Below are 55802 nucleotides of genomic sequence, written 5' to 3'. Positions count from 1 at the left end.
CCACACCCCCCACCCTCGGCCCGCACCTTTTGGGGCGTCCGGGGGGGGGGGGGGGGGGTGTGGGGGGGGGGGGGGGGGGGCCCCCCCCCCCCCCCCCCCCCCCCGCTTCAGTCCACCTCGGCCACCGCCTGCGCGAACTGCGCCTTGTACAGCCGCGCGTACGCCCCGTCGGCCGTCAACAGCTCGGCGTGCGCGCCCTGTTCCACGATCGAGCCGTTCTCCATCACGAGGATGATGTCGGCGTCGCGGATCGTGGAGAGCCGGTGGGCGATCACGAACGACGTGCGGCCGTGCGCCAGTTTGGCCATGGCCTTCTGGATCAGGACCTCCGTTCGGGTGTCCACGGAACTCGTCGCCTCGTCCAGGACCAGGATCACCGGGTCGGACAGGAACGCCCGCGCGATGGTGATGAGCTGCTTCTCACCCGCGCTGACCCCCGTGCCCTCGTCGTCGATCACCGTGTCGTAGCCCTCGGGCAGGGTGCGGATGAACCGGTCGGCGTGGGCCGCGCGGGCCGCCTCCTCGATCTCTCCGCGCGTGACCTCGCGCGTGGCGCCGTACGCGATGTTCTCCGCGATCGTGCCGCCGAACAGCCAGGTGTCCTGGAGCACCATGCCGATCCCGGACCGCAGTTCGTCGCGGGTCATCCGCCGGACGTCGACGCCGTCCAGGGTGATCCGGCCGCCCGAGACGTCGTAGAACCGCATCAGGAGGTTGACCAGCGTGGTCTTGCCCGCGCCGGTCGGGCCGACGATCGCGACCGTGTGACCGGGCTCCACCGTGAGCGAGAGGTCCTCGATCAGCGGCTTCTCCGGGTCGTACCGGAAGGACACGTGCTCCAGGCGGACCCGTCCGCGCAGTTCCTCGGGCCGCTCGCCCGGTACCGGGTCGGCCTCCTGCTCCTCGGCGTCGAGGAGTTCGAAGACCCGCTCGGCCGAGGCGACGCCGGACTGCACCAGGTTTGCCATCGAGGCGACCTGCGTCAGCGGCATCGAGAACTGCCGCGAGTACTGGATGAAGGCCTGGACGTCACCGATGGAGAGCGAGCCGGAGGCGACCCGCAGCCCGCCGACCACCGCGACCAGCACGTAGTTCAGGTTCGACACGAACATCATCAGCGGCTGCATCACACCGCTGTTGAACTGCGCCTTGAACCCGGCCTCGTACAGCGCCTGGTTCTGCTCGGCGAACTGCCCCGCCGACTGCTCCTGCCGGCCGAACACCTTCACCAGGGTGTGCCCGGTGTACATCTCCTCGATGTGGGCGTTCAGTTTGCCCGTCGTGCGCCACTGCTGCACGAAGTGCGGCTGGGACCGCTTGCCGACCCGGGTCGCCACCAGGGCCGACAGCGGCACCGTGACGAGGGCGACCAGCGCCAGGATCCAGGAGACCCAGAACATCATCACCAGCACGCCGACGATGGTGAGCAGGGAGTTGATCAGCTGGCCCATCGACTGCTGGAGCGTCTGGCCGATGTTGTCGATGTCGTTGGTCGCACGCGAGAGCACCTCACCGCGCTGGCGCTTGTCGAAGTACGACAGCGGCAGCCGGGACAGCTTCGTCTGCACCTGCTCGCGCAGCCGGAGCATGGTGAGGTTCACGGTCCGGTTGACCAGCCGGGTCGCGACCGCCATCAGCAGGCCGGAGGCCATGAACGTGCCGAGCGCGAGCAGCAGGACGTCGCCGACGGCCCCGAAGTCGATGCCCTTGCCTGGGGTGAACGCGGTGCTCCCCAGCATGTCCGCCACCGCGCCCTGGCCGTGGGCCCGCATCTGGTCGAGGACCTGCTGCTTGGTGACACCGGCGGGCATCTGCCGGCCGATGATGCCGGAGAAGACCAGGTCGGTGGCCCGGCCGAGGATCTTCGGGCCGATCACGCTCAGGGCCACGCTGACGACCGTGCACAGCAGCAGGAGGCCGATCGTGGCCCGTTCGGGTCTGAACTGGGCGAGGAGCCGTTTGCTCGACCCCTTGAAGTCCATGGAACGCTGGTCGGGACCGCGCCCGGCCATCATGCGCATGGGCCCGGCCATCAGGCAGCCTCCGCTTCCGTCAGCTGGGAGAGCACGATCTCCCGGTAGGTCTCGTTGTCCGCCATAAGCTCCTGGTGCCGGCCGGTGCCGACGACCCGGCCCTCGTCCAGCACGATGATGCGGTCGGCGTCCCGGATGGTCGCCACGCGCTGGGCGACGATGACGACGGTGGCCTCGGCGGTCTCCCGGCCGAGCGCCGCGCGCAGCGCCGCGTCGGTGGCGTAGTCGAGCGCGGAGAAGGAGTCGTCGAAGAGGTAGATCTCCGGGCGCTGGACGAGGGTGCGGGCGATGGCGAGGCGCTGGCGCTGGCCGCCCGACACGTTCGTGCCGCCCTGCGCGATGGGCGCGTCGAGCCCGCCCTCCAGCTTGCTGACGAAGTCCTTGGCCTGCGCCACCGTCAGCGCCTGCCACAGCTCCTCGTCGGTGGCGTCGGGATTGCCGTAGCGCAGGTTGGTCGCGACCGTGCCCGCGAACAGGTACGGCTTCTGCGGGACCAGGCCGACCGTCCTCGCCAGCAGCTGCGGGTCGACCCGCTGCACGTCCACGCCGTTGACCAGGACCTCGCCCTCGGTCGCGTCGAAGAGCCGCGGGACCAGCCCGAGCAGCGTGGACTTGCCGCTGCCGGTGGAGCCGATCACGGCGGTCGTCTCACCCGGCCGGGCGACCAGGTCGACGCCCTTCAGCACCGGCTCCTCGGCCCCCGGATAGCGGAAGCCGGCCGCGCGGATCTCCAGATGGCCGTGCGCGCGCAGCTCGGTGACGGGCGCCGTGGGCGGCACCACGCTGGAGTCGGTCCCGAGGACGTCCTGGATGCGCTCGGCGCAGACCTCCGCGCGCGGCACCATCATGAACATGAAGGTGGCCATCATCACGGACATCACGATCTGCATCAGATAGGCGAGGAACGCGGTCAGGTCGCCGATCCGCATCCCGCCGCTGTCGATGCGGTGTGCGCCGAACCACACGACCGCGATCGACGACACGTTCACCACGGTCATGACGATGGGGAACATCAGCGCGAGCATCCGGCCGGTGGCCAGCTGCATCTCGGTGAGGTCGCCGTTCGCCCTCCCGAACCGCTCCTGCTCGTAACCGTCCCGCACGAAGGCGCGGATCACCCGGTTGCCGGTGATCTGCTCGCGCAGCACCCGGTTCACCGTGTCGAGGCGCTCCTGCATCGACCGGAACAGCGGCCGCAGCCGGCGCACGATCAACGTGACGCAGATCGCGAGCACCGGGACCACGGCCACCAGCACCCCGGACAGCGGAACGTCGAGTCCGAGGGCCATCACGATGCCGCCGACGCACATGATGGGCGCCGACACCATCAGCGTGAACGTCATCAGGGCCAGCATCTGGACCTGCTGTACGTCGTTCGTCGTACGGGTGATGAGGGAGGGGGCACCGAAGTGACCCACCTCACGCGAGGAGAACGACTGCACCCGGTCGAAGACGGCACCGCGCACGTCCCGGCCGAGCGCGGAGGCGGTCCGCGCACCGAAGTAGACGGCGCCGATGTTGCACACCACCTGGGCCAGCGAGATGCCGATCATCAGGGCGCCGAAGGACAGGATGTAACCCGTGTCACCCTTCACGACACCGTTGTCGATGATGTGCGCGTTGAGAGTGGGCAGGTAGAGGGTGGCGCAGGTCTGGAGGAACTGGAGCAGCACCAGCAGGGCGATGGGTTTTTTGTAGGGCCTGAGATAGGCCCGCAGGAGTCGTATGAGCACGCTGCGTCTCTCGGGGTCGGCGAAGGGGCGGTTCGGTTGCCCTTGGCCCCTATCGTCCGACACTCCACCCGCGTTACCTCAAGTGATTAACCGGCGGAGAAGCGCATACGGCCACGCGCGCGGAAGCTCGTACGACACTTACGAGTGAAACGCCCCCGGATGGGTCTGCTCCCGCACGGCCGTGAACTGCTGCCGCACCGCCTGACCCACCGCCAGCTCGTCGCCCGGCTCCAGCACCTGGGCCGCCGCGCCCTGCCAGGCCGGCGGGGTGCGCGGATCGAGTGTGCCCTGCGACACGCCGAGCGCCCAGGCGGCCTGCCGCGCCGCGCCGATCGCCGCGTAGTCCGCCGGCTGCGGCACGACGACCTGCGCGCCGAACAGCGAGGGCGCCGAGGCCTGCACGGCGGGCAGCTCGGCCGCCTGGCCCAGCAGGAAGATCCGCCGCACGTCCACGCCCCGCCCGCGCAGCACGTCCAGCGCGTCACCGAGCCCGCACAGCATGCCCTCGAACGCGGCCCGCGCCAGGTGCTCCGGCTTCATCGACTCCCGCCGCAGCCCCGCGAGCGTCCCGGCGGTGTGCGGCAGGTTCGGCGTCCGCTCACCCTCCAGATAGGGCAGCAGCACCAGCCCGTGCGCCCCCGGCGTCGACTTCATCGCCAGATCGGACAGGGCCTCCAGGTCGGCCGCGCCGAGCAGTTCGGCGGCGCCGCGCAGGGTCCGTACGGCGTTCAGGGTGGTGACGACCGGCAGGTGCATGCCGGTGGCGTCGGCCAGGGAGGTGATCATCCCGGACTGGTCGGCGAGCGCCTCCGGGTGGACGGCCATGACCGACCCGGACGCCCCGAGGCTCACCACCGCGTCCCCCAGCCCGATCCCGAGCCCGAACGCGGCGGCCATGGTCTCCCCGGTCCCGGCCGAGATCAGCAGCCCCTCCGGGGTCGTACCAGCCGCCTCGGACGGGCCGATCACCTCCGGGAGCATCGCCTGGTGCCCGAGCGCCAGCTCGACCAGATCGGGCCGGTAGCCGCCGGTGGCGGCCGACCAGTACCCGGTCGAGGAGGCTCCGCCGCGGTCGGTCGTCCGGCGCACGGGGCGGCCGAGCAACTGCCACACCAGCCAGTCGTGCGCCTGGAGCAGCACGGCCGTGCGGCGGGCGTTCTCGGGCTCGTTCTTCGCGAGCCAGCGCAGCTTGGTGACCGGCGCCGCGGCCTGCGGCACGCTCCCCACGGCCTGCGCCCACGCCTCGCGCCCGCCGAGCGCGTCGAGCAGATCGGCCCCCGCGACCTGCGCCCGCTTGTCGCCGCCGACCAGCGCCGGGCGCACCGTGTTGCCCTGGGCGTCCAGCGGGACGAGGGCGTTCTGCTGGGCCGAGACCCCGATGGCCTGCACGCCCTCCAGCAGACCACCGCCGGCGGCCTCGCCGAGCGAGAGCAGCCAGGCCTGGGGGTCGATGTCGCTGGGGCGGCCCTCCACCGGGTGCGGGGCGTAGCCCTGCCGCAGTACGGCGCCGCTGTCCGCGTCGCAGACGACGATGCGCGTGAAATCTGGCGAGCTGTCCAAGCCGGCGACTATCCCCATGCATCGAATTTTGCAGCATTCCTGAGGATGCTTGGGCCAGGGGCGGCCAAAGGGGTGGAAGGGCTAGGTGTTGCTCGTGCCCCAGTCGTCCTCGGGGGTGCCGTTGAGGTTGCGCTCGCGCAGGTTCCGGACCCGCTGGGCCACGGTCTCGGGGACCCGGTCGCCGACCTTGCCGCTGACCGTGTGGAAGGCCTTGCCCGCGTACTGGCGGCCCTGCTGGGCGGCCGTCTCGGCGGTGTTCCGGACAGCGGGGTTCTGCGCGATCCGGCGCGCGTACTTCTTCAGCTGCTCGTAGCGCTCGCGTCCGGCCCTCGTGCCGAGTACGTAACCGACGGCCAGTCCCGCGACGAACGTGAGCCGGTAGCGCATGGCTGCCACCCTTCCCTTGCCTGGGTCTGCGGTGCCGTGGGGGATCCGATTGGCGGAGCACCCCCCTGCTTGCGCTAATGTATGTGTCGCAGCGAGCGCCCGCCCCCTGGCGAATACCCAGGTAGGTGCGTTCGAAGCAATCGAGGCGATCCTCCGTAGCTCAATTGGCAGAGCAGCCGGCTGTTAACCGGCAGGTTACTGGTTCGAGTCCAGTCGGGGGAGCTTCGGTCCTCCGTAGCTCAATTGGCAGAGCAGCCGGCTGTTAACCGGCAGGTTACTGGTTCGAGTCCAGTCGGGGGAGCGCACTGATCGAGGACCCCTCCGGGGTCCTTTTTCATGCCCGCTTCATGCCCGCGGGAACCGGCGCGGCCGCGCCGGTGTCCTCAGGGTCATGAGCAGCGCAGAAGCCGACCATCCGAAGCAGGAGATCGTATGAGCGGCTATGCTGCGGCAGACGGCGCGCACACGTGTACGCGACACGCCGCTATGGGGCGGTAGCTCAGCCGGTTAGAGCAGCGGACTCATAATCCGTCGGCCGTGGGTTCGAGTCCCACCCGCCCCACCGCGCGTCACCGGTGCAGAAACGATGTGGCCTGTGGTGACGTCAGGTGAACAGCAACGCGGACCGGGAGTGCTCCCGGTCCGCGTCTCGTTCATGAGGGTCGGCCGACGGCGTCAGCCGAGCAGCTTGCTCGCCAGCGTGGCGGCGTTGTACGAGCCCCAGCCGGTGGTGAAGTCCCAGCCGGTGGCCGCGGAGTAGGCGCCGTTGCTGCCGCTGGTGATGTCGTGGAAGCCGGTGCCGCTCGCCGAGTACAGCGCCGGGTCGGCGAAGCCGAGGTTGGCCTTGCCGGCCGCCGCGGCCCGCTGGTTGTAGAGGGCCGCGAACGCCGCCCACTCCGGCGCGGCGGCGCTGGTGCCGCCCACCGAGGACCAGGAGCCCTGTGAGTAGATCGAGACGCCGGGGCTGGGGTTGGCGTGGGCCGAGACGTCCGGCACCTGGCGGTAGCCGCCGCCGGCGCTCTTCTGGACGGCCGTCTGCCAGCTCGGGATCTTGAAGACGGAGGACTTGCCGCCACCGCCGCCGGACCAGGCCACCTCCTTGCTGAAGGCGTTGGACGAGGTGACGGTCAGCTTGGTGCCGCCGACACCGGTGACGTACGGGTCGCTGGCCGGGTAGTCGACGGAGGTGCCGCCGTCGCCCGCGTCGTCGGAGCCGCTGTCGCCGGAGGCCGCGTAGAAGCCGAGCCCCTGGGCGGCGCCCGCCTTGAAGACGGCGTCCACCGCGTTGATGCCGGAGGTGGTGCGGGCGCTCTCGGCGGCGCCCCAGCTGATCGAGGTGGTCGGGATGCCGCTGTCGACGATGGCCTGGTAGGTGTCGACCTCGCCGGCGTCGGAGTTGGGGCCCTCGAAGACGGTGACGTTCGCCTTGGGGGCGATGGCGTGCAGGACCTCGATGTCCAGCTCGACCTCGACCTGCCCGTCACCGAGCGCGCCGGAGCCGCCGTCCACCTTCTGCACGGTCGGGGCCGGCGAACCCAGGCCGTAGTTGTTGTCGTAGGCGGTGATGTTGGACTGCTGGAAGCCGTCGAACTCCAGCAGAGCGATCTTCTGCCCGCTGCCGGTGTACGTGCCGGAGACGTTGTAGCCGCCCTTGAGCTGGGCCGGGGTGTAGCCGCCGCCCGGGCCGTTGTGCGGCCGCACGGTGGAGGGCGCCTGACGGTGCAGCTGGAGGCGGTTGTTGAGGCCGGCCACGTCGCTGACGATCGAGGCGATCGAGGACGGCAGCGTCGGCGCGGTGTCGTTGGCGTAGAACGAGCGGCCGGACGTGGCGTCCTTCCAGGTCGACAGCTTGGTGCCGAAGGCCTTCTCCAACTGGGCGGCGGTGCCGCTCGCGTCGACCAGCAGGTTGCCCGAGTGGACCGTGCCGACGGTGACCCCCTGCGACCGCAGGTAGTGCCTGAGCTGTTCCACCTCGGCGTCGGTCCGGCCGAAGCGGGCCGCGAACTGACCCTTCGTCAGATAGTGGCCGTACGAGGCGGAGTGGGGGTCGCTGACCCGGGCGACGAAGGTGTCGAGGGCCTTGCCGCCTCTGGGGGTCAGGCTGATGGCCACCGATATCCGCTTTCCCGCCGCCACGTCGCCGGTCCGGGTCGCGTGCCGGTCGAGGCCCTTGAGGACGTCTCCGGTGACGGCGGCCCGCGCCGCGTGGGGCTGCGCGGTGCCGGCGGCGTAGGCCGCGGGGACGGCCGCGGCGAGCAGGGCCGGCGCGGCGACCAGGCCGAGCAGTTTCAGGCGTGACTTCACTGAGGTCCTCCGGAGAGTGGGGGTGTTGTCCCGGAAGCGGAACGGCTTCACCGTAGGAACACGGGCCCCACCCCCATAAGCGGGGGAACCCTTGCTTGATGTGTTAACTGTCGATGTCGTGTGAACGGCGGGTGGCGAGCACCCGGGAGGGGCGCGCGCGAACGGGCTGACTCACCGTCACCATGTGCCCCGGCCCGCCGTCGTCGCCCGGATCGACGGACGCGCCGGAGGCGATGACCGCGACCGCCATCGCATGGGCGAGCGCGGTGCGCGAGCGGACCCCGAACTTGCGGTAGACCCGCGACAGGGCCCCCTCCACCGTCTTGACGCTGATGAACAGCTCCGCCGCCACCTCCCGGTTGGTGGCGCCGTTGCCGACCAGTTCGGCGATCCGGGCCTCCGTGGGCGTGAGTTCGGGCCCGCCCGGCCCCGCCTCGCCGCCGCGGTCCGCGGCCTCCAGGCGCGCCAGCTCGTCCCCGGCCCGTGCCGCCAGCGGGGCGGCGCCGATCCGCGTCGCGATCCGCAGCGCCTCGCCGAGCGCCAGGCGCGCCGCGTTCCGGCGGCGCGCGCGGCGCTCGACCGCGCCGAGCGCGATCAGCGTGCGCACCATGTCCACGGGCAGGTCCAGCCGGCGCAGCCGGTCCACGGCCGTGCGCAGCCGCAGCGCCCCCTCCCGCGCCCGGCCGAGGCCCGCCTCCCGCAGCCCCTCGGCCCGCTCCAGCGCCGCCAGTACGCTGCCGGGCGCGTCGCCGGGCACCCGCGCGCGAGCCTCGCCGAGCACCGTCCCGGCCGCCTCCGTCTCCCCCAGGACGACCAGCGCCTCGGCCAGATCGCCGTACCAGTGCAGCAACGGCGGGTCCGCGGCGCACATCGACTCGCCGAGCCGCCTGACCTGTTGCAGCGCCTCGACCGCGGCCGCCGCCCCGCGCGGGCTGCCGCCGAGCAGCTCCGCCTGCCCGAGCACCGCCAGCGCGCGCAGCAGGAACAGCCGGTCGCCGTCGGCCTCCGAGGCGCGGACCGCCTGCTCGGCGAGGTGCCGGGCCTCCTCGGCGGTGCCGCCCGCGCTCGCCGCGAGGGCCGCCGCGTACAGCGCCGGGGCCACCGGGACGCCCGCCTCGGCCACGGCGCGCGCGCAGCGGTCGGCGGTGCGCAGCGCCTCCCGGCACTCCCCGGCGCGCACCTGGATACGGGCCAGCGCCACCAGGGTCGCCAGCACCTCCTCCGCCCCGGCGGACTCGTCGACGACCGTGAGGAGTCCGGAGACCTCCTCCCGGGCCTCGGCCACCCGGTCGGAGTCCAGGGCGAGGATCGCCCGCATCCGGATCAGCCGCCGGCGCTCCGGGCCGCCGCCGGCGGTGCCGACCAGGGTGAGCGCCTCCTGGAGCGCGGCGTCGGCGGCGCCCGCCTCCCCGGCCAGGGACCGCACCCGGGCGAGCGTGGCGAGCGCCCCGATCCGGGTCTCCGTGTCCCCGGCCCGGTCCGCCAGCCCGGCGGCCCGCCGCGCGTGCCGGGCCGCCTCGGCCAACTCCCCGCACAGCAGGCCGCGTACGGCCGCCCAGTGGTGCAGCCACGCCTCGGCCCGCGGGTCGCCGGCGGCGTCCCGCAGGCCGTCCTCGATCAGGTCGCGGGTGCCGTCGAGCGCCTGCCCGGCGCCCCGCAGCAGGATCAGCCGGGCCCGCACCCGCCGGCGGGCGGAGCCCGACTCGGCGAGGACGGCCCTGGCCGACTGCCCCGCGGCCGCCGGGTCCCCGGCGTCGCACGCGTACTCGGCCGCGGTCAGCAGTCGGTCGGCGCGGTCGGCGGGCCGGTCGGCGGGGGTGCGGCGGGCGGCGAGCCCGGCCAGTTCGCAGGCGGCGTCGGGCGCGCCGCGGCGGCGTGCCTGCGCGGCCGCGGCCAACAGGGTCCGAGCGACGGCCTCGTCCTCGTACGGGCGGGCGTGCGCGAGGTGCCGGGCCTGTTCCAGGGGCTCGGTGACCGCACGGGCCAGCAGGGCGTGCGCCTGCCGGCGGCGGTACTCCGGGGCGTCGGCGTAGAGGGCGGCGCGGATCAGCGGATGGCGGAAACGTACGGTGCCGTCGGCGCCGGCCGCCGCGACACCGAGCTGTTCGGCCGCCGCGAGGTCCGCGGCCGGGTCGGGGAACCCGGCGGCCCGCAGCACGGTGAGGCTGGGGGCCGCGGCGGCGCTCGCGACGAGGAGGGCGTGCCGCACCGCCTCGGGCAGGGTGCGCGCCTGGTCCAGCACCAGGGCGCGCAGCCGCCGGGGTACGGGCAGTGTCCCGGCGGAGCCGGCGGACGCCCCGTCGTGCAGGGCGGCCCGCCCCAACTCCAGGGCGTACGAGGGATTTCCGGCGGCGGTGTCCCGGACCACCCGCAGCAGCGCCGGAGGCAGGCCGGTGCCGAGGGCGGCGCGCAGGAGGCGGTCCGTCTCGCCGTCCGTCAGCGGTGGTACGGCGAGTTCGGCGGTGCCCGGCGGGCAGCAGTGCGGCCGTTCGGGCTGCTCGCCCTCCGCGACCCGTTCCGCGGCCACCATCCGCAGGCCGAGGTCGCCCGCACGGCGCACGGCGAAGGCGAGCACCTCGGCGCTGAGCGGGTCCAGCCACTGGAGGCCGTCGACGACCAGCAGCACGGGACCGGCGGCGGCCAGGGCGCGCAGCACCTCCAGGACGGCGACGCGCACCGCGAGCCGCCCCTGGTCGCCGGCCGGTTCCCGGCCGCGCAGCAGAGCTGCCCGCAGGGCCGCGCGCGGCTCGGGCGGCAGGGCGTCCAGGCGGCTGTCCGGCACCCGTGCGAACAGGTCGACGAGTCCGACGAACGGCAGCGGGGCGTCCTCCCGGGCGGGCGCGCAGTGCAGCACCGTGCCGGCCGCCGGGGCCTGCACGGCCAGGGAGTTCATGAGGGCGGCCACGAGCGTGGTCTTGCCGATTCCGGCGGGACCGTGGAAGAGCACTCCGGGACGGGCCGTCAACTCGGCCCGGGCGGTGGCGAGAAGCTCGTGGCGTCCGGTCAGTGGCCGCATGCGCACGGCAGTCGGCCACTTCGTGCCGTGGGGGTGGCACCCGTGGTGTTCGCGCATCGCAGCATGTGTTCATGACAACCTTCGCGGATTCGGGTTGTCAATGGCGGCGCCGGGGGCACGCGGAGCCGGCAGTGCCCCACGGCCATACTGTGCGCATGGAACGTATAGGGGGGTACCGCGTCGAACGCCGGCTCGGCGAGGGCGGCATGGGCACCGTGTATCTCGCCCGGACGCGCGGCGGGCGGGCCGTCGCGGTGAAGGTCGCCAAGGCCGAGCTGGCGGCCGACGCAGTCTTCCGCGAGCGGTTCCGCAGCGAGGTCGAGGCGGCTCGCGCGGTGGGCGGATTCCACACGGCGCCGGTCGTGGACGCGGACGTCGACGGCGACCCGCTGTGGCTGGCCACGGCCTACATCCCCGGACCGACCCTCGCGGCCCAACTCGCGGCCGAGGGCGCGCTGGACGAGCCCCGGCTGCGGGCCCTGGCCGCCGCGCTCGCCGAGGCGCTGGAGTCCATCCACTCCTGCGGTCTGGTCCACCGCGACCTCAAGCCCGGCAATATCGTCATGGCCGTCGACGGCCCGCGCGTCCTCGACTTCGGCATCGCCCGCGCCGTCGAGTCCACCCGCCTCACCGCCACCGGCACCGCCTTCGGCACCCCCGGTTTCCTCGCCCCCGAACAGGCCCTGGGCCACGATGTGACCGGCGCGGCCGACGTGTTCGCGCTGGGCGCCGTCCTGGTCGCCGCGGCGGGCGGCAGCGCCTGGGGCGAGGGCACGCCGATGGGGCTGATGTACCGCTCCGTCCACGAGCCGCCGGACCTGGCCACCGTACCCGCCGGACTCGCCGGTCTGGTGGCGGGCTGCCTGGCGAAGGACCCCGGGGACCGCCCGACCCCCACCGAACTGCTGGACCGGCTGACGGACGGGACACCGGCACCGGCGTACACCCCCGCGTACGGCCCGCCGCCCCTCGCGCCCCCGGCGCCCGCCACACCCCCGCGGCTCACCCCGCCCCCGGCGGCGCCGCCCTACCCGGCGCCGTACCCCGCCCTGCCCGCCGTGGCCCCCACCCCTCCTGCCGTGACCGCCGCGGCCCCGCCGCAGGTCGCCTACGGGTTCGGGCCGCCGGTCGCGTACGCCGCGCCGGTGGCCGAGCTGACCGACGGGGACTCCCGCGTCGTGGTGAACGCCACCGGGATCGTCCTCGAAGTCGGGGGCGCGGCAGCGGACTTCGCCTGGGCGGAGATCGCCGGTGCCTGGCGCACCTGGCGCGGCCACCATCTCACCGTGGCCGTACGGCTGTGGGACGGTGGCGTGTACGACTGCGAGCTGAACGCCCGCAGATCGGCGCGGCTCGGCGAGTGGCTGGCCCGGCTCGACCCGGTCCTCGGCCGGTACCTGAGGCGGTAGCGGACCGGCCGCCCCGCTGCCCGCCCTGCCCGCTCCGCTCGAACACCGGTCGGGAAGGACTGGAGCGGCACTCCCGGCCGGGCGACGAGTTGGCCGGTTCAGGCTTGAAGCGACGGTGTCATGGGCACGCACCTCCTACCGGCATCCACTGCCGAGTCGTACGGACCGAGGAGGCGTCATGGACGGTCGTATCCGGGTACGTGTCAGCCGGCGTCCTGCCGCCCCGCGCCGCGAGCAGGAGATCGACCGCAGGACCCCGTCCGGGCGGATCCTGCCGTACTGACACCCGGGCGCCGGCGTCCGCTCAGGACGCGCGGGCCGATCCGGGTCACCTCGGGCAGGGGGTCCGCGCGGCGGGCCAGGTCGAGCAGGGTGTGCACGGTGCGCTCGGCCGCGCCCAGCCGAGGATGCCACTGGGCGATGATGCTGACCGGCCGCAGCGGCTCGGTCAGCGGCAGCGCGACCAGTTCGCCCTCCCGCAGCTCCCGGGCGACCGTCAGCTCGGGCAGCAGGGTGATGCCGTGCCCATGGCCGAGAAGGCGCAGCAGAGCCGCGATCGAGCCCTGGAGCAGGGTCTGCTGAGCGCCCGCCAGCAGGTCGGCGCCGAAGCGGTCCACCAGCATCTCCGAGGTGCAGCCGGGTTCGGCCACCAGGAACTCGTGGGGCAGCAGCTGCTCCGGCGTCACCGTCTCCTGCCGGGCCAGCGGATGACCCGGCGCCGCCACCAGGAACGTGCGGTCGTGCCCCACGACCGTGTGCGGGCGGACCGAGCGGATGCCGTTGTCGTACTGGAAGACGAGGTCCAACTCGCCCGCCCCGAAGGCCCGTTCCAGCGCGCCGCGGGACGCCACGGTCAGGGCGACGTCCGCGCCGGCGTCCGGACCGGCGTCCGGGCCGCCCGCGCCGTACTCCAGCGCGGCCAGCACCTCGGGCAGCCACGCGTGGGCCAGCGACTCCTGTGTGCCGATCCTGAGCCGGGGCCGGTCGCCGCGGGCCGCCCGGCGCATCCGCTCCTCCAGCTCCAGCGCCTCGCGCGCGTACGGCAGCAGCCGGCCGCCCGCCTCGGTGAGCACCGCCCCTGTGCCCGCCCGTACCAGTACGCTCACGCCCAAGTCGGCTTCCAGTCGCTTGAGTTGGGCACTCACGCTCGACTGGGCGTAGCCCAGGGCCTGGGCGGCGGCGGAGATGCCGCCGTGCTCGACGACGGCGACGAAGGCGCGGAGGTAGCGGGAGTCCACGGGGGAAGGGTAGCCGTGGGGCGCACACGGCCCCGCGCCCCAGGGTGTTGCCATCGGACTCTCCGATGGGGCCATCGGACTTGCGGTGTCACGGGATCGGTCCGCCCGGCGACACGCTGCCCCCATGACCACAGCCGAACCCGTGTCCAGACCAGCCACCTCTTCCGGCCCGGCCGCTCCTTCCGGCCCGGCCGGCCATGCTCCCCGCCGCGCCGCCCGGCTCGCCTTCGCCGGGATCGCCACCGGGAATCTGCTCGTCCTGCTGGACACCTCGATCCTCAACGTCGCCGTACCCGACATCCAGGCCTCGCTGCGGCCGGGCGCCGCCGCACTGCCGTGGACCGTGGACGCCTACACCGTCGTCTTCGCCGGGCTGCTGCTGGCCGGCGGGGTCTTCGCCGACCGCTGGGGCGCCCGGCGGGTCTACGCCGCGGCCCTCGGGCTGTTCGCCGCGCTGTCCGTGGCGTGCGCGCTCGCCCCCGGGGCGGCCGGCCTGATCGCCGGGCGCGCGCTGCTCGGCGCCGCGGGGGCCGGGCTGGTGCCCGCCTCCCTCGCGCTGCTCATCCACCTGTATCCCGACCCCGGCCGCCGTACCCGCGCCATCGGCGCCTGGGCCGCGCTCAGCGGACTCGGCGCCGCGGCCGGCCCCGTGCTCGGCGGCGGCCTGGTCGAACTCGGCGGCTGGCGGCTGGTGTTCCTTGTCAACCCGCCCCTCGCCCTCGCCGCGCTGCTCCTCGCCCGCCGGCTGCCCGCGCCGCCGGTCGGGGCCGCCCGCGCCCTGGACCGGCCGGGTCTGCTGCTGTCCACCGCCGGGCTCGGGCTGCTCACCTTCGGGCTGGTCGAGGCCGGGATCGAGGGCTGGGGCGCGCCGCGCGCCCTGCTGCCGCTCGCCGCCGCGCTCGCCTGCTTCGGCGCCCTCGCCGTCGTGGAGCGCCGGGCCGCCGCCCCGGTGCTGCCGCCCGCGCTGCTCGCGCTGCCGCGGGTGCGGGCCGCGATGGTCGCCGCTGCGGTGTCCTGCTTCGCCTACTTCGGAGGCATGTACCTGCTCGCGGTGTGGCTCCAGCGCACCTACGACCTGACCCCGCTGCGGGCCGGACTGGCCGCGCTGCCCATGGCGTTCCCGGTGTGCGTGATGCCGTTCTTCACCGGGCGGCTCGTGGCCCGCTACGGCCCCCGTCCCGTGCTGCTGACCGGCATGTCCGCCACGGCCGTCGCCGGCGCGCTGCTGGCATGCGCCGCCGGTCACCATCCGCCGCTGGCGCTGATCGTCGCCGCCGAGCTGGCGCTCGCCGCGGCCGGCACGCTGTCCATCCCGGGTGCCGCCGCCGCGGTGGCCGTCGCGGCGCCGGCGGAGTACGCGGCGACGAGCCAGGGCGCGCTGAACGGCATCCGGCAGGCCGGATCCGCCCTGGGCGTCGCGGTGCTGGGCACGCTGGGCGGCCTCACCGGGGCCGGGTACCTGCTGGCGGGGGTGGGGGTGCTCGCGGTGCTGCTGCTGGCCGGGACCCGTGACCGGTGACCGGTGGCTGTCGTCATGGTGCGGTGCACGGCGGTCGGCGGCGGTCGGCGGTCCGGTCCGGAATGAGGTGGTCCACCGGGCCGCGGGCCTCGTGGCTCAGGCGGCCAGTGGGTTCAGGACCAGCGGCTCGATCCGGCCCTCCAGCATCTCGCCGAGCCCCTGGGCCGCGCAGATGTCGGGCCGTTCGGCGATGTGCACCGGCATCCCGGTGGCCTCGCGCAGCATCTCGTCGAAGCCCGGCAGCAGCGCCGAGCCGCCGACCATCATGATCCCGCGGTCGGCGAGGTCGGCCACCAGGTCGGGCGGGCAGGCGCGCAGCACCTTGCCGATGCCGTCCAGGACACCGGTGAGCGGGGTCTGGATCGCGTCCCGTACGGCGGCGGTGTCGACCCGGACGCTGCGGGCCAGCCCGGTGGCCACGTCCCGCCCGTGGATCTCGGTCTGTGCGGGGCCCTGCGCGGTCAACCCGTTGCCGGACAGGGCCAGTTGCAGTGGACGTACCGACTGGCTGGGAAGTATCAGCTCGTGTTCGTGCCGCAGGTGTTGCACGATCGCGTGGTCCACCGCCTCGCCGCCCACCGGGACCCGCTCGGCGGTCACGATGGAGCCGAGCGAGAGGACGGCCACCTGGGTGGCCGCCGCCCCGCACACCATGATCATGGTGGCCTCGGGGCGCTCGACGGGCAGCCCGCAGCCGATGGCGGCGGCGATGAGCGTGTCCACCAGCTCGACCTTGCGCGCGCCCAGCCCGACCAGCGTCTCGGTGGTCGCCCGCTGGGCCAGCGGATCCGCGTCGTGCGGGGTGCAGGCCGCCGCGCGCAGCCGCAGGTTACGGCGCAGGGCGCGGCGCGTCTTGTCGCCGAGGAGCTGGCGCAGCATGCGCTGGGCCATGTCGATGTCCACCACCGTGCCCCCGGCGATCGGCCGGACGACCCGGATGTAGTCCGGCGTCCGTCCCGTCATCTGCTCCGCGAACTCCCCGACGGCTATGAGCGCGCCGGTGCGGGTGTTCACGGCCGCGGCGGAGGGCTGGTCCACGACGAGACCGGCCCCCTTCACATAGATCCGGGTGCGGGCGGCGCCCAGGTCGACGGCGAAGTGGCAGCGGCGCAACTGCTCCAGACTGACGGTCACGACGATCCTCCCGGTGCGCGGGCGTTGGTGCGCCCGGCCGGATGGCGGGCCTCACACACTGCATCCTGCGCGGGGGCGGGAGCGGGCGCCTGCTGGGGGCGGCCGGGCGGGGTGCCGCTGAACGGGGGTATTTCCCGGCCGCTCCGGCGTGTCTGCCGGAAATCCGGGGTGGCGGCCGGATCACAGGGCGCGGGCGGCCTCCAGCAGGGGTTCCAGGGACGAGAGGGTGATCTCGCTGCCTCCCTCGCGCAGGTGCCGCCGCCCGGTGGCGGTGGGGGCGTACCCGACGAAGGGGAGGCCGAGCTGCTGGGCGGCGGTGAGTTCGGCGACCGACGAGCCGATCAGGACGCCGGTACGGGCCGACGCGCCGGGGGCGCTCAGGGCGCGCAGCAGGCAGTCGGGGTCGGGCATCAGCAGGCCGAGGTCGTCGCGGCGGCCGTGGACGCCCGCGAGGGGCAGGCGGGCGGGCGTCAGACAGCGGTGGACGGCCTGCGTGCCCACGTCCGTCACCACGCTGACCCGGCGTCCGGACCCGTGCAGGGCGCGGACGAGCGCGCGGGACCGGTGAGTCGCGGGCGCGTCGGGAACGGCCCGCAGTTCGAGGGCGTCGAGGCGCGCCCGCAGCTCGGGGCCGAGCCGGTCGTGGGCGAAGGCACGCAGCAGATCCAGCGGATGCACGAACGCCTCCCGGCCGGTCTCGCCCGCGGCGGCCGGCGCCCGGCCCGCCAGTGCGTCCCGCGGGTCACGGTGCTCGGCCACCACGGACAGCAGGTCGAGCACGGCCTCACGTGCCGTCCGCGCGGAGAACAGCCGGGCGAGGGGGCCGTCGAAGCCGATCAGCACGTTCTCGGCGCGGGCGAGGAGGGCCGCCAGCCGGCCCCGCGCCGGAACCGACGGTTCCGCCACCGGCGCGGGTGCGCCCTCCGGGACCAGGCGCACGGTGTACGACACCGCCAGCCCCGCCACCGGCCAGCCGCCCACCTGGGCGTTCACCTCCCGCTGGGCCGCGTTCGCACGACGCAGTGGATGCCGCCCGGTGATGCGCGCCGCCGCGCCGCGCAGATGGTCCAGCAGCGGCCGGCGGACGCGCAGGGTCTCGCCGCGGACGAAGGCGACCGGATCGTCGACGCGCCAGGACAGCTCCACCGTGGCGGTGAAGGTGCCCTTGCCGGAGCTGGGCAGGGACATGGTGTCCCGCGCATGGTGCGGGGTGAGGTCGACCGAGTAGTACGTCTGTGGACGCGGTGGACGCGTGCCGCGCGGCTCGATCGGGTCGAGCACCCGGAGCGGGCCGTCGGACCGGGTGTGGACGATCGCCGTGCGGCCGGGGGCGGGAATGCCCAGCTCGCGCAGGTCACGGGTGATGAAGGGGCCCTGCACGAGGTCGCGTTCGTCGGACGCGGGCGGCCCGCTCGACGGTCCGAGGGCGCAGTACCAGGCGACCGAGGAGGCGTCCGGGGCGTCGTCGGCGTAGAGCGGCAGGAAACGCAGGGTGCCGCGGGCGGCGGAGCTGCCGGTGAAGTCGTCGTACAGCGCGGGAGGTACGACGACCATGGCGTACGCGGGCACCTCCGGCGGCCGGACGGGCGGCTCGCCGAACGTCACCCACAGGCGGGGCGGATCCGTCAGCCGCCGCTGGGCGTGCGGCAGTTCACGCAGCACGGCGACCAGGACGGGCAGGAGGAAGGCACCGGGCTCGACGCGCACGAGGTAGCCGTCCGGGCGGACCCGCACCTCGTACTGGCGCGGGGTGAGTGAGCCGCGCGCGAGGATGTCGTGCACCGTGGCTTCGAGGGTGATGCGCGCTTCGGGGCGGCCGGCGAGGGCGTCGGCGACGAAGAGGATCCCGGGGCGGTCGACGCCGGGTCCGGCCTCGGCGGGGACAGCCGGTCCGGCCTCGGTGGGGACGGGGGATGCGGCGTCGGCGGGGAGCGGGGGTTCGGCTTCGGCCGGGACACCCCGCGCGGCGCGGTCCGTGCCGAGCCGTCGCACGCTGTCCTCGCTGACCGTGGCGAACGGATCCCCCTCCACGGCCGTCCCCGCCCCGCGCGCGGACGGGACCGACGCCGGGAACTCGCCCGGTGCCCGGCCCGCCCGGCGGTCGATGAACTCGCCGATCCGGTCGAGGAGTTCGACGGTCTGCTTGCGGGCGGTGCGCGGCAGGCCGAGCAGGAGCAGCTCGCGCACCCCCTCCCGGAAGGCGTAGCTGCCGGGCGCGCCGCCCGGCACCGTGGTGAGCATGCCGCTGAGGACGACCTCCGCCAGGTGCCGGGGCCGCGGATCCGGTTCGACGGCGGCCTGCACCAGCCGCATGACCGGCAGATCGGGGCGCCCCACCGCGAGATGGCCGGCCAGCCGGAACGCCTCGGGGGAGGCCGTCGCGCGAAACCGCAGGACCAGCTCCTCGGCGGACAGCAGGCCGACGTCGGTCCGCTCCTCGGCGTCCGCCGCCAGCGGACGGCCCAACTCCGCGACCGCGGCGGGGAATTCCACCCCGCCCGGCGCCGTGAGCAGCCCCGCCCAGTGCCCCAGCCACCGCGGCTCCGGCTCCAGCACGGGCAGCGGCACGGCCCGGTCGGTCCCGGCGGACCCGTCGAACCCCTCGGCCCCGGCGGACTCCGGCCGCTCGTACGAGGTGAACGTCAGCGTCGCCGTGGGTGCCGCCGGGTACGGGGCCGACAGACGGCCGGGCGTGGTGGGCAGGGCCGTGTCCCGCCACAGGTGTTCCGGGAGCGGCTGTACGACGGCCAGGGGCGTCCGGCGCGCCCACCGGTGCAGCGTGGCGTACCAGAGGGTGCCGGCGGGCCCCTCCCGCCACTGCGGGCCCATGCAGTCGCTGATCAGGAGGGTGACGCTGCGGCCGTCGGCGGGGGCGTGCGGGCCTGAGCCGCGTACGGTGCCGTCGGCGGCGGCGCGGTACAGGGCGACCGTGCGGAAGAGGCCCGACTGGGCGAGGACCGTGTGCAGTTCGTGGATCAGGGGGCGCCAGACCGGCATGGTGGGACCGGCGTCGTACACCAGGTTCAGCCGCAGCCAGCGCTCCCGCGCGGGGCGCAGCACCGGCAGCCACCACTCGGGGTCGGCGCCCAGTCGGGCGATGCGGTCGGCGGTCGCCCGCTCCGCCAGCTCGTGGCCCACGGGCGCGTCGACGCGGCGGCCCAGCGGGCGCAGCGCGCGTTGCAGCGCGAGCGGGTGGCGCAGCATCGGGGGTGCCGGGGCCAGGAGCGTGGTGTGCCGCCGGTCCGCCGCCGTGGCGGCGTGCGGGGAGGGCAGGTGCAGGGGGACGCGGGCGGGCGGCGGCTGGGCCGCGGGTCGGGCCGGGGGCGGTGCCTGCCGCTCCGGGGGCGCGGGCGGGGCGGCTTCGCGGCCGGTGACCTCGGATTCGGGTTCGGTGGCGGTGGCGGGGCCGGGCTCGCGGTCGGTCGCGGGGGCGACGGGCCGCATGTGCCGGGCCAGCCACAGCAGTTCGGCCAGTTCGAGCGCCGTCGGACGGACCCCGTGGGCCGTCCCGGCGAGGACGTCGGCGAGGCGGGCCAGGGGATCCGGGGAGCCGGGGTGCTCAGAAGACATCGGGCCGCGCGCTCTGCCCGAGGTACGGCATCAGCTGTTCGGCCAGCTGCTCCAGGGACCCGGCGTCCAGGTCGGCGGAGCGGGCCAGGTAGATCGCGTTGAGCAGCTGGTCGGTGGCCAGGTCGCCGGCGCCCGCCCGGGACAGGAAGCGGTCGATCAGGCCCTGCGCGTACGCGTCGGGCTCGCCCAGGTGGGCCCGGACGATCTCGGCGAGGTGCCGGTCGTCCGGCTGCCGCAGATGCAGCGTGACACAGCGGCGCAGGAAGGCGGGCGGGAACTCGCGCTCGCCGTTGCTGGTGAGGACGACGAAGGGGAACGCCCGGCAGCGGACCCGGCCGCGCGCCACCGGGACCCGCTCGTCGGTGCCGTCGGCCATCACCTCGGCGGTGCCGCCCGGGGCGAGCCGGGCGGCGCGCACCAGCTCGGGGATCTCGTACTGGCCCTCTTCCAGCACGTTCAGCAGGTCGTTGGGCAGGTCGAGGTCGCTCTTGTCGATCTCGTCGATGAGCAGGGCGCGGGGGCGGGCGTACGGCAGCAGGGCGGTGCCCAGCGGGCCGAGGCGCAGATGGTGCTCGATGCCCGACCCGTCGTCCGTGCCGTCCGTGCCGTCCGTCCCGTCGGCCGGGCCTGCCGCCCGGTGCGCCCGGTCCGCCTCGTCCGGCCGGGCGGCCGCCTGCCGGGCCGCGTACAGCCGGGAGAGCGGGTCGTACTGGTAGAGGCCGTCGTGCAGCGTGCTGCGGCTCGTGATGTTCCAGCGCAGCACCGGGCCGAGCCGCAGCTCGCGGGCGACCGCGTACACGAGCGAGGACTTGCCGGTGCCCGGCGGGCCGGTGACCAGCAGCGGACGGCGCAGGTACAGGGCCGCGTTGACCAACTGGACCGTCTGCTCCGTGGCCTGGTAGGTCTCGGCGCGGTGCATGCGGTCCGGGGAGACGGCCGAGGCGTCGGCGGCCGTGTCCGGGGCGTCGAGCACCGGCCGGCCGTCGAAGGCCCGCCAGGGCGGCGGCGGGGGCAGCTTCGTGATGCCGTCGTGCGGCTCGTTCGTACCGGTGTAGACGGGCCACAGGGGCATGGGCTCTTCTTCTCCGTGGGGGGGGCGTACGGGCGGTCGGTCAGCCGACGGGGGAGTGCAGGCTCGCGGTGGCCTCGGGGAAGCAGCGCGGATCGTCCCAGAGCAGCTGGAGGTCTCTCGCCCAGTGCCGGTCCGGGTCGTCGTCGGCGTCCGCGGTCAGCCGCAACGACAGGATGTGGCGCGGGAGTTCGGCGGGCGGGACCTCGGCGAGCGAGGCGGAGAGCCGGTCGAGGAATTCGCTGCCCGGGCAGGCGTGCGCGTCGTGCGCACCGCCGGGGCAGGCCGGATCCCCTTGCGCACCACCGGCGCAGGCCGGACCCCCCTGCGCGCCGCCGGGGCAGCCGGTTCGGGGCCACAGGAGGACCGGGACGGGGACCGTGAGACCGACCTCGAAGTGCTGGCGCGCCTCCGTGGGCGAGGTGGCGAAGGCCGCCAGTCCGGCGTCGCCGTCCCACAGCCGCTTGCGCAGGCTCGGCGGCCGCTCCCGGGTGCCGCACTCGACCCGGTGCACCTCGGATCCGTGCCCCGCGTCCAGCTTCTGCCACTTCTTGCGCAGCTGGTGGCGCAGCCTGCCACTGTGGTGACGGGCGCGGTCGGTCACCACGAGGGGATAGGCGCAGCCGAGCGGCGTGCTGTCCTCGGCGCTGCACTCCCAGTGCGCCACCGCCTCGTTGAGCCACTCGCGCGACAGGACGAACGTCACCAGTTCGTCGGCGTCCGGGGCGAGGTGCGCGACGGCCTCGTCGATACGGCTCTGCACATAGGCCCGTACGGCGGTCCGCGGCAGCCGGCCCGCACCCACCGGCCGGCGCCGTCCGTCGCGGTACGCGGACACCTCGACGGTCACCTGGTCGGGACCGGCGCCGCTGTGATCGATCTCGACGACGACCGGCGACCAGGGGGAAGGGGCGGAGGAGGGGCGTGGGGGAGCGGGCTCCGGGGGCCGTGCCACGCCGCCGCCCAGCAGTTCCTGGAGCCGGTCGGCGAGGCGGCTCACCGCCTGCGGGTCCGGTACCTCCCACTGCACATACGCGGCGGCCGCCCCCAGGGAGGCGAAACCGCCCGTCGGCAGGGGCGGTCCGAAGGCGCCCACCGCGTCCACGTACAGCCGGTTCGGATCGCACACCGGGTCGCCCGCCGCCCGCCGCAGCAGGGCGTACAGCCGCCGGCGGGCCTCGTCCGCGTGGCCGGGGGTGGGCACCAGCTCGCCCAGTTCGGGCCAGTACCGGGCCATGACGTCCAGCGGCAGCATGCGGCCCTTGCGCACCTCGGCCGTGCCCGAGGCGGCGGAGACCATGCCGACCACCCTGCCGTCCGGCAGCGTCGCCGCGGACCCGCTGAATCCGGCCACGAGCGGCTGCCCGTGCCCGCTCCACGCGACCAGTTCCAGCCACTCGTCGGCGATCAACTGGCCCGAGACGGCCTGGTATTCGGCGAGCGTGCCCTCGTCGTAGCCCTCGGGGAAGCCGTAGGCGATCAGCTTGGGGTACGGCTCGGTGTACGCGGCGTCGGGCGGGGCGAAGCCGGCCGGGGCGAGCGGTATGTCACGGTCCAGTTCGAGTACGGCGACGTCGCCGGGGTCGGTGACCTCACCGGCCCAGCCGCCGTGGGCGACGACCGACGCGGACACCTCGCCCAGCTCCCGGGCGTGCGGGAAGGACACGGACACCGACGCCCGCCCGCTCCGCCTGACGACGTGGGCACAGGTCAGCACCCGGCGGCCGGTGACCAGGAAGCCGGCCCCCACCCCGTCGCCGCAGCGGATCCGGGCATGCCAGGCGGCACTGCTTCTCACCGGTCGGCGGACTCCGGCCCCGCGGCGTCCTGCCCCGCCCGGCCCTGCCCCGGCACGGTCTGCCCCGGCAGGGTCTGTCCGGGCACGGTCTGCCCCGGTGCGCCGTGTCCCGGGCCGGCCGGCTGCACGGGGCCCTGCTCCGGCACACCCGGGCCCGCCGACCAGCTGAGCTTGACGACCAGGTGACCCTCCGTCGAGCCCTTCGCGATGACCGCGCCGGCCTCCGCGGACAGCTTCACGCCGAACTCGATCTCCACCTCGTCGGGGCGCAGGCTGCCGTCCCGGAAGACCCGCAGCGCGGACACGGCCGCCGCCCGGACCCCCTCCAGCGCGCCCTCGAACGTGCGCGCCGCCTGCGCCGGGCCGTCGCCGCGCGAGACGAGGCGGGCGCCCGACCGGGTGCTGACGTCCTCCGCCAGCACGAGCGCGCCGTCCTCGGTCCTGAACTCCATCAACCCGTCCATGGCGACGCTCGCTCCCCGTTCGTACTCGTTGGTGACGCTGACCAACTCCTATGTTACGGACGGTGCTTCACAAGTCCCGTTTTCCCAGGCGAGCGGCGGGGCGTCGGCCGAGGTTGGCGGGAACCCGCTGTGCCAACCCGCCACCTCCGCCCGGCACCGCGGTCGCACGACCCGCCGGACACTCTTTCGCAGTACTCGACGCACCCGACGCACTCGACCCATACGAGAAGAGGCGTGGATGACCGGAGGACCAGTCAGACGCGGGGCGGCACTGCTGGCGGCGGGGCTGGTGAGCGCCCTGATCCCGGTCGGCCCGGCGGCCGCGGCGGCGCACCCCGCCCCGCGCCCACCGGGCAGTGGCAGCCCCACCGCGGCGACCACCGTCACCCTCGTCACCGGCGACAAGGTGACCGTCACCGATCTCGGGCACGGCAGGATGACGGTCACCGTGCGGCGGCCCGAGGGCGCCACCGGGGCCGTGCGGACACAGGAGAGCGGCGGTGCGATCAGCGTCGTACCGGACGAGGCGCTGCCGTATCTGCGGGCCGGGACGCTGGACCGGCGGCTGTTCGACGTGAGCGGGCTGATCCGGCAGGGACTGGCCGACGCCGGGTCCGGCGCGACTCCGCTGATCGTGACCTACGGCCGGGGCGCGCGGGCCGCGACCCCGGCGGGTGCCGTGACCGAGCGCGCCCTGCCCAGTCTCGGCGGGGCCGCGGTCGAGGCGGCCGAGGGGCGCACCTTCTGACGGTCGTCCACCCGCGGCGACGGCGTCGCCAAGGTCTGGCTCGACGGGCGGGTCGAGGCCGACATGGCCGCGAGCAACGCCCGGATCGGCACAGGGGCGGCCTGGGACGCGGGCCTCACCGCCCAGGCCGCCCAGGACGGCACGACGTGGCACACCGTGTCGCTGACCGGCAAGGACGCCGCCTGGCGCGGCACGCCGGCCGTGCCGCGCACGGCGACGTCGGTCTCGCTGCGCGCGTCCGCCAAGGACGACCGGGGCGGGTCGGTCACGCAGGAGATCATCCGGGCGGTGCTACGGCCGGCGGCGGGTCACGATCCCCCGGATCACCCCCAGCTCCACCAGGTCCTGCGGCCGGATGCGCAGGTGTCCGGCGGTCGCCTCGGTCTCGTCCGCGGGGCGTTTGAGGATGGCGGCCGCGAGTTCCGGGGCGATCACCGAGAAGTAGCTGTCCGGGGTGGCCCAGGTGTTGCCGGGGGCGGCCAGGGCGAGGGCGCCGCCGGAGCCGCCCTCGCCGATCACCAGGGTGGTGACGGGGACGCGGGCGGCCGCCACCGCGGCGAACACCTCGGCGATGGCCGGGCCGGCCCCCTGCCGTTCGGCCTCCGCGTCGTTCGCGGCGCCCGGGGTGTCCACCAGGGTCAGCACGGGGATCCCCAGCCGGTCCGCGAGCCGGATCAGCCGGGCGGCGGTGCGGTACCCGGCGGGCCGGGTCGCCGTCCCGGTCTGTGCCGCGTAGGCCACGGTGCGGCCGTCCCGCTCGCCGAACCCGCACAGCATGCCCTCGGGGTCCGTGCCGCCGCACCGGTCCCCGCTGATGCCGAGCCGGTGGGTGAAGCAGGCGTCCAAGTAGGCCTGGGCGCGCGGGCGTTCGGGGGAGCGGGCGCGTCGGACCGCGTCCCAGCCGGTGCGGGGGAGGTCCGTCCGTCCCAGGGCCGGGGGCAGGGGCGCCTCGGCGACGGGGGCCGGAGCCGGGGCCGTGGGGGAGAGCAGGCGCAGCCACAGCCCCAGCGTCTCCTTCAGCTCCCGCGCCGGTACGACCGCGTCCACCGCGCCCGTCGCCAGCTGCGACTCCGCCGTGTAGGCGGCCGGGTCGGCGTCCGCCGGCCGGACGCGTGAGCCGGCGAAGCCCACCTGTACGGCGGGCAGGGCCAGGGTGACGTCGGCGCCCGCGCCGAGGGTGGCCCAGCCGCCGCCGGTCGTGGGGTCCCGCAACACCGCGATCTGCGGCAGGCCCGCCGCACGGGTGAGGGCCGACTGCCGGGCCACGCGCTGGAGTTGGGTGAGGGCGAGCATGCCCTCCTGCATCCGGCTGCCCCCGGTCGCGACCAGCGGCACGACCGGCAGCCGGTGGGCACGGGCGTGGTTGTAGGCCGCCTCCAGCCGGTCCCCGGTGCGTTCGCCGAGCGAGCCGCCGAGGAAGCCGAACTCGAAGGCGATCAGCACGGCCGGGGTGCCGTCGACGCGGGCGGTGCCGCAGACGACGGACTCCTCCTCGCCGGTGCGGCCGGTGGCGCGGGCGCGCGAGGCGTCGTAGCCCTGCCAGCGCAGCGGCCCGTCGGGCTGCGACTCCCGTTGCGGGGCGGGGAGTTCACCGAAGCTGCCGGGGTCCGTGACCAGGGCCAGGAACTCCCGCGCCGAGCGCCGCTCAGGCATCGGCCACCAGCGCACGCTTCATGATCTTGCCCATGTCGTTGCGGGGCAGGGCGGCGAGGTGGTGGACGACGCGGGGGCGCTTGTGGGGGGCCAGACGGCGGGCCACATGGTCCGCCAACTCCTCGGCGGTGGGCGGCGACTGCGGGTCCGCCGGGACGACCCAGGCCACGATCCGCTCGCCCAGGTCCGCGTCCGGCTCGCCGGTGACGGCGGCCTCGCGCACCCCGGGGTGCTCCAGCAGCGCGTTCTCGATCTCGCCCGCCCCGATCTTGTAGCCGCCGCTCTTGATCAGGTCGGTGGCCTTGCGCCCGACGATGCGGACGTACCCGTCGTGCTCGCGCACGGCCATGTCGCCGGTGCGGAACCAGCCGTCGGCGGTGAAGGCGGCGGCCGTGGCGTCGGGACGGTTCAGGTACTCGGTGAACAGGTTCGCCCCGCGCACCTGGATCTCGCCGACGCTCTCCCCGTCGTACCCGGCGATCTCCGTGCCGTCCTCCTCCACCAGCCGCAGCTCCACGCCCGGCAGCGGCACGCCGACGGTCCCGGGCCGGGCCTCGCCGTCGGCGCGGACGCTGGTGTTCATGAGGGTCTCGGTCATGCCGTAGCGCTCGACGACCCGGCGCCCGGTCGCCGCCGCGATCCGCTCGTGGTCGTGCACCGGCAGCGCGGCCGAGCCGGACACCAGCAGCCGGGCCCGGCCGAGGGCCTTGGCCAGCTCCGGGTCGTCCGGCAGGGCCTCGGCGATGCGGTGGTACATCGTCGGCACGCCGAACAGCATGGTCGCGCCGCAGGTCAGCTCGCGCGCGACGCCCTCGGTGCTGAACCGGCCCAGGTGCCGGACGCTGCCGCCGCGCCGCAGCGGGCCCAGGATGCCGAGCACGAGCCCGTGCACATGGAAGAGGGGCAGCCCGTGCACGAGCACGTCGTCGGCCGTCCACTGCCAGGCGTCGGCGAGGGCGTCGAGGGTCGTGGCGAGGGCCCGGCGGGGCAGGACGGCGCCCTTGGGCGGGCCGGTGGTGCCGGAGGTGTAGACGATCAGTGCCGGGTCCGTGTCGGAGACCTCGGCGGCGGGGGCGGCGGGCCCGGTGGCGGACGCGTCCACGTCCAGTCGTGCCAAGTCGCCCAGCACGGCGGGCAGTTGGGCGCCGGGTGCGGTGAGGACGAGCGTGGGCGCACTGTCGGAGACGATGTGCCCGAGCTCCTTCTCGCCCGACTTCGGGTTCAGCGGTACGGCGGCCGCCCCGGCCAGCAGCACCCCCGTCACGGCGACGGCGGTCTCCAGCTCCGGGGTGGCCCACACGGCGACCCGGCGGGCCCCGCGCAGCCGCCCGGCGAGCGCGCCCGCGGCCGCCGCCAGCTCGCCGTACGTCAGGGACCGCTCACCGAACCGCAGGGCGACCCGGTCACGCGGACCGTCCGCCAGAGCGGGAAAGAGGGAGGACACGCGGCGCACTCCTTACTGTCGGCACTGTCGACCGCCGGAACTGTCTCGGCACTGTCGTAGACCGTAACGGTCGGCACGCGGGTTGTTAGCCTCACCCTTGTCGAACCGTCGTACGACAAGGAGTCCCGCCGTGCCCCGCATCGCCCTCGCCACCTACGACCCCGGCGCCCTGGCGCACCGGGACGCCGATCTGCCGGTGCTGGTGCGGGCGCTCCAGGACGGCGGGGCCGAGGCCGAGGCGCGGTACTGGGACGACGAGAAGGCCGACTGGGGCGGGTACGACCTCGTCGTCATCCGGTCCACCTGGGACTACAGCTGGCGGGCCGCCGAGTTCGAGGAGTGGGTGGAGCGGGTCGCGGCGCGCACGAGGCTCGCCAATCCGGCGTCCGTGGTGCGGTGGAGCATGGACAAGCGGTATCTGGGGGCGCTGGCGGCGGCCGGGGTGCCGACCGTGCCCACCTCCTACATCGCGCCGGGCGAGGCGGCTCCGCTGCCCACCGGGCACGAGTACGTGATCAAGCCCACGTCCGGCGCGGGGGCGCGGTTCGCCGCCCGGTACGCGCCCGCCGAGCACGACGCGGCCCGGCGCCAGCTCGCCCGGATGCACGCCGAGGGGTTCACGGCGATGGTGCAGCCGTACGTGCGCGGCATCGACGTCAGCGGCGAGCGCGCGCTCCAGTTCTTCGGCGGCCGGCTGCTGCACGCCAGCCGCAAGGGGGCCGTCCTCGCGCCGGGCACGCCGTACGACGCCGCCAAGGTGGCCCACCCGGACCTGGAGCGCTGGCAGCCGACCGAGGCCGAAGTCGCCGTCGCCGAGCGGGCGTTGGCGGCCGTGCCCGGCGGGCCCGAGCTGCTGTACGCCCGCGTGGACCTCGTGGACGGGGAGGACGGCGCGCCCCGGCTGATGGAGCTGGAGCTGGTGGAGCCGAATCTGTTCCTGTGGCTGCACCCCGGGTCCCTGGAGCGGGTGACGCAGTCGATCCTGGCCGCGGCGGGCTGACCGGACCGCTCACCGCTCGACCGCGCCGCGGCACGCCCGTGCGTACGCTGCGACCAGCGGGCGGTGTGCGTCCTCGCGGCGCCAGGCCAGCACGTAGCGGCTGGGGCCGATGCCCCGGACCGGGCGGGTGGTGACGCCGCCCAGGCTGATCAGGGGCGCGTTGCCCGCGGCCACCAGACAGACGCCGAGGCCCGCGACGAGCGCCTCGTACGTCTCCTCCGCCCCGGAGACCTCCGCGCCGATCCGGGGCGGCCGGCCGGCGCGGGCGTCCAGGGCGAGCCAGTGGTCGCGCAGCGGGCCCGCGCTCTCGGGCAGGGCGAGGAACGGCTCGTCCAGGAGGTCCGCGAAGTCCAGTTCGGCGCGCGCGGCCAGCGGGTGGCTCTCCGGCAGGGCCAGCAGGCGCGGTTCCTCGGCGACCAGCGTCCAGTCGTAGCGCTCCTGGTCCGGCAGCGGCAGCCACACGAAGGCGACGTCCGTCCCGCCGTCGGCCAGGCCGGCCGTCGGATCGTCCCAGGTCAGCTGGCGCAGCCGGAGCGTGACCTCGGGGTGTTCGGCGGTGAACCGGGAGCGCACGGCCGGCAGCAGCCCGCCCCGGCCCGGACTGGTGCTCATGCCCACCACGAGCGTGCTGCGCCGGCTCGCCTCGGTCGCCTCGACGGCCGCCGCGCCCGCCTCCCAGGCGGACAGCACGTTCCGTGCGTGGGGCAGCAGCGCCGCGCCCGCCGCCGTCAGCGCCACCCCGTGCCGGTCGCGCCGCAGCAGCTGTGCCCCCAACTGCCGCTCCAGCGCCCGGATCTGCTTGCTCAGCGCGGGCTGCGAGACGTAGAGACTCTCGGCGGCGCGCGTGAAGTGCAGTTCCTCGGCGACCGCGACGAAGTAGCGCAGATCGCGGACGTGGACGTCGATCGTCATAGCCGTTGGTTATCACCACGGGTCTTGGACGGGCAACGGTATCCGGCGGCAGTGTGGTCCGTGTCGGAGTCGAACACGGCACGTGCGATCGGGAGTTGTGATGAACAAGGTGTGGCTGGTGACCGGGGCGAGCAGCGGGTTCGGGCGGGCGATCACCGAGGCCGCCGTCGCCGCCGGTGATGTGGTGGTCGGCGCCGCCCGGCGCCCCGAGGCCCTGGACGACCTGGTGGCCGCCCATCCCGACCAGGTGGAGGCCCTCCGGCTGGACGTGACCGACACCGCCGCGATCGAGGCGGCGGTCGGGGATGTCGTGGCCCGGCACGGGCGGATCGACGTGCTGGTCAACAACGCGGGCCGCACCCACGTCGGCGCCGTCGAGGAGACCACCGAGCAGGAGCTGCGGGACCTGTTCGACCTGCATGTCTTCGGGCCGACGGTGCTCGTGCGGGCGGTGCTGCCGCACATGCGGGAGCGGCGCTCGGGGGCGATCGTGCAGATGAGCAGCATGGGCGGGCAGATGTCCTTCGCGGGCTTCGGCGCGTACAGCGGGACGAAGTTCGCGCTGGAGGGCATCTCGGAGGCGCTCGCGGACGAGGTCGCCGAGTTCGGGATCAAGGTGCTGATCGTGGAGCCGGGCGGGTTCCGGACCTCGCTGATGGAGCCTGCGCGGGCCGGGACCAGCGCGGACAGCGGGGTGTACGCGAAGGTCGCCGAGACACGCGGCATGGTGTCCGGTGGCGACGGCACCCAGCCCGGCGACCCCGCCAAGGCGGCGGCCCTCATCCGCGCCGCGCTGGAGGCGGAGCACACCCCGCTGCGGCTGCCGCTCGGCGACGACGGGGTGAGCGCGGTCCTCGCCCACCTCGACCGGGTACGGGACGACGTCACGGCCTGGGAGAAGCGGACCCGGGCGACGGGCTTCGAGGACTGAGTCGGTCCTGTACGGCCGTCCGCTGCAGCAGCCCCCAGGTGAACTCGGCGACCACCTCGTGCCGTACGCCCGCCCGGTCCGGCGCGGTGAAGGCGAGGCCCCAGCGCGTCGGTGCCGTGCCCTCCAGCGGGCGGGCCGGGGCGAAGGCGCGGGCGGCCTCGTCCACCGTGCAGGACCAGGGGGTCAGGTCCTCCAGGGTCCGCAGCACCGGCGGCGGCGCTTCGGGCGCGCGCACCAGCCACTCGTTCCACACCGCCCCGTCCGGCCCGACCAGTGCCTCGAAGCGCAGGTCGGGCCAGAGGGGCAGGGGCCAGCGCCGGGCCTCGCAGTCGGCGTCGCCGAGGCGGCGGGGGACCACCGACTCCGGCTCGCCGAGGACGGAGCGGTACCGGGCGGCCGCACCGCGCGACCTGGGCGAGCGGACCATGGCCTGCCACCGCTTGTTGGCCTCCCGCATGTCCGCGAGCGACGCCCCGAGCCGTCGCCGGGCGTCCTCGACCAGAGCGGGATTGTGGTCGGCCATGCGGCGCAGCAGCACCAGCTGGAAGTCGACGTACATGCCCTTCATGGTGCCCGGCGTGCTCCCGCCCATTGCCCGTACACCTCCCCGTGACTAGCCTGTGTTCGTCATGCCGATCGCCTGTTGATATCTCGAACATATGCGGGACGTCGACCGGGCGCTTAGACCCAAGGGAGGGGGCCGGACGTGGGACGCCTCGTGCCTGCCGTGACCCGGGCTCTCGACATTCTTGAGCTGTTCCTCGACGGAGACGGGACGCTCTCCGCCCCCGACATCGTGCGCAAGCTGCAACTGCCGCGCACCACCGTGCACGAGCTGGTCACCACGCTCTCCGCCCGGTCGTACATCGTGCCCGTTCCGGGACAGCCCGGACGTTACCGGCTCGGCGTGCGCCCGTACCAGCTCGGCAGCCGATACGCCGAACAGCTCGACCTCGCCGCCGAGGGCCAGCAGGTGGCCCGCACGGTCGCCGAGACCTGCGACGAGACGGTGCACGTGGCGATCCTGGAGGGCACCGACGTCATCTACATCGCGAAGGTCGACTCCACGCACGCGGTGCGCATGGTCTCGGCGGCGGGGCGCCGGCTCCCGGCCCACTGCACCTCCGTCGGCAAGATGCTGCTCGCCTCGCTGCCGCAGCAGGAGCTGACGGCGCGCATCCCGGACGACGCCGAGCTGAGCGCGATGACGCCGAACAGCATCACCGATCCCGGGGCGCTGCGCGAGGCGCTGGCGCAGATCCGCCAGCGCGGGATCGCGGTGGAGAGCCGCGAGTCCAACCCGGACGTGAGCTGTGTGGCGGCGCCGGTGCGCGACCGCACGGGCCAGGTGGTCGCCGCCCTGTCCATCTCGGTGCCGATGATCCGCTGGAGCGAGGAGCGCCGGACCGAGCTGGAGCAGCTGGCCGTGAAGGGCGCGGCGGACCTGTCCGAGCGGCTCGGGCACCGGAGCGCCGAGTGAGCGCGGGCGGACACGAGGTCGCGGTCAGGGCGGAGGCGACCCTCGGCGAGGGCCCGACCTGGGACCCGGCGACCGGGCGGCTGCTCTGGCTGGACATCCTGGGCATGCGCCTGCACACGTACGACCCGGCGACCGGGCGGCGTACGGTGCGCACGACGGAGCAGCACGTCGGCGCCGCCAAGCCGCGGGCGGGCGGAGGCCTGGTGCTCAACCTGCGGGACGGCGTGGGCCTGTTGGACCCCGACGACAGCTTCCGCTGGCTGCACCACGAGCCGGTGCCGGGGCGCCGTGCGAACGACGCCGCGGTGGCGCCGGACGGCTCGCTGTGGGCGGGCACGATGCGCTACGACGAGGCGGCGGGAGGCGGCGCGCTGAGCCGGCTGACGGGCGACGGCAGGGTCGAGACGGTCCTGCCCGACGTCACGGTCAGCAACGGCACGGGCTGGAGCCCGGACGGCCGCCTGATGTACTACGCCGACACCCCGACGCGCCGCGTCGACGTCTTCGACCACGACGGCGGGCGCGTGGCGAACCGCCGCCCGCTGGTGGAGATCGAGGCCGGCGCGGGCTTCCCGGACGGCCTGACGGTCGACGCGGAGGGCTGTGTGTGGGTGGCCCTGTGGGACGGCGGGGCGGTCCGCCGCTACACGCCGGCCGGCGCGCTGGACCGGGTGATCACCCTGCCGACCCCGCGCACGACGGCCTGCGCGTTCGGCGGCGCCGCTCTGACCGACCTGTACGTCACGACGGCCCGGGTCGGGCTGGAGCCGCCGGACCCGCTGGCGGGGTCGCTGCTGGTCGTCCCGGGAGCGGGGCAGGGAGTCGCGCAACCGGCCTTCTCAGGCTGACGGCACCCTCTCCCGCACCCGCGCCCGCACCGCCTCGATCTCCTCGGGGCGGCGCAGGGCGCGGGAGACCGGGGCGATGTCGCCGAGCAGGTTCGCCGGGTCGGGGCCGGTCAACGGCTCGGGCGGCTCCGGCGTACGGCGCTTGTGCTCGATCGCGTCCAGGACGGCGGCCGCCGCCGCCAGCGCGCGGGCGTACTCGGCGGAGTGACCGAGGGCGCGCGCCGCGTCGTACAGGCGGGTTGCCAGGTCGCTGTCGAGGTAGCGGGTCAGCGGGAGCAGGACGTCACGGACGAAGGTCTCGCGACGCGTCAGGCGCAGTTCCGGGGCGGCACGGAGCACGAAGGGCACGGAGTCGCCGCTGACCGTGCGCATCAGCCGGTACAGCGGGCGCAGTTCGCGGTGGGCCCGGCGCACCCGCCAGCGGTCGTACAGGTACTGGCCCGCGTGCGGGAGGATGAAGCCCGCCGCGACCAGGATCGCGGAGAGCGACGCGACCGGCGGGGCGAGGTCCGTGCTGAGCCAGTCCAGGTCGTGCCCGGACCAGCGCGCGCCGACGGCGGTCAGCTTGGCCCCGTCGAAGACGATGTTGAGCGCGTATCCGGCGCCCAGCAGCTTCAGGCCCCGGCGCAGGAAGCCGTCCAGCCCCCCGGCGTGCGCCCAGTTCCAGATGAGCCGCGAGGCGACCAGGCAGGCCGCGGTGTGCGCGCAGAGGTACAGCAGGATCTCCTCGCGCATGAACGGCGTGCCCGCGTAGTAGGTGTCGAGGTCCCGTATCCGCTCCACGGGCGCGTCCGCCGACAGGAACAGCGCCCACAGCGCGACGATCACCGCGGAGTACCCCGAGACCACCCGGCGCACCGCCCGCCGCGTCGCCGCCGAGCGGTCGGACAGGCCGTTGCGCCACGTCACGATCAGCAGCAGGCCGGACGCGGACATCGCCGTGATGAGCGAATAGCACCAGGGCGCCGCGATGTTGGGCACCCCGGTCAGCCGGTTGACGCGGTGGATCGTGGACGGCGTGCAGAAGACGAACACCGCGCAGGCGAGCAGCAGCAGCCCGCCGACCGCGCGCAGCAGCGGGTCCCGCCACAGCCGGATGATCGTGGGCAGCTTGAGCACCAGCGCGGCGGTCAGCACGGCCGTGGGGATCCAGAAGGAGATGTAGAACGCGCTGAGGAACTGTGCGGGATCCAGCGCCAGTTCTCTCACCGCGCGGTTCCCCCTTCTTCGGACGCTCGGTTCACCTCCGGGGCGCTGGATGCCGGTGTCGAGAGACCGATCGTGCTCGGCGCTTCGCGCCTCCGCGCGTTCGCCCTCTCGACACCGGCGCGCCCCTTCGGCTCACTCGCTTGCTCGCGTCCGCGGTAGCCGAGGGCCCGTTGGATCGGGTCCGGCGGGACGGGGCGGGTGACGGAGAGCCGGTCGCCGCTGAGGCGGCCGCGGAACAGGGTGGCCAGCCGGTGCCCGAAGTCGTCCGCCTCGGCCTCGTCGGCCGCCCGGGAGCCGTTGCGCGCGGCCACCGTGAGCGCGTCCGCCAGCCGGCCCGGCGCCTCGGCGAAGGCCCGGGCCGCCGCGTCGCCCGCCAGGCGGTGATGCCGGTGCCCGGCGTGCAGATGCCACAACTCATGGCCGAGGATCACCAGTTGCTGCACCGGCGCGGCCCGCTCCTCCACGATCACCAGGTCGAAGTCCGCGAACTCCACACACAGACCGGTGACTTCGAGCTCGTCCGGGAAGCGTTCGAAGCGCAGCTCCACCGGCCGTCCGCCGCGCCGCGCGCTCATCTCCTCGCACAGCGCCCGGCACAACCCCCGTACGTCGTCCGGAACGTCGGGCCGCGAGCGGACGGCGTCGGCGAGTTCGCGGGCCAGCACGCGCAGCGCCGAGCCCCGCCGCGGGACATGTCCGGAGGGTCGCAGTCGTGCGGCCAGCCGTGCCGACAGCTCGCGCGCGCCCGCGATGCCCATCGAACCCCCTTCTGCCGGTCCGAGCGTACGCGTCCGGGCGTGTCCCCGTCACGGGATCCCGGCGACCCTCGTCGAAGGAGAAACCACCGACGGGCTGGTGTCCGACCCATTGACGCGGAAGCACTTCGAATCTACGGTCCGGTTCGAAGTTGCGAGCATCATTCGATATGTCGCACGTCTTGAATATCTTGATCATGTGGGGACGGTGGGGGCAAGGCGTTCCGCACCCACGGCAAGACCCGGCCGGCCTGTTGTGAAGTGACCCGAAAGGACCCCATGAGCAAGAGCACCGCCCGATTCACCCTCGACCCCGCGTTCACAGTCGGCCCGGTCAACCCCCGTCTCTTCGGCTCCTTCGTGGAACACCTGGGCCGCTGCGTCTACACCGGCGTCTTCGAGCCGGACCACCCCTCGGCGGACGGGGCCGGACTGCGCACCGACGTGCTGGAGCTGGTCCGCGAACTCGGAGTGACGGCGATCCGCTACCCCGGCGGCAACTTCGTCTCCGGCTACAAGTGGGAGGACTCCGTCGGCCCCGCCGAGGACCGTCCCCGCCGCCTCGACCTCGCCTGGCACTCCACCGAGACCAACCGCTTCGGTCTGTCGGAGTACATCGCGTTCCTCAGGAAGGTCGGCCCGCAGGCCGAGCCCATGATGGCCGTGAACCTCGGGACGAGGGGCGTCGCCGAGGCCCTGGAACTCCAGGAGTACGCCAACCACCCCGCCGGCACCGCCCTGTCCGACCTGCGCGCGGCCCACGGCGACAAGGAGCCCTTCGGTATCCGGCTGTGGTGCCTCGGCAACGAGATGGACGGGCCCTGGCAGACCGGGCACAAGACGGCGCACGAATACGGCCGGCTCGCCGCCGAGACCGCCCGCGCCATGCGCCAGGCCGACCCCTCCGTCGAGCTGGTCGCCTGCGGCTCCTCCAGCCAGTCCATGCCGACCTTCGCCGAGTGGGAGGCGACCGTCCTGGCGGAGACCTACGACCTGGTCGACCACATCTCGCTGCACGCCTACTACGAGCCCACGGACGGCGACATCGACTCCTTCCTGGCCTCGGCCGTCGACATGGAGTCCTTCATCGAGAACGTGGTGGCCACGGCGGACCACGTCGGCGCCCGGCTCAAGTCCAAGAAGAAGATCAACCTCTCCTTCGACGAGTGGAACGTCTGGTACCTCTCCCGCTGGGAGGAGCACGCGCGGACGATCGCCCCGTCCGACTGGCCCGAGGCCCCCCGCCTGCTGGAGGACAACTACAGCGTCACCGACGCCGTCGTCTTCGGCTCGCTCCTCATCGCGCTGCTCCGGCACGCCGACCGCGTCACCGTCGCCTGCCTCGCCCAACTGGTCAACGTGATCGCGCCGATCATGACCGAGCCGGGCGGCCCGGCCTGGCGGCAGACGACGTTCTTCCCCTTCGCGCAGGCCTCGAAGCACGGCCGGGGCGAGGTGCTGGACGTCCGCGTGGACTCGCCGACGTACGAGACGAAGAAGTACGGCGAGACGGACCTGCTGCACGCCACGGCGGTCCGCGCGGCCGACGGCACGGTCACCGTCTTCGCCGTGAACCGCGGCCGCACGGCCGCCCTTCCCCTCGAAGTCGCGCTCAGCGGACTGGAGTTGACGACCGTCACCGAGCACAGCGCCCTCGCGGACGCCGACCCCGACGCCCGCAACACCCTCGGCGACCCCGAGCGGGTCACCCCGCACCCGGTCGAGGGCACCGCCGTCACGGACGGCACCCTCACCGCCGTACTCGAACCCCTGTCCTGGAACGTGATCAGACTGGCGTGACAGGCAGTCCGCCTGTTGCGCGGCCGAGCAGGCTCAGGCGTACGGACCCGGGGCCCGACAGCGTGGTGAACTCCGAGAGGACCGCCAGCGCGAGGGTGTTGGCGCCCCGGGTGCGCAGGATGCCGTTCGGCAGCACGAAGGTGTGCTGGGGGCCGACGTTGTTGATGTACTGCCCCAGGTTCCAGCCGTTGAGGAAGATCTGCGCCCGGTAGGCCCGGTACGGGTCGTCCTGAAGGGTCAGGCCGACCGACGCGTCGACGTCGGCCGGCACCGAGAGCCGGAAGTCCGTCCGGTACCAGGTCACGCCCTGGTACCGGGCGTCGCGCGGGAAGGTCACCGGCTCCCAGTCGTGGTCCTCCCGGAAGTCCGGCAGATGCCAGCCGCCGCGCTCGCCGTACAGGCCGCCGTTGTTCATCGGCCCGCGCACCGGGTCCGGGGCCGCCTCGCCCTGGATCCGCCAGCTCACCTGCGGAGCGGCCCCCTTGAAGGCGGCCGCCGTCAGCCCGCGGGCGGCCTTGTGCGTGTCCCGCGCACCGCCGTCCATGTCGTGCTGCATGCGCCGGACGAGTACCGACAGCACGTGCCGCCCCGGGGAGCGCAGCGCCTCGCGCACCGGGAAGACGGCCGTCGCCTCCCAACTTCCCTTCCGCGCCGTGGTGTTCTTGTCGGGCACGGGCATCCGGTGCGTGCCCAGCGGTTCGCCGTCCAGCCAGGCCATCAGCAGCCCCTGGGTGCCGCTGCTGTAGGCGAGGGACAGCTCCTCCAGGCCCGAAGAGTCGGTGAAGGTGCCCCGGTACCAGACGTCCCCGTAGTGGAAGCCGTAGTCGTCCGCGAACAGCACCGGCCCGCCGTCGGGGACGGGCGTGGTGGAGAAGGACGTCGTACGGTCGGCGCGCTGCCAGCCCGAGTCGTCGAAGCCCGGCCCCGCCTCCGGGTTCTCCCGCCGCATCCGCCAGCCGCCCAGCTCCGGCAGCCGCACCTCGGGCACGGCGGGCAGCATGGCGCTGGTCATCAGGCTGCCGGACAGGGTCACCCGGGTGGGCAGGGTGCGCCCGTTCCACACCACGGTGTCGACCCCGCGCGGCGCCCAGACCTCCATGGCCGTCGTCTCGGTGATGTCACCGGTCAGGTGGACGGCCCTGCCGCGTACCTCGGCGTGGCGCAGCAGCGCCGGACCGTAGACCAGCACGGTCCCGGACGGGGTGTCGTACGGGAAGAGGCGCACGGAGGTGGCGTCGTCGCCGAAGAGGAGCACCAGCGGGGTGTCGCTGCCGCCCTTCTGCACCAGGACGCGGGTCAGCCCGCCCTGGCCGAGCGGCGAGGTCACCCGCAGCTCGGTGTCGTCGTCGAAGACCCAGGCGGCCTCCGGGTCCAGCCGCATGACGGACGGCTCCTCCGGGCACGTCAGCACCAGATCGGCCATGTCGTTCGTGCGCCCCGTGAACAGGGCGATGTCCTGCCGCCCGGCCGTCACGCAGAAGACCGGCTGGGCGGTCGCGTACTTGAGCGTCCGCTCGCCGAGCTTCAGCCCGGTCGTCAGCAGCCGGGCGTCCTTGCCGGGCACCGTGATGCGCAGCGAGCCCGCGTCGGTGGGCAGAGAGGAGGTGACCGGGGCCGTGCCGTCGTTGCGGGCGACGTAGACATGGGCGCCGGTGTCCGGGTTGGTCAGGTGGTAGACCTTCAGCCCCGCGGCCCTGACCTCGGCCGCCCGGTCGAGCTTGGCGAAGTCCGGCACGCTCCGGAAGAGGTGGCCGAGCTGGTGCATCGGCGCGATCTTGGCCGTGACGCCCCGGGCCTCGTCGATCGCCGCGCCGTAGTCGTACGACGTGTAGACGACGGGCGCGGGCAGCCAGCCCCACGAGGTCCCGCCGAAGGTCATGTACACGTTGTGGAGCGTGAGCCCGTTGGCGAGGTTGGTGAGGTAGAACCGGCGCTCGTAGGCCGCGTCCCGGGTGCGCCGCGACTCGGCGTACCCCTTGCCGTCGAACCAGGCCCCGCCCCACGGGTCGAACCAGCCGCCGCCGAACTCGGGCACGAACCCGGGCGTGGTCGGCGAGGCACTGGCCCCGCCCTTCGCGCCGCCCGACCCGAAGGTCCCCCAGTCCGGCGGGGTGCTCGACGGCGACGGGTACCCGTCGAAGCCGTACAGCCAGCCGCCCCGCTCGCCGCCGGTGTCGATAGACCCGGGCACCCAGTACCCGTTGCGGCCCTTGTCGTTGTGGAACAGCGGTACGTCGATGCCGTCGGCCCGCACCTTCTTGTACAGGTGGGACATGTAGCGCCGGCCGGTGGCGTCCCCGGCGTGGGCGTCGTACTCGTTCTCGATCTGGTACAGCAGGACCGTGCCCGTGCCCTGGGTGTACAGGTGCTTGCGGGCGATCCTGTTGACCTGCGTCAGCCACTCGTCCGCGAACGCGAGATAGGCCGGGTCGTCGGTCCGCGCGGTGCCCTTCGTCGCCGTCAGCCAGCCCGGGAACCCGCCCCCGTCGACCTCGGCGTTGATGTACGGGCCCGGCCGCAGGATGACGTACAGCCCGGTCTCGGCGGCCGTGCGCAGGAAGAGGTCGAGGTCACGGACGCCGGTGAAGTCGTAGTGCCCGGGGGCGGGGGAGTGGTAGTTCCAGGCGACGTAGATGCTGACGGCGTTGTACCCGTGCGCCCGCATCTTCTGGAGGATGTCCCGCCACAGCGACGGACTCGGCAGCCGGAAGGGGTGGAACTCCCCGGACCACACCACCAGCCGGCTGCCGTCCACGAGCAGCGAGTACCGGTCGTAGCCGATCGTGTGCTGTTCGTGGTCGACGGCCGGCGGCAGCGGCGCCGGGCCGGTGGGCACGCTGCCGCCGCGCGCCGCGAAGGCCGAGAGCGCGCCGGAGCCGCCGCTGCCGCCGAGGGCGAGCCCGAGCGCGGCCGAGCCGGCCAGGGCACTGAAGGTACGTCTGCTGAGCGCCAAGGTGGATCCTCCCGGGCGGCGATCTTACGGGGCGCGGGCGCGGCCGTTCGCCACGCGCGACGCCGCACAACGGATCCATGAGGATCTCGGCGCGGGCGGACTACGCCGTACGGGCGGTACTGGAACTGGCCGTACGGCAGGCTAGCGGCCCCGTGAAGGCAGAGGAAATCGCTGCCGCCCAGGACATCCCGCACACGTTCCCGGAGGGCATCCTGGGCGATCTGCGCCGGGCCGGGATCGTGGAGAGCAGGCGCGGCGGAGGCGGCGGCTACCGGCTCGCGAAGGACGCCGCCGCGATCACGGTGGCCGACGTCGTCCGGGGCGTGGACGGCCCGATCGTCTCGGTGCGCGGTGAACGCCCGACGGGCCTGACCTGCACGGGCATGACCCGGCCGCTGCTGCCCCTGTGGATCGTCCTGCGGGCGAACCCGTAGGGGCGGTGAAAATCCCGGATGTGAATGGCCGGAGTTCGCTCTCCCGGGGCGGGACGTGGCTACCTACGATGCTCACGCCTCCCGCCCTTCACAGGTCCCGCACAGTTCCTTCAGGCCGGACGAGCGACAGGGGCGGGTCGGAGGTACACCCCCCACTCGACGACATGGGAGAGAACCATGGCTCGTGGACTCCTCCTGAGCGGCGCCGTAGCCGCTCTGCTCACCGCCGCACTGCCCACCCGGGCATCCGCCTCGGGTGTCTTCGACAACCCGCCCCCGGACAAGATCGTCATCGACGTGGCGACCGTCAACGGCTCCGGCTGCCCCGCGGGTACGGCGGCGGTCGCCGTCTCGCCGGACAACACCGCCTTCACGGTGACCTACAGCGCCTACCTGGCCCAGGCCGGCGGCAACTCCGACCCCACGGCCTTCCGCAGGAACTGCCAGCTCGACCTGATCGTCCACGTCCCGCAGGGCTTCACCTACGCCATCGCCAGCGCGGACTACCGGGGCTTCCTCTCCCTCCAGCCCGGCGCGACGGCGACCCAGAAGGCCTCGTACTACTTCCAGGGCTCCTCTCAGACCGTGCCCAAGACCCACCCCTTCAACGGCGCCTTCAACGACAACTGGGAGGCCACCGACAGCACCGACGTGGCCCAACTGGTCTGGGCGCCCTGCGGGGTGGAGCGCAACTTCAACATCAACACCGAGCTCAGAGTCAACGCCGGCACTCAGAGTCCGGACAAGGTCAGCTTCATGACCATGGACTCGACGGACGGCAACATCAGCACCGTGTACCACATGGCGTGGAAGCAGTGCCCGTAGCGGCGTAGCCGACGAAGTCGCTCCAGGCGGCGGGGGAGAGGCCCAGCACCGGGCCCTCCTTCGCCTTGGAGTCGCGGATGTGGACGGTGGCGGGGCGGACGGCGACCTCTATGCAGTCACCGGATGCGCTGCTGCTGTAGCTGCTCTTGAACCACGTCAGTTCGGAGTTGCCGCTCATAAGTCCCCTCGCATCCGTTGCAGCAGACTCGCGGAGTCTCTGATGGTGAGAGCCTGCGAACGCATCCTGGCATACCGTGACTGGAGCACGCTGACCACTCTCGACTGAGTGATCAACTGGCCGCTCTCCTGCCCTTCGACATAAGCGAACCACTTGTTCTCGGGGGTTTCCAGGAGTTGGAGAGGGCCTTGCAGTCCGGCGTGCGACCCCTGGGCCAGAGGCATCACCTGGATCTCGACGTTCCTCAGCTCGCTGAGCACCAGGATGTGGTCGATGAGCTTACGGGTGACATCCACGCCGCCGGTACGCCGCAGGAACAGGTGTTCTTCGAGGATGAAGCTGGATGTGGTGCTGAGGCGTTCGTGCAGCATGCGCTGTCGCTCTGTCCGAGCGGACCACATCTCCTCGATCTCCGGGTCCGTCAGCGGGGGCAACTGATCCGCCGCCAGGGCCCGTACGTACGCCTCCGTCTGCAAGAGCCCTGGGATCATCCGGCACTCGTATGTGCAGAGATTGATCGCCAGCTTCTCCATCCGCGCCCACCGCCGGAACCAGGAGGCCAACCCCGGTTCCCGCGCAAGGTGTTCAGCCGCCTTCCGCAGTGCTCCGGTGTTCCCCAGTGTCTGCTCCGCCGCTTCCACGAAGTCCGGGTCCGGCATTCGCCTCCCCAGCTCGATGGATGCGACCGTGTGTTTGGAGAAGCTCACGAGCTCCCCCAGATCGTCCCTGCTCAGCCCGTGATGCTCCCGGAGGGCCTGCAAGACTGCCCCGAACGTCCGCAAGCTGCCCGATGACTCCGGCTCGGCGCCGTTTCCCGTACCCATGTCGCACATGGTCACGTTCAGCTACGAGTACTGTCCAGTCCGTAACCGCGTACGCTCCGCGCAGCGTACGCGGGTCGGCGCTGGTGAACTCGGCCTCCCGCCCGCCACATTGGGCCCATGAACGTCACCCATCGCCTGAGCCCGACGCCGCGCGGTGCCCGTCTGGCCAGGCATCTCACTCTCTCTCAGCTCGCCCTGTGGGGTATCCCGTGCGGCACGCGGGCAGCGGATGCCGTGGGCGTGATCGTCGCCGAGCTGGCCGCCAACGCCGTGACGCACGGGCGCGTACCGGGGCGGGACTTCGAGTTGAGGCTGGCGTTGGTGACGGGGAGTGTCCGCGTCGAGGTGAGTGACGCGAGGGGCGAGCGGCGCCCCCCGGGGCCGAAAGGTGAGCCCGGGCTGTTCGCCGAGGCGGGGCGTGGGCTGCTGTTGGTGGACGCGTTCGCCGACCGGTGGGAGGTGGTCGACCGGGAGCCGCTGGGCAAGACCGTGCGCGCCGAGGTCGATCTGCATGCGTGCGAGAACTGTTGACTCGCAAACCATTCGATTCCCTCGATCGCCGAGCGGCCCACCGGCAGCAAGGCGATCGAGGCGCCGTACATCGTCAAGCGGGGCGGCTACTGCCACCTCCGTCACCGGGCCGTACTACGACAAGAGCGGTGTCGCAACGGGTCCGGGCCGCCGGCCGGTCAGCAGAGCAGGTTGATCAGGCCGACGCAGTCCGGCCCTTCCCAGCCCTCGTCGTGGTCGCCGTGCTCGTGCTCGTGCTCATGCTCGCGGCCGTGCTCGTGCTCGTGGTCGCGGTCGTGGTCGGCGGGACGGGACTGGACGGTGGCGACCCTCGCGGCCACGGCGGACGAGGGCGTGGCCGCGGTGGTCGCGAGTGCGACGCCCAGGGCGCCGACGGCGAATACTCGGGCGATGATCCTGTGTTGGCGAAACGCCGGTATGTGGTTCATGTGACTCACCCTGGCTGCCTTCGCAGGAAGTTTCACCTCGTGTGGGCCATTCGTGTGAGTCACCCGTGACCCGGGGATCCCGATCCCTCAACCGCCCTTCGGGGAAGGGGACTTCGGGCTCAGCCCGCCTGGTCCATGCCTGCCGCGTTCGGCCAGCTCTGGGCGTTCGGCCAGCCCGTCGCCGGGGCCGGTGTCAGCCCGTTCGGGACGGCCGGTGCGGCCGGTGCGGGCACCGCCGGGGTGGCCGGCGCCGTCATGCCCCGCACCTGCGCCGCCGTCAGCCCGCCGCGCGCCGGAACACCGGGCGGGGTGGGGGCGAAGGCGGCGGGTGCGGGTGCGGGTGGCGGTACCGGCTGCGGCATCGGCAGCGGCTGGGGAACCGGCGGCGGGGCCATCGGCTGCTGCAGGGGCACCATCGGCGGCTGGGCCGGGACCAGGGGCTGCTGCGCCGGGGCGGGCTGCGCCACCGCCGGTACCGGAACCGGCGCCGGCTGGGGCGCCGCCGGCAGGGGCTGGGCTGCCGCCGGCATCGGCATCCCGGCGCCGGGTGGTGGCACGGCGGCGGGGAGCGGCATGCCGGTGCCGGCGGCCGGAGCGGGAGCGGCGGTCATGGCCTGGGCCTGCGCGGCCAGGCCGGGTACGCCGCCTCCGTTGGTCTCACTCATCAGCCGGTCGACGGCCGCCGTACCCGAGCTGTAGCTGGTCCCTGCGCCCAGCTCGGGTACGGCGGCTCCCCTCCTGGTCCCGTAGAGCACCTGTTCCAGGCCGGACACCAGGCGACGCACGTCGACCTGGGGGCGCACCACGAGTCTCAGGAAGCGGCTGGAGGATCCGATCTTGTTGCCGCACTCACGGACCAGGATCCGGTGCTCGGCGAGCATCCGGTCCCGGACCACCGTGCCCACGGCGCCCAGGGGCAGCCGGACGAACAGGAAGTTGCCCTGGGAGGGGAAGACGGTCAGGCCGGGGAGCGCGGAGAGGTGGCTGGCCATCTCCAGGCGGTCCCGGCGGACCTGGGCCAGGCTCTGCGCGTACTCGGGGCCGTGGTCGCGCAGCATGAACACCAGGTGCTCGGCCAGGGAGTTGAGGTTCCACTTCGGGAGCATCGAGCGGACCCTGCCCGCGAGCGCGGGGTTCGCCACCAGGTAGCCGAAGCGGATGCCGTGCAGACCGAAGTTCTTGCCGAGGCTGCGCAGGACGATCACGTTGTGGCGGAGCACGGCCTCCTGGACGACGCTCGGCTCGGCCTCGGCGTCCGCGAAATCCAGGAAGGACTCGTCGACCACGATCAGGTCCAGGTCGGCCATGGCGTCCAGGAACTGCACCAGGGACTGCTTGCGCGTGTAGCCGCCGTCGGGGTTGTTCGGGTTGCAGATCACGGCGACGCGCGTGCCCCGGGCGCGGATGAACTCCGCGTACTGCGCGAGGTCCAGGGCGAAGCCGGACGCCTCCTGGAGCGGGAACATGTCGACCCGCTTGCCGGTCTCCATCGGCTGGTCGGTCCAGCGGCCGAAGGTGGGGACCGGGACCGCCAGGGACTCACGGACCAGGAGGTGGTCGATCCAGGTGATCAGTTCCGTGGAGCCGTTGCCCATCGCCACGCACTGCGGCGGCAGTTGGAGCAGTGCGCACAGTTCCCCCGTGATGGTGTCGGCGCCGCTCGGGTAGTACGTCACGATCTCGTGCAACCGGGCCGACAGCTCGTCGAACATGGCCGGGGTCGGGAAGTACGGGTTGCACGGGACGCAGAAGTCCACCGGTCCCGTCCCGTCGCCGCCCTCCCGTGTCAGCGCCGCCATCGACGGGCTGTGCGCGGCGGTGCCGCGGAACAGCGAGGTGACGTTGCCGGCCAAGAGGACCTCCGTTCAAGGTGGCCCGTGCGGGGGAGCACGGGCCACCCTTGAGTACGGAAGGGACGGCAGTGGCGTTCAACTCACCGGTCGTGTGAGCCGGTTCACGCGGAGAACGTGTGGATGGTCGTCGTCCGGTAGGTACGGCCGGGGCGCAGCACCGTGGACGGGAACGTCGGCTCGTTCGGGGAGTCCGGGAAGTGCTGGGTCTCCAGGGCCAGCCCGTCGCCCTGCCGGTAGGTGTGTCCGGAGGGGCCGACCAGGGTGCCGTCGAGGAAGTTGCCCGAGTAGAACTGCACGCCGGGCTGGTCGGTGAAGATCTTCAGGGTGCGGCCGGACTCCGGGTCGCGCAGGGTCACCACGTGCTCGGGCCGGGCGGTGACGCCCTTGTCGAGCACGAAGTTGTGGTCGTAGCCCTTGGCGGTGACCAGCTGCGGGTGGCCGGTGCGGATGTCCCGGCCGATCGGCTTGGGGTGGGTGAAGTCGAAGGGGGTGCCCTTGACCCGCGCCAGCTCGCCGGTGGGTATCAGGCCCGAGTCGGTCGGGGTGAACCGGCCGGCCGCGAGCCAGAGTTCGTGGTCGTAGATGCTGCCGCTGCCCTCGCCCGCGAGGTTGTAGTACGTGTGGTTGGTGAGGTTCACGACCGTCGGCCTGTCGGTGGTGGCCTCGTAGTCGATGCGCCAGTCGCCGTGCCGGGTGAGGGTGAAGGTGACCTTCGTCCGCAGCGTGCCGGGGTAGCCCATCTCGCCGTCGGCGCTCGTGTAGTACAGGTGCAGGCCGACGTCGTGGCCGGCGGTGAAGGGCTCGATGTCCCACACCTTGGTGTTGAAGCCCTTGGCGCCGCCGTGCAGGCTGTTCACGCCGTCGTTGACGGACAGCTGGTACTTCTTGCCGTCGAGCGTGAACTGCCCCTTGGCGATGCGGTTTCCGTAACGGCCGATGGTGGCGCCGAAGAAGGTGGTGCCCTTCACGTAGGCGTCGAGGTTGTCGTAGCCGAGCGAGACGTTCGCGTACCGGCCGTGGCGGTCCGGGATCTCCAGGGACTGGATGATGCCGCCGTAGGAGAGGACCTTCAGCCGCGTGCCGCCGTTCTCCAGCGACCAGCGGTACACCTTCGTGCCGTCGGCGAGCGTGCCGAAGTACTCCTTCACCGGTTTCCCGCCCTCCGGACGGCTGGCGGCCCGAGCCGCGCCCGTTCCGAGGGTGGTGGCGGCCAGGCCTGTGGCCGCGGCTCCCGCGATGACCGTGCGTCTGTTCAGTTCCATGGGTACGGCTCCCTTGTCTGGACCCTCATGTATGGACCCTCACGAACCGGACTTGCGCTTGTTCCACACGTCGAACCCGACCGCCGCCAGCAGGGCCAGGCCCTTGATGACCTGCTGCCAGTCGGTGCCGACGCTGAGGAGGTTCATGCCGTTGTTCAGCACACCGAGGACGAGACCACCGATGATGGCGCCGAGGACGGTGCCGACACCACCGCTCATGGAGGCGCCGCCGATGAACGAGGAGGCGATGGCCTCCAGTTCGAAGCCGTCGCCCGCCTTCGGCGAGGCCGCGTTCAGACGGGCGGCGACCACCAGACCCGCCAGGGCCGCGAGCACGCCCATGTTCAGGAACACCTGGAAGGTGATGCGCTTGTCCTTCACGCCGGACAGCTTGGCCGCCGGCAGGTTGCCGCCGATGGCGTAGATGTGGCGGCCGAAGACCGAGTTGCGCATGACGTAGCCGTAGCCGCCGACCAGGACGCCGAGGATGATCAGCACGATCGGGGCGCCGTCGTAGCTGGCGAGCAGCATCGTGAGGGCGAGGATCGCGGCGACCAGCGCGACGAGCTTGAGCAGGAACAGCTTCACCGGTACGACGTCGAGGGAGAACTCCTGCTGGCGGCGCCGGTCGCGCACCTCCTGCCACACCACGGCGGCGATCAACACGATGCCGAGGAGCAGGGTGAGGTTGTGGTAGTTGGTGTTCGGGCCGACCTCGGGCAGGAAGCCGTTGCCGATCTTCTGCAGCCCGTTCGGGAACGGGCCGAGGGTCTGGCCCTTCAGGAGGATCTCCGTCAGACCGCGGAAGAGCAGCATCCCGGCGAGCGTGACGATGAACGACGGTATGCCGAAATACGCGATCAGGAAGCCCTGTACGGAGCCCGCCACCGCGCCCACCAGCAGGCACAGCACCAGGGCGATCGGCCAGGCGACGTGGTGCTGCACCGTCAGCACGGCCGCGAACGCGCCCACGAACGCCGTGATCGAGCCGACCGACAGGTCGATGTGCCCGGCGATGATCACCAGCATCATGCCGATCGCGAGGATCAGGATGTAGCTGTTCTGCAGCACCAGGTTGGAGACGTTGCGCGGCAGCAGCAGGTCGCCGCCGGTCCAGATCTGGAAGAGGACGACGATCAGGCCGAGCGCGATCAGCATGCCGTACTGGCGCATGTTGCGGCGCAGGCCGCCCAGCACCAGCTGCAACAGACCCTCGCCGCCGGCCGATCCGCCCTTGCCCGGCGGTGCGGCCGCCGGGGTCTTGTCGGTGACGTCCGTGCTCATCGCGTTACCTCTTCGTCCTTTGCGTTGTCCGTCGCGTCTGTCGGGGCCTGGTCCTTCGTCATCCGGCGCATCAGCACTTCCTGGGTGGCCTCGGCCCGCGGCACCTCACCGGTCAGCCGCCCGGCGGACATCGTGTAGATGCGGTCGCACATGCCGAGCAGCTCCGGCAGTTCGGAGGAGATGAAGACGACCGCCTTGCCCTGGGCGGCCAGCTGGTCGATGACCGTGTAGATCTCGTACTTGGCGCCCACGTCGATGCCGCGCGTGGGCTCGTCCAGGATCAGCACATCGGGCTCGGCGAAGATCCACTTGCTGAGGACGACCTTCTGCTGGTTGCCGCCGGACAGCTTGCCCACCGGCTCGAAGACCGTCGGCGCCTTGATGTTCATGGACTTCCGGAAGCCCTCGGAGACCTGCCGCTCCGCCTGCTCGTCCACCACGCCCCGCCGGGCAACCTTCTTCAGCGCGGTCAGCGAGATGTTGCGGTTGATGGTGTCGATGAGGTTGAGGCCGTAGTGCTTGCGGTCCTCGGTGACGTACGCGATGCCGTGGTCCACCGCCTCGGCGACGGACTTCGTACGGATCTCGACGCCGTCCTTGAGGACCGTGCCGCCCCCGTACCGGCCGTAGGTGCGGCCGAAGACGCTCATGGCGAGCTCGGTGCGGCCTGCGCCCATCAGACCCGCGATGCCGACGATCTCGCCCCGGCGGACGCTGAGCGACACGTCGTCCACGACCTTGCGCTGCTGGTCGATGGGGTGGTGGACGGTCCAGTTGCGGATCTCCAGCGCCGGGGCCGCGCCCTCCTGCGCCTCGTGCGGGGTGCGCTCGGGGAAGCGGTGGTCGAGGTCGCGGCCCACCATGCCGCTGATGATCCGGTCCTCGGTCGTGCCCGCGTCCTTGACGTCCAGGGTCTCGATCGACCGGCCGTCCCGGATGATCGTCACCGAGTCGGCGACCTTGCGGATCTCGTTGAGCTTGTGCGAGATGATGATCGAGGTGATGCCCTGGTTCTTCAACTCCATGATGAGATCGAGGAGTTTGCCGCTGTCCTCGTCGTTCAGCGCCGCGGTGGGCTCGTCCAGGATGAGCAGCTTCACCTTCTTCGACAGGGCCTTGGCGATCTCCACGAGCTGCTGCTTGCCCACGCCGATGTCGGTGACGCGGGTCTCGGGGTGGTCGTCGAGACCCACCCGGCGCAGCAGCTCGGTGGCGTGCCGCAGGGTCTCCCGCCAGTCGATGAACCCGCCCCTGGCGTGTTCGTTGCCGAGGAAGATGTTCTCCGCCAGCGAGAGGTACGGCGACAGCGCCAGCTCCTGGTGGATGATCACGATGCCGCGTTGCTCGCTCGCCCGGATGTCACCGAAGGCGCAGAGCTCCCCCTCGAAGAGGATCTCGCCCTCGTAACTGCCGTGCGGATGGACGCCGGAGAGGACCTTCATGAGGGTCGACTTGCCGGCGCCGTTCTCCCCGCAGATGGCGTGGACCTCGCCCTGGCGGACGGTCAGCGTGACGTCCGACAGGGCTTTGACGCCGGGAAAGGTCTTGACGATCGAGCGCATTTCCAGGACGGGTCCCGCCATGGTCGTGCCTTCCAATCAGTGTGGGGTCAGTTCGGCCCAGGGCAGTCGGGCGGGATCACTTGAGCTGGGACTCGGTGTAGTAGCCGCCCTTGACCAGGACGTCCTCGTAGTTGGTCTTGTCCACGCTCACCGGCTGGAGCAGGTAGGAGGGGACGACCTTGGCGCCGTTGGTGTAGGTCGTGGTGTCGTTGACGTTCGGCTTCTTGCCGTGCAGGACGTCGTCGACCATGGTCACCGCGACCGCGGTCTCCTGGCGGCTGTCCTTGAAGACGGTCTGGGTCTGCTGGCCCGCGATGATCGACTTCACCGAGGCCAGCTCGGCGTCCTGGCCGGTGATGACGGGCAGCGGGTTGGACGAGGAGCCGTAACCGTCGGACTTCAGCGCGGAGATGATGCCGATGGAGATGCCGTCGTAGGGCGAGAGCACCGCGTCGACCTTGCCGCTCTTGTAGGCGGAGGTGAGGATGTCCTCCATGCGCTTCTGCGCGGTGGTGCCGTCCCAGCGCAGGGTGGTGACCTGGTTGAGCTTGGTCTGCCCGGACTTGACCACCAGCTCCTTCTTGTCGATGTAGGGCTGGAGCACCTTCATCGCGCCGTTGAAGAAGTACTGGGTGTTGTTGTCGTCGTTGGAGCCGGCGAACAGCTCGATGTTGAACGGGCCCTTCTTGCCGGCGTCCAGACCGAGCTTGTGGACGATGTAGGTGCCCTGGAGGGTGCCGACCTTCTCGTTGTCGAACGAGGCGTAGTAGTCGACGTTCTTGGTGCCGAGGATGAGCCGGTCGTAGGCGATGACCGGGATGTTGGCCTGGGCGGCCTCCTGGAGCACGTTGTTCAGGGACTTGTTGTCGATGGCCGCGATGATCAGGCCCTTGACGCCCTGCGTGATCATGTTCTCGATCTGCGAGACCTGGGTGCTCGGGTCGTCCTCGCCGTAGACCAGCTTGGTCTTGTAGCCCTTGGCCTGGAGGTTCTTGACCATGTCGTTGCCGTCGTTGATCCACCGCTCGGAGGACTTCGTCGGCATCGCGATGCCGATCGTGGCGCCCTTGACGTCGCCCGTCTTCTCCTTGCTGCCGCCCGAGCCGCTCTGCCCGCAGGCGGTCAGCGTGAGGGCGAGCGCGGCGGCTCCGGCTGTCGCGGCGAGTGCCGTTCTGCGGTTGCGCATGATGATCTGTCCTTGGTCGTCTCGGCGTTGAGCTCTTGAACGGGTGATCAGGCGTTGGCGGGGAATCGGTTGAGCGGGCCCGGCAGTCGGGAGCCGAGCGGCGCCATGTCGCCGTCCGCGCCGTGCCGGGCGAGCAGGTCCAGGGCGAGCCGGCCGCGCCGCACCCGCTCCCGGGCGGTGTCCAGGGTCACGTCCCGCAGGTGGGTGCCCCACGGGTAGATGCCGGGAGCCTTGGACAGGCCGAACTTCAGATACAGCGGTGCGCCGCGCCGGATCAGCTCGGCGACCTCGTACATCCGCACATAGCCGCCGAGGTCGTCGGGGGCCTCGATGTACATGTCCATGGGGGCAGCGGAGACCCGGCGGATCTCGGTGAGGTGATCCAGCGTCAGATCGCTGGGCACGTTGAGGGAGTCGGCGCCGAGCCGCTCGTAGACGGCGTACGACGCCGGGTTCACGGGGCCGATGAGCGCCGAGACCTTCAGCGTGGTGTCGGCCGGGATGATGCCGGCCTCGCGGGCCCGGTGCAGGGTCCACAGCACTCCCTCGTCGGCGACGAGCAGGCACTTGACGCCCAACTCCGTTGCCCGGACCGCGTCTTCGAGGCAGCCGGCCACGGCGTCGTGGCCCCGGGCGCGCAGTCCGGCCCCCCGCGAGTCGGAGCGCACCGAGCCGCCGATGTCCCATGTGCCGCGCGGGCCGGTGAACAGGCAGAGTTCGATGTCGCGTGCGGCGGTCGCCTCGACCATCTCGGTGATCTCGGCGTCGGTGAGCATCCACACGCCGCTGCCCTGGCTGATCCGGTGGATCGGCACATCGAGACGGGAGGCCTCCTTGAGCACGACCGCCAGCGCCTCGGGCCCCTCGCACGAGGGGATCTCGGTGCGCCAGCGGCCGCCGCCCGGGAAGCTGTGGGCGGAGGCGTCGGCGGGGTCGAGGGCGGGCGCGCCGAGGCCGAGAGCGGCGAGCACCTGCTCGCCGGGCCTGCGGGCTGCCGGGGCGGAAGCGTCGGTCACAAGCTGTCCTTCGTGTTCGAGGAGTTCTCGGTGTTCGAGATATCGGACAAGGTTCGCGGCTCTGGGTGCGAAAAAAGCCCGGTTTCCGGCCTTTCCGGTACGCCGGCCGGGGCGCCGTCAGGTCACGCCCCGGCCGGCGTACGTCTCTAGGGGCGGAGCAGCACCTTGCCCACCGCGGGATCGCCTGCCCCGACGAGATCGATGGCCCGGGAGAACTCGGCCAGCGGCAACTGGTGCGTGACCAGCGGCAGCGGGTCGAGCAGTCCGGCGCCGAAGACCCGCACGGTGTGCGCCCAGGCGTCCGGCGGCGCCCCGAAGACGGTGTGCACCTCCAGCTGCCGTACGACGAGATCGGTCGGGTCCAGCCCGTCCGCGCCCGCCGCCGGGATCCCGGTCAGCACCAGGCGCCCGCCGCGCCGCAGCAGGGAGGCGGCGGTGCGCGCGGCGGACGCGGACCCGGCGGTCTCGATCACGACGTCGAAGTCGTCGGGGAGCAGCTGGTCCCTGGTGCGGAAGCCGGTGGCCCCGAACTGCCGCGACAGCTCCTGGCGGTCGTTCCTCGTCCCGACCACCAGCAGCTCGCCCGGCGAGATCGCCCGCAGGAACTGCACGGCGAACATCCCGAGCGTCCCGGTGCCGACCACCGCGACCCGCTCGCCCGGCCGGGCGCCCGCCTTCAGCGCGGCCGCCGCGATACAGGCGGCCGGCTCCAGCAGGGCGGCCGCCGTGAGGTCGGCGTCGTCCGGCAGGGCGTGCAGCAGCCGGGCCGGCAGGGTGAGCGTGGCGGCCATGGCGCCCGGCTGGGTGAAGCCGGTCTCCTCGTAGCCGTCGGTGCACAGCGTGGTCTCGCCCGCGTGGCAGCGGTCGCACACCTGGCAGTTGCGAAAGCCCTCGCCGACGACCTTGCGGCCGGTGAGGGAGGCCGGGACACCCGGGCCGACCTTCGCGACCGTGCCGGACCACTCGTGGCCCGGCGTCAGGGGGTAACGGACGTACCCCTCGGGCCGGTTGCCCTGGTACACCTCGCGGTCGCTGCCGCAGATGCCGACCGCGTGCACGGCGACCAGCGCCTCGCCGGGGCCGGGCTCGCGGGGCGTGTGCGGGGCGAGCCGGTGGCTGCCCGGGGCCTCGATGACGACGGCGCCGCTCACTTCCGGCCGCCCTTCGGCCTGCGCTGCTCCCAGCCCTCGGCCCACAGGTCGAACCGGGCCTGCTGCTGCGGGAACTCGGCGGCCGCGTCCACGTCCAGCTCGACCCCGAGGCCGGGCGCGTCGGAGAGGTGGAAGTAGCCGTCCACGACCTGCGGCGCGCCCTTGACCACCTTCTTGATCTCCGCGTCCGCGAAGTCGTTGAAATGCTCAAGGATCTTGAAGTTCGGCGCGGTGAAGCCGACCTGGAGCGAGGCGGCGGTGAGCACCGGCCCGCCGACGTTGTGCGGAGCGACCAGCATGTAGTGCGTCTCGGCGGTGGCCGCGAGCTTGCGGGTCTCCCAGATGCCGCCGATGTGGCCGACGTCCGGCTGGATGATGTCCACGGCCTGGCTCTCGAACAGCTCGCGGAACTCGATGCGGTCGTGGATCCGCTCACCGGTGGCGACCGGGACGTCCACCTTGGCGGCCACCTTCTCCAGCGCCTTGAGGTTCTCCGGCGGCACCGGCTCCTCCAGCCAGGCCGGCTTGAAGGGGGCCAGCTCCTTGGCCAGCCGGACGGCGGTGGCGGGGGAGAAGCGGCCGTGCATCTCCAGCATCAGCTCGGCGTCCGGGCCGATCGCGTCCCGCACGGCCTCGATGAGCGAGACGGCGTACAGGCTCTGCTCGTGGTCCAGCTCGAAGTGCCCGGTGCCGAACGGGTCGATCTTCAGCGCCTTGTACCCGCGCTCCATCACCCCCTGCGCGGCCTTGTGGTACGCCTCGGGCGTTCGCTCGGTCGTGTACCACCCGTTGGCGTACGCCTTGACGCGGTCGGTCACCTTTCCGCCGAGCAACTGCCAGACGGGGACGCCGAGCGCCTTGCCCTTGATGTCCCAGCACGCCATCTCGATCACGGCGATGCCGGACATGACGATCTCGCCCGCGCGGCCGAAGTCGCCGTACTTCATCCGGCGCACGAGATCCTCGACAGCGAAGGGATCCGAGCCGAGGATGTGATTGGCCTCGGCCTCCCGCAGATAGCCGATCAGCGCGTCGGTGTGACCGAGCATCCGGGTCTCGCCGACTCCCGTGATCCCCTCGTCGGTGTGCACCTGGACGTAGGTCAGGTTGCGCCACGGCGTGCCGACCACGTGTGTGCTGATTCCGGTGATGCGCACGGCAGTTGCCCTTCAGCTGTTCGAGATTTCGTCACACGTTCGAAATGCTGGCGTGACAGTAAGGACGCGACGGCGGGAGTGTCAATGGGTCGAACAGGTAACGGTTTCGGCAAGGCTTTCGAGAATTCTTTGGCTGATCCACGAAACCTTCACAGGCAGCCCTAGGAACGTGACCGACGGGGAATCTAGTCTTCCGGCGTCATGGACTACTGCATCCCGTGCCAACGGCACCTCAACGGCGCCCTGGCCTGCCCCGGGTGCGGAGCACCGGCGCATGCCGCACCCGCGGAAGCGACGGCCACCTATGCGTACGCGCGCGCGGGGGAGACATCGGGACACGGCGGTGGTCACGTTCCGGCCGGAAGCGGCTACGCGCCGGGTGCATACGGCGCCCCGGGCGCGGAGTACGGCGCACGGATCCCGGCGCAGGGGCACGGCGCGCCGCAGGAGTACGTGCAGGGCGGGCCGCGGGAGTACGCGGCCGGCGACGCCCGGGAGTTCGGGGCCGCCGGGGCGGAGCGGGCGTCCGGGGCGGGTTCGGAGTCGGCGGCGGGGTCGGGGCCGCGCGGTGCGGGTGCGCCGCAGGGGTACGTGCCGGGCGGGGCACAGGGGTACGCGTTCGGCGATGCCCGGGAGCATCCGGCCGCCGGGGCGGAGCGGGCGTCCGGGGCGGGTTCGGAGTCGGCGGCGGGGTCCGGGCCGCGCGGTGCGGGCGGGCCGCAGGAGTACGTGCAGGGCGGGCCGCAGGAGTACGCGGCCGGCGACGCCCGGGAGTTCGGGGCCGCCGGGGCGGAGCGGACGGCCGGGCCGGATCCGGAGTCGGCACCGGAGCCCGAGCCGCACGGTGCGGGGGCGCCGGAGCCCGACGCCGAGGAGGACTCCGCGTCCGGGCCCGCCGGATCCCCGGCCGGCGGCCGGGCCGCCCGGCGCAGGGGGCGGGGCGCCGCGACCGTGGGCCCCACCGGTGCCGACGCCAGCCGGCGCGACCGCAAGGCCGCCGTCCACCGCCGCCGGCGTCGCCGTACGGTCCTGATCGCCGCGGGGTTCGTCATCGCGGCCGGCGGACTCAGCATCGCAGAACTGGGCACGGACGCGCCCTTCGCGCCGTTCTCCGGCGGCAGCCCGGCCGCGTCCGGGAACACCGCGGCGAACGGCGGTGCCGACTCCGCGACGCCGGGCGCCTCGGCGAGCGACACCTCCGGCGCCGCCCCGGGCGCGGGCGCCGCCGCTCCGCACGCCTCGGCCGACGCGTCCGCGAGCAAGCACCCCAAGGGCAGGGCCTCGACGTCGCCGAAGCCGAAGGACACCGGCAGCACGGAACCGGCCGGGGCGACGGGTCCCGGTCCGACCTCCACGGCCCCGGAGCCCACGGCCCGCCCCACCGCCACCCCGACCAGCGTCCCGACGACGTCCAGGCCGACCCCCAGGCCGTCGCCGAGCAGCACCTGCAAGCAGTTCCTGTGGTGGTGCACCTGACCCCTGGCCCGCGTCCGCGCACCACCCCGCCCTCCGCCATCCGGGGCATCGCAGACACTCACCGGCCCCCGCGGCGGTTGAGTCGAACAGGCACATCCCGCCGTAACGGTCTGGGGAACGTCCCGAACGGGAACGGGCGTTGTGCGAGGGGGAGCGGCGAGAGCGGCTCAGGGTGAGGAGAGCGGATGAGTCAGGAGATCACCGTCCACGGCACGGTCGCCGAGGGCTTCGAGGCGGTGCGCGAGGAGTTCGCCGCGTTCGTCGCCGGGGAACGGCGCGACTACGAGGGCCAGTTGTGCGCGTACGTGCACGGCAGGCGGGTCGTCGACCTGTGGGCGGGCGGCGAGGCGGACTCCCTGTACGGCGTGTACTCGTCCACCAAGGGTGCCGCACACCTGGTGGCGGCGCTCCTGGTGCAGGACGGCACGCTGGAGCTGGACCGCAAAGTGACCTACTACTGGCCGGAGTTCGCCGCCGAGGGCAAGGCCTCGGTGACCCTGCGGGAGCTGCTGGCGCACCGGGCGGGCCTGGTCGGGATCGACGCCGGGTTCTCGGCCGAGGAGATGGCGGACGACCGGGCGATGGCCGAACGGCTCGCCGACCAGAAGCCGTTCTGGCGCCCGGGCACGGCCTTCGGCTACCACGCGCTGGTGATCGGTGCGCTCACCGGCGAGGTGGTGCGCCGGGCCACGGGGCGCACGCTCCAGGAGGTGTACGAGGAGCGGGTGCGCGCCCCCTACGGCGCGGACTTCCACCTGGGCCTGCCCGAGTCCGAGGAACCCCGCTACCGCACCGCGCAGCCGATGCTCCCGACGCCGGAGCAGCAGGCGCTCATGGCGGCCCAGCCGACCGGGCCGCACACCCTGGCCGCCATCGCGTTCAACCGGCATGTGCCGCAGCCGGGGACGCTGGAGGACTACGTCAACTCCCGTCTCGTACGGGCCAAGGGGCCGGCGTCGGCGGGCGGGGTCGCCTCCGCGCGCGGGCTCGCGACGATGTACGCGGCGGCGATCAGCGAGCCGGCGGACCGCCCGCCGCTGCTGAAGCCGGACACGGTCGCCGAGGTGGGCCAGATCCACTCCGTCGGGTACGACCTGGTGGCCCGCGCCCACAAGGCGTACGGCCTCGGTTTCCAGGCGACGGCCGACATGTGGCACCCGGTCCTGGGCGCGGGCACCTTCGGCCACAGCGGCGCGGGCGGCTCCCAGGCCTTCGCCGACCCCCGCAGCGGCCTGGCGTACGGCTACACGCGGCGCAGGACGGTCTTCCCGGGCGGTGCGGCCCCGGAGAACGAGGGCTTCGTGAGAGCGGTGCACGGCGCGGCACTGGCCCGCTGAGAGAAACGGCAGCCGCACCCCACGTCCAGGGATGCGGCTGCCCTCGTGAGAACGACGGTGGTCAGGCCAGCGTCACGGTGACGTCGCCCCGGGTCGCCTTCGAGTACGGGCACACCTGGTGCGCCTTCTCGACCAGGCCCTGGGCCGCCTCGGCGGACACGTTCGGGATGTTCGCGGAGATCTCCACGATGATCCCGAACCCGTCGTCGTTCTTGCCGATGCCGACCTTCGCGGTGACGGTCGAGCCGGAGACGTCGGCGCCCTCCTGCCGGGCGACCACGGCCAGCGCGCCCTGGAAGCAGGCGCTGTAACCGGCGGCGAACAGCTGCTC

At 73.1% G+C, this 55802-nt stretch carries 42 protein-coding genes, 3 tRNA genes and 3 pseudogenes (1 of these 48 cut by a window edge); 17 read left to right on the top strand and 31 right to left on the bottom strand.

What is annotated here, in order from left to right:
* Positions 1-107 precede the first annotated feature (107 nt).
* The 4 genes from ACFC8N_RS01305 to ACFC8N_RS01290 form a co-directional block, all read right to left on the bottom strand.
* Complete coding sequence (locus ACFC8N_RS01305) at positions 108-2033, bottom strand: ABC transporter ATP-binding protein (protein ID WP_376285281.1); 1926 nt, start codon at positions 2031-2033, stop codon at positions 108-110.
* Positions 2033-3766 (bottom strand): ABC transporter ATP-binding protein, encoded by a 1734-nt coding sequence (locus ACFC8N_RS01300; protein ID WP_356031393.1) that lies wholly within the window; start codon positions 3764-3766, stop codon positions 2033-2035. The genes ACFC8N_RS01305 and ACFC8N_RS01300 overlap by 1 nt, the downstream gene beginning before the upstream one ends.
* 138 nt (positions 3767-3904) lie before the next feature.
* Positions 3905-5344: an FGGY family carbohydrate kinase gene (locus tag ACFC8N_RS01295; RefSeq protein ID WP_356031391.1), complete on the bottom strand. Its 1440-nt coding sequence runs from the start codon at positions 5342-5344 to the stop codon at positions 3905-3907.
* 63 nt (positions 5345-5407) lie between these two features.
* Complete coding sequence (locus ACFC8N_RS01290) at positions 5408-5713, bottom strand: YtxH domain-containing protein (RefSeq protein WP_376285277.1); 306 nt, start codon at positions 5711-5713, stop codon at positions 5408-5410.
* Between the two features lie 149 nt (positions 5714-5862).
* On the opposite strand from ACFC8N_RS01290, the gene ACFC8N_RS01285 reads away from it, so the two are divergent.
* From ACFC8N_RS01285 to ACFC8N_RS01275, 3 genes are all read left to right on the top strand, one after another.
* A tRNA-Asn gene (locus ACFC8N_RS01285) sits at positions 5863-5935 on the top strand.
* 6 nt (positions 5936-5941) lie between these two features.
* A tRNA-Asn gene (locus ACFC8N_RS01280) sits at positions 5942-6014 on the top strand.
* Positions 6015-6201: 187 nt separating this feature from the next.
* Positions 6202-6275, top strand: a tRNA-Ile gene (locus tag ACFC8N_RS01275).
* Positions 6276-6388: 113 nt separating this feature from the next.
* Here the strand turns inward: ACFC8N_RS01275 and ACFC8N_RS01270 are convergent.
* Entirely contained in the window at positions 6389-8017 is a 1629-nt protein-coding gene (locus ACFC8N_RS01270) for a S53 family peptidase (RefSeq protein WP_356031385.1), read from the bottom strand.
* A gap of 103 nt (positions 8018-8120) precedes the next feature.
* Positions 8121-11033: an AAA family ATPase gene (locus ACFC8N_RS01265; protein ID WP_376285274.1), complete on the bottom strand. Its 2913-nt coding sequence runs from the start codon at positions 11031-11033 to the stop codon at positions 8121-8123.
* A 155-nt stretch (positions 11034-11188) separates the two neighbouring features.
* Between ACFC8N_RS01265 and ACFC8N_RS01260 the strand changes: the two genes are divergently transcribed.
* Positions 11189-12442 carry a serine/threonine-protein kinase gene (locus ACFC8N_RS01260; RefSeq protein WP_376285271.1) on the top strand — a complete coding sequence of 418 codons (1254 nt, stop codon included), beginning with the start codon at positions 11189-11191 and terminating at the stop codon, positions 12440-12442.
* A 203-nt stretch (positions 12443-12645) separates the two neighbouring features.
* On the opposite strand, the gene ACFC8N_RS01255 is transcribed toward ACFC8N_RS01260, so the two are convergent.
* Positions 12646-13680 (bottom strand): LysR family transcriptional regulator, encoded by a 1035-nt coding sequence (locus ACFC8N_RS01255; RefSeq protein WP_356031378.1) that lies wholly within the window; start codon positions 13678-13680, stop codon positions 12646-12648.
* Between the two features lie 124 nt (positions 13681-13804).
* Here ACFC8N_RS01255 and ACFC8N_RS01250 point away from each other — a divergent pair, with 124 nt between their 5' ends.
* The gene (locus tag ACFC8N_RS01250) at positions 13805-15199 is read left to right on the top strand and encodes an MFS transporter (RefSeq protein WP_376285268.1); all 1395 of its coding nucleotides are present in this window, start codon (positions 13805-13807) and stop codon (positions 15197-15199) included.
* A gap of 96 nt (positions 15200-15295) precedes the next feature.
* On the opposite strand, the gene ACFC8N_RS01245 is transcribed toward ACFC8N_RS01250, so the two are convergent.
* The 5 genes from ACFC8N_RS01245 to ACFC8N_RS01225 form a co-directional block, all read right to left on the bottom strand.
* Positions 15296-16333 carry a rod shape-determining protein gene (locus ACFC8N_RS01245; protein WP_356031373.1) on the bottom strand — a complete coding sequence of 346 codons (1038 nt, stop codon included), beginning with the start codon at positions 16331-16333 and terminating at the stop codon, positions 15296-15298.
* Positions 16334-16513: 180 nt separating this feature from the next.
* Positions 16514-19903 (bottom strand): SAV_2336 N-terminal domain-related protein, encoded by a 3390-nt coding sequence (locus ACFC8N_RS01240; RefSeq protein ID WP_376285265.1) that lies wholly within the window; start codon positions 19901-19903, stop codon positions 16514-16516.
* Positions 19893-20975, bottom strand: a complete 1083-nt coding sequence (locus ACFC8N_RS01235) for an AAA family ATPase (protein WP_376285262.1) — start codon at positions 20973-20975, stop codon at positions 19893-19895. The genes ACFC8N_RS01240 and ACFC8N_RS01235 overlap by 11 nt, the downstream gene beginning before the upstream one ends.
* A gap of 40 nt (positions 20976-21015) precedes the next feature.
* A complete protein-coding gene (locus ACFC8N_RS01230; protein WP_376285259.1) occupies positions 21016-22770 on the bottom strand; it encodes a trypsin-like peptidase domain-containing protein in 1755 nt (584 codons plus the stop codon).
* Positions 22767-23222, bottom strand: a complete 456-nt coding sequence (locus ACFC8N_RS01225; protein ID WP_376285256.1) for a CU044_2847 family protein — start codon at positions 23220-23222, stop codon at positions 22767-22769. Before ACFC8N_RS01225 ends, ACFC8N_RS01230 begins: the two co-directional genes overlap by 4 nt.
* A gap of 250 nt (positions 23223-23472) precedes the next feature.
* Here ACFC8N_RS01225 and ACFC8N_RS01220 point away from each other — a divergent pair, with 250 nt between their 5' ends.
* Positions 23473-23982 carry a hypothetical protein gene (locus ACFC8N_RS01220; protein ID WP_376285253.1) on the top strand — a complete coding sequence of 170 codons (510 nt, stop codon included), beginning with the start codon at positions 23473-23475 and terminating at the stop codon, positions 23980-23982.
* Positions 23983-24273: 291 nt separating this feature from the next.
* On the opposite strand, the gene ACFC8N_RS01215 is transcribed toward ACFC8N_RS01220, so the two are convergent.
* Entirely contained in the window at positions 24274-25635 is a 1362-nt protein-coding gene (locus ACFC8N_RS01215; protein WP_376285250.1) for a carboxyl transferase domain-containing protein, read from the bottom strand.
* On the bottom strand, positions 25628-27079 hold the full coding sequence (locus ACFC8N_RS01210) for an acyl-CoA synthetase (protein WP_376285248.1): 1452 nt from the start codon (positions 27077-27079) through the stop codon (positions 25628-25630). The genes ACFC8N_RS01215 and ACFC8N_RS01210 overlap by 8 nt, the downstream gene beginning before the upstream one ends.
* 130 nt (positions 27080-27209) lie before the next feature.
* On the opposite strand from ACFC8N_RS01210, the gene ACFC8N_RS01205 reads away from it, so the two are divergent.
* A complete protein-coding gene (locus ACFC8N_RS01205) occupies positions 27210-28079 on the top strand; it encodes a hypothetical protein (protein ID WP_356031358.1) in 870 nt (289 codons plus the stop codon).
* Between the two features lie 9 nt (positions 28080-28088).
* On the opposite strand, the gene ACFC8N_RS01200 is transcribed toward ACFC8N_RS01205, so the two are convergent.
* Entirely contained in the window at positions 28089-28991 is a 903-nt protein-coding gene (locus ACFC8N_RS01200; protein WP_356031355.1) for a LysR family transcriptional regulator, read from the bottom strand.
* Positions 28992-29091: 100 nt separating this feature from the next.
* On the opposite strand from ACFC8N_RS01200, the gene ACFC8N_RS01195 reads away from it, so the two are divergent.
* The gene (locus ACFC8N_RS01195) at positions 29092-29922 is read left to right on the top strand and encodes an oxidoreductase (RefSeq protein WP_376285244.1); all 831 of its coding nucleotides are present in this window, start codon (positions 29092-29094) and stop codon (positions 29920-29922) included.
* Here ACFC8N_RS01195 and ACFC8N_RS01190 read toward each other — a convergent pair.
* Positions 29876-30514: a hypothetical protein gene (locus tag ACFC8N_RS01190; protein WP_376285242.1), complete on the bottom strand. Its 639-nt coding sequence runs from the start codon at positions 30512-30514 to the stop codon at positions 29876-29878. The two genes, ACFC8N_RS01195 and ACFC8N_RS01190, sit on opposite strands and share 47 nt — an antisense overlap.
* A 114-nt stretch (positions 30515-30628) precedes the next feature.
* Here ACFC8N_RS01190 and ACFC8N_RS01185 point away from each other — a divergent pair, with 114 nt between their 5' ends.
* On the top strand, positions 30629-31402 hold the full coding sequence (locus ACFC8N_RS01185; protein WP_356031347.1) for an IclR family transcriptional regulator: 774 nt from the start codon (positions 30629-30631) through the stop codon (positions 31400-31402).
* Positions 31399-32250 carry an SMP-30/gluconolactonase/LRE family protein gene (locus ACFC8N_RS01180; RefSeq protein ID WP_376285238.1) on the top strand — a complete coding sequence of 284 codons (852 nt, stop codon included), beginning with the start codon at positions 31399-31401 and terminating at the stop codon, positions 32248-32250. The genes ACFC8N_RS01185 and ACFC8N_RS01180 overlap by 4 nt, the downstream gene beginning before the upstream one ends.
* Here ACFC8N_RS01180 and ACFC8N_RS01175 read toward each other — a convergent pair.
* Positions 32242-33459, bottom strand: a complete 1218-nt coding sequence (locus ACFC8N_RS01175) for an MAB_1171c family putative transporter (protein ID WP_376285235.1) — start codon at positions 33457-33459, stop codon at positions 32242-32244. The genes ACFC8N_RS01180 and ACFC8N_RS01175 overlap by 9 nt on opposite strands.
* 146 nt (positions 33460-33605) lie before the next feature.
* Positions 33606-34217: pseudogene (locus tag ACFC8N_RS01170) on the bottom strand (toxin-antitoxin system, toxin component family protein); the annotation flags it as partial.
* A gap of 276 nt (positions 34218-34493) precedes the next feature.
* Here ACFC8N_RS01170 and ACFC8N_RS01165 point away from each other — a divergent pair.
* A complete protein-coding gene (locus ACFC8N_RS01165; RefSeq protein WP_376285232.1) occupies positions 34494-36014 on the top strand; it encodes an alpha-N-arabinofuranosidase in 1521 nt (506 codons plus the stop codon).
* Here ACFC8N_RS01165 and ACFC8N_RS01160 read toward each other — a convergent pair.
* Positions 36001-38967, bottom strand: a complete 2967-nt coding sequence (locus ACFC8N_RS01160) for a beta-galactosidase (protein ID WP_376285229.1) — start codon at positions 38965-38967, stop codon at positions 36001-36003. The genes ACFC8N_RS01165 and ACFC8N_RS01160 overlap by 14 nt on opposite strands.
* Positions 38968-39044: 77 nt before the next feature.
* On the opposite strand from ACFC8N_RS01160, the pseudogene ACFC8N_RS01155 reads away from it, so the two are divergent.
* Together ACFC8N_RS01155 and ACFC8N_RS01150 are read left to right on the top strand one after the other, a co-directional pair.
* Positions 39045-39395, top strand: a pseudogene (locus ACFC8N_RS01155) (RrF2 family transcriptional regulator); the annotation flags it as partial.
* A gap of 183 nt (positions 39396-39578) precedes the next feature.
* Positions 39579-40226, top strand: coding sequence for a DUF4360 domain-containing protein (locus ACFC8N_RS01150; protein ID WP_356031335.1), 648 nt, complete (start codon positions 39579-39581; stop codon positions 40224-40226).
* Here the strand turns inward: ACFC8N_RS01150 and ACFC8N_RS01145 are convergent.
* Together ACFC8N_RS01145 and ACFC8N_RS01140 are read right to left on the bottom strand one after the other, a co-directional pair.
* Positions 40186-40404 (bottom strand): DUF397 domain-containing protein, encoded by a 219-nt coding sequence (locus tag ACFC8N_RS01145; RefSeq protein WP_376285226.1) that lies wholly within the window; start codon positions 40402-40404, stop codon positions 40186-40188. The two genes, ACFC8N_RS01150 and ACFC8N_RS01145, sit on opposite strands and share 41 nt — an antisense overlap.
* Positions 40401-41237, bottom strand: a complete 837-nt coding sequence (locus ACFC8N_RS01140; RefSeq protein ID WP_376286236.1) for a Scr1 family TA system antitoxin-like transcriptional regulator — start codon at positions 41235-41237, stop codon at positions 40401-40403. The genes ACFC8N_RS01145 and ACFC8N_RS01140 overlap by 4 nt, the downstream gene beginning before the upstream one ends.
* Before the next feature lie 108 nt (positions 41238-41345).
* Between ACFC8N_RS01140 and ACFC8N_RS01135 the strand changes: the two genes are divergently transcribed.
* Both ACFC8N_RS01135 and ACFC8N_RS01130 read left to right on the top strand, forming a co-directional pair.
* On the top strand, positions 41346-41759 hold the full coding sequence (locus tag ACFC8N_RS01135; protein ID WP_376285223.1) for an ATP-binding protein: 414 nt from the start codon (positions 41346-41348) through the stop codon (positions 41757-41759).
* Between the two features lie 21 nt (positions 41760-41780).
* A pseudogene (locus ACFC8N_RS01130) lies at positions 41781-41895 on the top strand (arabinan endo-1,5-alpha-L-arabinosidase); the annotation flags it as partial.
* 22 nt (positions 41896-41917) lie between these two features.
* Here the strand turns inward: ACFC8N_RS01130 and ACFC8N_RS01125 are convergent.
* The 9 genes from ACFC8N_RS01125 to ACFC8N_RS01085 form a co-directional block, all read right to left on the bottom strand.
* On the bottom strand, positions 41918-42187 hold the full coding sequence (locus ACFC8N_RS01125; RefSeq protein ID WP_356031325.1) for a hypothetical protein: 270 nt from the start codon (positions 42185-42187) through the stop codon (positions 41918-41920).
* Positions 42188-42306: 119 nt separating this feature from the next.
* Positions 42307-44040, bottom strand: a complete 1734-nt coding sequence (locus ACFC8N_RS01120) for a pyridoxal phosphate-dependent aminotransferase (RefSeq protein ID WP_376285220.1) — start codon at positions 44038-44040, stop codon at positions 42307-42309.
* A 101-nt stretch (positions 44041-44141) separates the two neighbouring features.
* Complete coding sequence (locus ACFC8N_RS01115) at positions 44142-45302, bottom strand: aldose epimerase family protein (protein WP_376285217.1); 1161 nt, start codon at positions 45300-45302, stop codon at positions 44142-44144.
* A 39-nt stretch (positions 45303-45341) separates the two neighbouring features.
* Positions 45342-46586 (bottom strand): multiple monosaccharide ABC transporter permease, encoded by a 1245-nt coding sequence (gene mmsB / locus ACFC8N_RS01110; protein ID WP_362821550.1) that lies wholly within the window; start codon positions 46584-46586, stop codon positions 45342-45344.
* On the bottom strand, positions 46583-48169 hold the full coding sequence (gene mmsA / locus ACFC8N_RS01105) for a multiple monosaccharide ABC transporter ATP-binding protein (protein WP_356031315.1): 1587 nt from the start codon (positions 48167-48169) through the stop codon (positions 46583-46585). Before mmsA ends, mmsB begins: the two co-directional genes overlap by 4 nt.
* A 55-nt stretch (positions 48170-48224) precedes the next feature.
* Complete coding sequence (gene chvE, locus ACFC8N_RS01100; protein WP_356031312.1) at positions 48225-49334, bottom strand: multiple monosaccharide ABC transporter substrate-binding protein; 1110 nt, start codon at positions 49332-49334, stop codon at positions 48225-48227.
* A 47-nt stretch (positions 49335-49381) separates the two neighbouring features.
* Complete coding sequence (locus tag ACFC8N_RS01095) at positions 49382-50350, bottom strand: hypothetical protein (RefSeq protein ID WP_376285213.1); 969 nt, start codon at positions 50348-50350, stop codon at positions 49382-49384.
* Positions 50351-50496: 146 nt separating this feature from the next.
* The gene (locus tag ACFC8N_RS01090) at positions 50497-51501 is read right to left on the bottom strand and encodes a zinc-binding dehydrogenase (protein WP_376285210.1); all 1005 of its coding nucleotides are present in this window, start codon (positions 51499-51501) and stop codon (positions 50497-50499) included.
* Positions 51498-52658, bottom strand: coding sequence for a mandelate racemase/muconate lactonizing enzyme family protein (locus ACFC8N_RS01085; protein WP_356031305.1), 1161 nt, complete (start codon positions 52656-52658; stop codon positions 51498-51500). The genes ACFC8N_RS01090 and ACFC8N_RS01085 overlap by 4 nt, the downstream gene beginning before the upstream one ends.
* 201 nt (positions 52659-52859) lie before the next feature.
* Between ACFC8N_RS01085 and ACFC8N_RS01080 the strand changes: the two genes are divergently transcribed.
* Both ACFC8N_RS01080 and ACFC8N_RS01075 read left to right on the top strand, forming a co-directional pair.
* A complete protein-coding gene (locus ACFC8N_RS01080; RefSeq protein WP_376285207.1) occupies positions 52860-54134 on the top strand; it encodes a hypothetical protein in 1275 nt (424 codons plus the stop codon).
* Between the two features lie 185 nt (positions 54135-54319).
* Positions 54320-55471: a serine hydrolase domain-containing protein gene (locus ACFC8N_RS01075; RefSeq protein ID WP_356031300.1), complete on the top strand. Its 1152-nt coding sequence runs from the start codon at positions 54320-54322 to the stop codon at positions 55469-55471.
* 61 nt (positions 55472-55532) lie between these two features.
* On the opposite strand, the gene ACFC8N_RS01070 is transcribed toward ACFC8N_RS01075, so the two are convergent.
* Positions 55533-55802: the 3' portion of an organic hydroperoxide resistance protein gene (locus tag ACFC8N_RS01070; RefSeq protein WP_376285204.1), read on the bottom strand. 150 nt of this gene lie beyond the right edge of the window; the window shows 270 of its 420 coding nt (coding positions 151-420); its start codon lies off the right edge, out of view; it ends in the stop codon at positions 55533-55535.

The sequence above is a fragment of the Streptomyces sp. NPDC055966 genome (assembly GCF_042269865.1).
Taxonomy (GTDB): domain Bacteria; phylum Actinomycetota; class Actinomycetes; order Streptomycetales; family Streptomycetaceae; genus Streptomyces.
The sequence above is the reverse complement of the archived record's forward strand: the minus strand, read 5'-3'. Positions and strand labels throughout refer to the sequence as shown.

Coding starts and splice junctions, on each gene's coding strand:
- ACFC8N_RS01225 (WP_376285256.1), bottom strand. CDS start 23,222: ATGGAGTTCAGGACCGAGGACGGCGCGCTCGTGCTGGCGGAGGACGTC.
- ACFC8N_RS01135 (WP_376285223.1), top strand. CDS start 41,346: ATGAACGTCACCCATCGCCTGAGCCCGACGCCGCGCGGTGCCCGTCTG.
- ACFC8N_RS01220 (WP_376285253.1), top strand. CDS start 23,473: ATGACCGGAGGACCAGTCAGACGCGGGGCGGCACTGCTGGCGGCGGGG.
- ACFC8N_RS01150 (WP_356031335.1), top strand. CDS start 39,579: ATGGCTCGTGGACTCCTCCTGAGCGGCGCCGTAGCCGCTCTGCTCACC.
- chvE (WP_356031312.1), bottom strand. CDS start 49,334: ATGCGCAACCGCAGAACGGCACTCGCCGCGACAGCCGGAGCCGCCGCG.
- ACFC8N_RS01240 (WP_376285265.1), bottom strand. CDS start 19,903: ATGTCTTCTGAGCACCCCGGCTCCCCGGATCCCCTGGCCCGCCTCGCC.
- ACFC8N_RS01115 (WP_376285217.1), bottom strand. CDS start 45,302: ATGGAACTGAACAGACGCACGGTCATCGCGGGAGCCGCGGCCACAGGC.
- ACFC8N_RS01075 (WP_356031300.1), top strand. CDS start 54,320: ATGAGTCAGGAGATCACCGTCCACGGCACGGTCGCCGAGGGCTTCGAG.
- ACFC8N_RS01190 (WP_376285242.1), bottom strand. CDS start 30,514: ATGGGCGGGAGCACGCCGGGCACCATGAAGGGCATGTACGTCGACTTC.
- ACFC8N_RS01080 (WP_376285207.1), top strand. CDS start 52,860: ATGGACTACTGCATCCCGTGCCAACGGCACCTCAACGGCGCCCTGGCC.
- ACFC8N_RS01250 (WP_376285268.1), top strand. CDS start 13,805: ATGACCACAGCCGAACCCGTGTCCAGACCAGCCACCTCTTCCGGCCCG.
- ACFC8N_RS01305 (WP_376285281.1), bottom strand. CDS start 2,033: ATGGCCGGGCCCATGCGCATGATGGCCGGGCGCGGTCCCGACCAGCGT.
- ACFC8N_RS01265 (WP_376285274.1), bottom strand. CDS start 11,033: ATGCGGCCACTGACCGGACGCCACGAGCTTCTCGCCACCGCCCGGGCC.
- ACFC8N_RS01140 (WP_376286236.1), bottom strand. CDS start 41,237: ATGTGCGACATGGGTACGGGAAACGGCGCCGAGCCGGAGTCATCGGGC.
- ACFC8N_RS01145 (WP_376285226.1), bottom strand. CDS start 40,404: ATGAGCGGCAACTCCGAACTGACGTGGTTCAAGAGCAGCTACAGCAGC.
- ACFC8N_RS01125 (WP_356031325.1), bottom strand. CDS start 42,187: ATGAACCACATACCGGCGTTTCGCCAACACAGGATCATCGCCCGAGTA.
- ACFC8N_RS01260 (WP_376285271.1), top strand. CDS start 11,189: ATGGAACGTATAGGGGGGTACCGCGTCGAACGCCGGCTCGGCGAGGGC.
- mmsA (WP_356031315.1), bottom strand. CDS start 48,169: ATGGCGGGACCCGTCCTGGAAATGCGCTCGATCGTCAAGACCTTTCCC.
- mmsB (WP_362821550.1), bottom strand. CDS start 46,586: ATGAGCACGGACGTCACCGACAAGACCCCGGCGGCCGCACCGCCGGGC.
- ACFC8N_RS01235 (WP_376285262.1), bottom strand. CDS start 20,975: ATGCCCCTGTGGCCCGTCTACACCGGTACGAACGAGCCGCACGACGGC.
- ACFC8N_RS01295 (WP_356031391.1), bottom strand. CDS start 5,344: ATGGGGATAGTCGCCGGCTTGGACAGCTCGCCAGATTTCACGCGCATC.
- ACFC8N_RS01290 (WP_376285277.1), bottom strand. CDS start 5,713: ATGCGCTACCGGCTCACGTTCGTCGCGGGACTGGCCGTCGGTTACGTA.
- ACFC8N_RS01215 (WP_376285250.1), bottom strand. CDS start 25,635: ATGCCTGAGCGGCGCTCGGCGCGGGAGTTCCTGGCCCTGGTCACGGAC.
- ACFC8N_RS01195 (WP_376285244.1), top strand. CDS start 29,092: ATGAACAAGGTGTGGCTGGTGACCGGGGCGAGCAGCGGGTTCGGGCGG.
- ACFC8N_RS01165 (WP_376285232.1), top strand. CDS start 34,494: ATGAGCAAGAGCACCGCCCGATTCACCCTCGACCCCGCGTTCACAGTC.
- ACFC8N_RS01200 (WP_356031355.1), bottom strand. CDS start 28,991: ATGACGATCGACGTCCACGTCCGCGATCTGCGCTACTTCGTCGCGGTC.